Source organism: Cyanobium gracile PCC 6307 (genome assembly GCF_000316515.1).
Lineage (GTDB): Bacteria > Cyanobacteriota > Cyanobacteriia > PCC-6307 > Cyanobiaceae > Cyanobium > Cyanobium gracile.
Genome location: NC_019675.1, coordinates 1,047,724 through 1,104,510, shown reverse-complemented (window position 1 = coordinate 1,104,510; position 56,787 = coordinate 1,047,724). Strand labels below are relative to the sequence as shown.

48 protein-coding genes (1 of these 48 only partly in view) are annotated in these 56,787 nt (G+C 69.1%); 22 read left to right on the top strand and 26 right to left on the bottom strand.

Translation table 11 applies throughout. The features are described 5' to 3' along the window. Positions 1-35: 35 nt before the first annotated feature. Positions 36-548 carry a hypothetical protein gene (locus tag CYAGR_RS05225; protein WP_015108742.1) on the top strand — a complete coding sequence of 171 codons (513 nt, stop codon included), beginning with the start codon at positions 36-38 and terminating at the stop codon, positions 546-548. Here CYAGR_RS05225 and CYAGR_RS05220 read toward each other — a convergent pair. Further along, entirely contained in the window at positions 545-1,009 is a 465-nt protein-coding gene (locus CYAGR_RS05220; RefSeq protein WP_015108741.1) for an NfeD family protein, read from the bottom strand. The two genes, CYAGR_RS05225 and CYAGR_RS05220, sit on opposite strands and share 4 nt — an antisense overlap. Before the next feature lie 102 nt (positions 1,010-1,111). Between CYAGR_RS05220 and CYAGR_RS05215 the strand changes: the two genes are divergently transcribed. Continuing rightward, a complete protein-coding gene (locus tag CYAGR_RS05215; RefSeq protein WP_015108740.1) occupies positions 1,112-2,026 on the top strand; it encodes an SPFH domain-containing protein in 915 nt (304 codons plus the stop codon). A gap of 1 nt (position 2,027) precedes the next feature. Here the strand turns inward: CYAGR_RS05215 and CYAGR_RS05210 are convergent, their stop codons facing one another. After that, on the bottom strand, positions 2,028-2,516 hold the full coding sequence (locus tag CYAGR_RS05210; protein ID WP_015108739.1) for an MAPEG family protein: 489 nt from the start codon (positions 2,514-2,516) through the stop codon (positions 2,028-2,030). 60 nt (positions 2,517-2,576) lie between these two features. Between CYAGR_RS05210 and CYAGR_RS05205 the strand changes: the two genes are divergently transcribed. Continuing rightward, positions 2,577-3,068, top strand: a complete 492-nt coding sequence (locus CYAGR_RS05205; RefSeq protein ID WP_015108738.1) for a YajQ family cyclic di-GMP-binding protein — start codon at positions 2,577-2,579, stop codon at positions 3,066-3,068. 274 nt (positions 3,069-3,342) lie between these two features. Here CYAGR_RS05205 and CYAGR_RS05200 read toward each other — a convergent pair whose 3' ends face one another. Next, the gene (locus tag CYAGR_RS05200) at positions 3,343-3,900 is read right to left on the bottom strand and encodes a hypothetical protein (protein WP_015108737.1); all 558 of its coding nucleotides are present in this window, start codon (positions 3,898-3,900) and stop codon (positions 3,343-3,345) included. A gap of 83 nt (positions 3,901-3,983) precedes the next feature. Next, the gene (locus CYAGR_RS19380; protein WP_015108736.1) at positions 3,984-16,070 is read right to left on the bottom strand and encodes a Calx-beta domain-containing protein; all 12,087 of its coding nucleotides are present in this window, start codon (positions 16,068-16,070) and stop codon (positions 3,984-3,986) included. 334 nt (positions 16,071-16,404) lie between these two features. On the opposite strand from CYAGR_RS19380, the gene CYAGR_RS05190 reads away from it, so the two are divergent. After that, positions 16,405-20,184 (top strand): hydantoinase B/oxoprolinase family protein, encoded by a 3,780-nt coding sequence (locus CYAGR_RS05190; RefSeq protein WP_015108735.1) that lies wholly within the window; start codon positions 16,405-16,407, stop codon positions 20,182-20,184. After that, complete coding sequence (ggt, locus tag CYAGR_RS05185; protein ID WP_015108734.1) at positions 20,181-22,004, top strand: gamma-glutamyltransferase; 1,824 nt, start codon at positions 20,181-20,183, stop codon at positions 22,002-22,004. Before CYAGR_RS05190 ends, ggt begins: the two co-directional genes overlap by 4 nt. Positions 22,005-22,007: 3 nt before the next feature. Here ggt and CYAGR_RS05180 read toward each other — a convergent pair whose 3' ends face one another. Both CYAGR_RS05180 and CYAGR_RS05175 read right to left on the bottom strand, forming a co-directional pair. Continuing rightward, a complete protein-coding gene (locus tag CYAGR_RS05180) occupies positions 22,008-22,526 on the bottom strand; it encodes an HdeD family acid-resistance protein (protein ID WP_015108733.1) in 519 nt (172 codons plus the stop codon). 56 nt (positions 22,527-22,582) lie between these two features. Then, positions 22,583-22,981, bottom strand: coding sequence for a hypothetical protein (locus CYAGR_RS05175; RefSeq protein WP_015108732.1), 399 nt, complete (start codon positions 22,979-22,981; stop codon positions 22,583-22,585). A 112-nt stretch (positions 22,982-23,093) separates the two neighbouring features. On the opposite strand from CYAGR_RS05175, the gene CYAGR_RS05170 reads away from it, so the two are divergent. Continuing rightward, complete coding sequence (locus CYAGR_RS05170) at positions 23,094-23,861, top strand: potassium channel family protein (protein ID WP_015108731.1); 768 nt, start codon at positions 23,094-23,096, stop codon at positions 23,859-23,861. Here CYAGR_RS05170 and CYAGR_RS05165 read toward each other — a convergent pair. Then, positions 23,789-25,273 (bottom strand): NAD(P)/FAD-dependent oxidoreductase, encoded by a 1,485-nt coding sequence (locus CYAGR_RS05165; protein ID WP_015108730.1) that lies wholly within the window; start codon positions 25,271-25,273, stop codon positions 23,789-23,791. The genes CYAGR_RS05170 and CYAGR_RS05165 overlap by 73 nt on opposite strands. Positions 25,274-25,460: 187 nt before the next feature. Between CYAGR_RS05165 and CYAGR_RS05160 the strand changes: the two genes are divergently transcribed. Genes CYAGR_RS05160 through CYAGR_RS05140 form a run of 5 tightly spaced genes read left to right on the top strand, consistent with a single transcriptional unit; the run spans position 25,461 to position 30,195 of the window. After that, positions 25,461-26,447, top strand: coding sequence for a CobW family GTP-binding protein (locus tag CYAGR_RS05160; RefSeq protein ID WP_015108729.1), 987 nt, complete (start codon positions 25,461-25,463; stop codon positions 26,445-26,447). Continuing rightward, positions 26,440-27,570 carry a WD40 repeat domain-containing protein gene (locus CYAGR_RS05155; protein ID WP_043325453.1) on the top strand — a complete coding sequence of 377 codons (1,131 nt, stop codon included), beginning with the start codon at positions 26,440-26,442 and terminating at the stop codon, positions 27,568-27,570. Before CYAGR_RS05160 ends, CYAGR_RS05155 begins: the two co-directional genes overlap by 8 nt. Next, complete coding sequence (locus tag CYAGR_RS05150) at positions 27,567-28,562, top strand: metal ABC transporter solute-binding protein, Zn/Mn family (RefSeq protein WP_015108727.1); 996 nt, start codon at positions 27,567-27,569, stop codon at positions 28,560-28,562. Before CYAGR_RS05155 ends, CYAGR_RS05150 begins: the two co-directional genes overlap by 4 nt. Continuing rightward, a complete protein-coding gene (locus CYAGR_RS05145; protein ID WP_015108726.1) occupies positions 28,562-29,350 on the top strand; it encodes a metal ABC transporter ATP-binding protein in 789 nt (262 codons plus the stop codon). Before CYAGR_RS05150 ends, CYAGR_RS05145 begins: the two co-directional genes overlap by 1 nt. Continuing rightward, positions 29,347-30,195: a metal ABC transporter permease gene (locus CYAGR_RS05140; protein ID WP_015108725.1), complete on the top strand. Its 849-nt coding sequence runs from the start codon at positions 29,347-29,349 to the stop codon at positions 30,193-30,195. Before CYAGR_RS05145 ends, CYAGR_RS05140 begins: the two co-directional genes overlap by 4 nt. On the opposite strand, the gene CYAGR_RS05135 is transcribed toward CYAGR_RS05140, so the two are convergent. Genes CYAGR_RS05135 through hemL form a run of 8 tightly spaced genes read right to left on the bottom strand, consistent with a single transcriptional unit; the run spans position 30,187 to position 37,800 of the window. Beyond that, a complete protein-coding gene (locus CYAGR_RS05135; protein WP_015108724.1) occupies positions 30,187-30,906 on the bottom strand; it encodes a 3'-5' exonuclease in 720 nt (239 codons plus the stop codon). The two genes, CYAGR_RS05140 and CYAGR_RS05135, sit on opposite strands and share 9 nt — an antisense overlap. Beyond that, the gene (locus CYAGR_RS05130; protein ID WP_015108723.1) at positions 30,881-31,855 is read right to left on the bottom strand and encodes an ion transporter; all 975 of its coding nucleotides are present in this window, start codon (positions 31,853-31,855) and stop codon (positions 30,881-30,883) included. Before CYAGR_RS05130 ends, CYAGR_RS05135 begins: the two co-directional genes overlap by 26 nt. 2 nt (positions 31,856-31,857) lie before the next feature. After that, the gene (locus tag CYAGR_RS05125; RefSeq protein WP_015108722.1) at positions 31,858-32,577 is read right to left on the bottom strand and encodes an ABC transporter ATP-binding protein; all 720 of its coding nucleotides are present in this window, start codon (positions 32,575-32,577) and stop codon (positions 31,858-31,860) included. Further along, the gene (locus tag CYAGR_RS05120) at positions 32,574-33,401 is read right to left on the bottom strand and encodes an ABC transporter ATP-binding protein (RefSeq protein WP_015108721.1); all 828 of its coding nucleotides are present in this window, start codon (positions 33,399-33,401) and stop codon (positions 32,574-32,576) included. Before CYAGR_RS05120 ends, CYAGR_RS05125 begins: the two co-directional genes overlap by 4 nt. Then, positions 33,398-34,309: a branched-chain amino acid ABC transporter permease gene (locus CYAGR_RS05115; RefSeq protein ID WP_015108720.1), complete on the bottom strand. Its 912-nt coding sequence runs from the start codon at positions 34,307-34,309 to the stop codon at positions 33,398-33,400. Before CYAGR_RS05115 ends, CYAGR_RS05120 begins: the two co-directional genes overlap by 4 nt. A gap of 5 nt (positions 34,310-34,314) precedes the next feature. Beyond that, the gene (locus CYAGR_RS05110) at positions 34,315-35,244 is read right to left on the bottom strand and encodes a branched-chain amino acid ABC transporter permease (RefSeq protein WP_015108719.1); all 930 of its coding nucleotides are present in this window, start codon (positions 35,242-35,244) and stop codon (positions 34,315-34,317) included. Positions 35,245-35,251: 7 nt separating this feature from the next. After that, positions 35,252-36,448 carry an ABC transporter substrate-binding protein gene (locus CYAGR_RS05105; protein WP_015108718.1) on the bottom strand — a complete coding sequence of 399 codons (1,197 nt, stop codon included), beginning with the start codon at positions 36,446-36,448 and terminating at the stop codon, positions 35,252-35,254. Beyond that, positions 36,445-37,800, bottom strand: coding sequence for a glutamate-1-semialdehyde 2,1-aminomutase (gene hemL / locus CYAGR_RS05100; protein WP_051017044.1), 1,356 nt, complete (start codon positions 37,798-37,800; stop codon positions 36,445-36,447). The genes CYAGR_RS05105 and hemL overlap by 4 nt, the downstream gene beginning before the upstream one ends. A gap of 118 nt (positions 37,801-37,918) precedes the next feature. Between hemL and CYAGR_RS05095 the strand changes: the two genes are divergently transcribed. Both CYAGR_RS05095 and CYAGR_RS05090 read left to right on the top strand, forming a co-directional pair. Next, on the top strand, positions 37,919-39,400 hold the full coding sequence (locus tag CYAGR_RS05095; protein WP_051017197.1) for an FAD-linked oxidase C-terminal domain-containing protein: 1,482 nt from the start codon (positions 37,919-37,921) through the stop codon (positions 39,398-39,400). Between the two features lie 70 nt (positions 39,401-39,470). After that, complete coding sequence (locus CYAGR_RS05090; protein WP_015108715.1) at positions 39,471-39,830, top strand: hypothetical protein; 360 nt, start codon at positions 39,471-39,473, stop codon at positions 39,828-39,830. Positions 39,831-39,839: 9 nt separating this feature from the next. Here the strand turns inward: CYAGR_RS05090 and chrA are convergent, their stop codons facing one another. After that, entirely contained in the window at positions 39,840-41,153 is a 1,314-nt protein-coding gene (gene chrA / locus CYAGR_RS05085; protein WP_015108714.1) for a chromate efflux transporter, read from the bottom strand. Between the two features lie 93 nt (positions 41,154-41,246). Between chrA and CYAGR_RS18160 the strand changes: the two genes are divergently transcribed. Beyond that, on the top strand, positions 41,247-41,543 hold the full coding sequence (locus CYAGR_RS18160) for a hypothetical protein (RefSeq protein ID WP_156818388.1): 297 nt from the start codon (positions 41,247-41,249) through the stop codon (positions 41,541-41,543). A 153-nt stretch (positions 41,544-41,696) separates the two neighbouring features. Continuing rightward, the gene (locus CYAGR_RS05080) at positions 41,697-41,894 is read left to right on the top strand and encodes a hypothetical protein (RefSeq protein WP_015108712.1); all 198 of its coding nucleotides are present in this window, start codon (positions 41,697-41,699) and stop codon (positions 41,892-41,894) included. Here CYAGR_RS05080 and CYAGR_RS05075 read toward each other — a convergent pair. Both CYAGR_RS05075 and CYAGR_RS05070 read right to left on the bottom strand, forming a co-directional pair. After that, positions 41,858-42,892 carry a homoserine O-acetyltransferase family protein gene (locus CYAGR_RS05075; protein ID WP_015108711.1) on the bottom strand — a complete coding sequence of 345 codons (1,035 nt, stop codon included), beginning with the start codon at positions 42,890-42,892 and terminating at the stop codon, positions 41,858-41,860. The genes CYAGR_RS05080 and CYAGR_RS05075 overlap by 37 nt on opposite strands. A 2-nt stretch (positions 42,893-42,894) precedes the next feature. Continuing rightward, the gene (locus tag CYAGR_RS05070) at positions 42,895-43,314 is read right to left on the bottom strand and encodes a rhodanese-like domain-containing protein (RefSeq protein WP_015108710.1); all 420 of its coding nucleotides are present in this window, start codon (positions 43,312-43,314) and stop codon (positions 42,895-42,897) included. 299 nt (positions 43,315-43,613) lie between these two features. Between CYAGR_RS05070 and CYAGR_RS05065 the strand changes: the two genes are divergently transcribed. Next, positions 43,614-44,003 (top strand): hypothetical protein, encoded by a 390-nt coding sequence (locus CYAGR_RS05065; protein ID WP_015108709.1) that lies wholly within the window; start codon positions 43,614-43,616, stop codon positions 44,001-44,003. Here CYAGR_RS05065 and CYAGR_RS05060 read toward each other — a convergent pair. The 3 genes from CYAGR_RS05060 to CYAGR_RS05050 all read right to left on the bottom strand — a co-directional run bounded on the left by CYAGR_RS05060 (position 44,000) and on the right by CYAGR_RS05050 (position 47,057). Beyond that, positions 44,000-44,803 (bottom strand): class II glutamine amidotransferase, encoded by an 804-nt coding sequence (locus CYAGR_RS05060; protein WP_015108708.1) that lies wholly within the window; start codon positions 44,801-44,803, stop codon positions 44,000-44,002. The genes CYAGR_RS05065 and CYAGR_RS05060 overlap by 4 nt on opposite strands. A 50-nt stretch (positions 44,804-44,853) precedes the next feature. After that, positions 44,854-45,903, bottom strand: a complete 1,050-nt coding sequence (locus CYAGR_RS05055; RefSeq protein WP_043325451.1) for a sulfate ABC transporter substrate-binding protein — start codon at positions 45,901-45,903, stop codon at positions 44,854-44,856. A gap of 137 nt (positions 45,904-46,040) precedes the next feature. Next, positions 46,041-47,057: a sulfate ABC transporter substrate-binding protein gene (locus CYAGR_RS05050; protein WP_015108706.1), complete on the bottom strand. Its 1,017-nt coding sequence runs from the start codon at positions 47,055-47,057 to the stop codon at positions 46,041-46,043. A 207-nt stretch (positions 47,058-47,264) separates the two neighbouring features. Between CYAGR_RS05050 and CYAGR_RS05045 the strand changes: the two genes are divergently transcribed. The 3 genes from CYAGR_RS05045 (at position 47,265) to CYAGR_RS05035 (ending at position 48,722) form a co-directional block, all read left to right on the top strand. Further along, positions 47,265-47,696 (top strand): RrF2 family transcriptional regulator, encoded by a 432-nt coding sequence (locus CYAGR_RS05045; RefSeq protein WP_015108705.1) that lies wholly within the window; start codon positions 47,265-47,267, stop codon positions 47,694-47,696. A gap of 177 nt (positions 47,697-47,873) precedes the next feature. Continuing rightward, positions 47,874-48,425: a Crp/Fnr family transcriptional regulator gene (locus CYAGR_RS05040; protein ID WP_015108704.1), complete on the top strand. Its 552-nt coding sequence runs from the start codon at positions 47,874-47,876 to the stop codon at positions 48,423-48,425. A 105-nt stretch (positions 48,426-48,530) separates the two neighbouring features. After that, positions 48,531-48,722: a hypothetical protein gene (locus CYAGR_RS05035; RefSeq protein ID WP_015108703.1), complete on the top strand. Its 192-nt coding sequence runs from the start codon at positions 48,531-48,533 to the stop codon at positions 48,720-48,722. Here the strand turns inward: CYAGR_RS05035 and CYAGR_RS05030 are convergent, their stop codons facing one another. Next, complete coding sequence (locus tag CYAGR_RS05030) at positions 48,723-49,745, bottom strand: sulfate/molybdate ABC transporter ATP-binding protein (protein WP_015108702.1); 1,023 nt, start codon at positions 49,743-49,745, stop codon at positions 48,723-48,725. Positions 49,746-49,847: 102 nt separating this feature from the next. Between CYAGR_RS05030 and cysT the strand changes: the two genes are divergently transcribed. Both cysT and cysW read left to right on the top strand, forming a co-directional pair. After that, positions 49,848-50,699, top strand: coding sequence for a sulfate ABC transporter permease subunit CysT (gene cysT / locus CYAGR_RS05025; protein WP_015108701.1), 852 nt, complete (start codon positions 49,848-49,850; stop codon positions 50,697-50,699). A 99-nt stretch (positions 50,700-50,798) separates the two neighbouring features. Continuing rightward, entirely contained in the window at positions 50,799-51,704 is a 906-nt protein-coding gene (cysW, locus tag CYAGR_RS05020; RefSeq protein ID WP_015108700.1) for a sulfate ABC transporter permease subunit CysW, read from the top strand. Here the strand turns inward: cysW and CYAGR_RS05015 are convergent. Together CYAGR_RS05015 and CYAGR_RS05010 are read right to left on the bottom strand one after the other, a co-directional pair. Further along, positions 51,637-52,611, bottom strand: coding sequence for a cation diffusion facilitator family transporter (locus CYAGR_RS05015; RefSeq protein ID WP_015108699.1), 975 nt, complete (start codon positions 52,609-52,611; stop codon positions 51,637-51,639). The two genes, cysW and CYAGR_RS05015, sit on opposite strands and share 68 nt — an antisense overlap. A 35-nt stretch (positions 52,612-52,646) precedes the next feature. After that, positions 52,647-52,859, bottom strand: coding sequence for a hypothetical protein (locus CYAGR_RS05010; protein WP_015108698.1), 213 nt, complete (start codon positions 52,857-52,859; stop codon positions 52,647-52,649). A 113-nt stretch (positions 52,860-52,972) separates the two neighbouring features. Between CYAGR_RS05010 and CYAGR_RS05005 the strand changes: the two genes are divergently transcribed. Continuing rightward, complete coding sequence (locus CYAGR_RS05005) at positions 52,973-54,205, top strand: NAD(P)/FAD-dependent oxidoreductase (RefSeq protein ID WP_015108697.1); 1,233 nt, start codon at positions 52,973-52,975, stop codon at positions 54,203-54,205. A gap of 4 nt (positions 54,206-54,209) precedes the next feature. On the opposite strand, the gene CYAGR_RS05000 is transcribed toward CYAGR_RS05005, so the two are convergent. After that, entirely contained in the window at positions 54,210-54,599 is a 390-nt protein-coding gene (locus CYAGR_RS05000) for a Crp/Fnr family transcriptional regulator (RefSeq protein WP_015108696.1), read from the bottom strand. Between the two features lie 45 nt (positions 54,600-54,644). Next, a protein-coding gene (locus CYAGR_RS04995) for a glycogen/starch/alpha-glucan phosphorylase (RefSeq protein WP_015108695.1) crosses the window boundary here: on the bottom strand, positions 54,645-56,787 show its 3' portion. It continues 383 nt past the right edge of the window; 2,143 of the gene's 2,526 nt are visible here — the last part of the coding sequence; its start codon lies beyond the right edge, outside the window; its stop codon occupies positions 54,645-54,647.

The following is a 56,787-nucleotide window of genomic DNA, read 5'->3' as shown; positions in this document are numbered from 1 at the left end:
GCTGCTAGTTTCGGACCGTTGGTTGTCGATAACGGGTGACCCGGTCCCTAGATCTTCCGGCCCTGGACCGGATCGATACGCTCGCCCAGGAGCTGGCCATGCTCCAGGACCGGGGCAAACGCAGGATCGCCTTCCTCGGCAGCCGCCATGTGCCGGTGGTGTCGATCCATCTGGTGGAGCTGGTGGCCCGTTCCCTGGCCCAGGAGGGCCACAACCTGATCACCTCCGGGGCCCAGGGGGTCAATGCGGCCGTGATCCGCAGCGTGCTGGAGGTGGATCCGGCCCGGCTCACCGTGCTGTTGCCCCAGAGCCTCGACCGCCAGCCGGGCGAATCCCGCAGCCAGCTGGAGCGCGTGCTGCACCTGGTGGAGAAGCCCGAAAATGATGAGCTGCCCCTGCCGATGGCCAGCAGCCTCTGCAACCAGGAGATCATCAACCGCTGCGACCAGCTGATCTGCTACGCCTTCCACGACAGCGAGACCCTGCTCTCCAGCTGCCGCACCGCCGAGGACATGGGCAAGGTGGTCAGCCTGATGTTCTTCGACTAGCCGAGGCCGTTCGAGCCCGGCATCGACTCCTGGCGCGGCAGCACCTGCAGCCGCGTTCCCTCCCGGCCCATCACCGTCACCTGGGCGCCGGGGGGCAGGAGCTGGTCGGGCGCCAGGTTCTGGGCGGACCAGCTCTGGCCCTGCCAGCGCACCCGACCCTCGCCGTTGGCATCGAAGGCCGTGGTCACCTCCGCCAGTTCGGCGCGGGCGCTGGGGGGGATGGCCCGGGCCTGGCGGCGGGCCGACCAGCGCCGCAGCCAGGCGTAGCCCGTGCCCACCAGCACGGCGTAGAGCAGCAGCTGGCCCAGGGGTGGCAGCACCGGCGCCAGGATGGCGACGAGGGTGAGCAGCAGGGCCGCTACGGCGCCGATCAGCAGCAGGCCGTCCCCGTCGGCGCCCACCAGCTCCAGCAGCAGCAGCACCCCCGCCAGGGCGAGCCAGAGGATCGGTGGGGCGGGCATCGGCGGGGTGCGAAGGGGCGGTGGTGGAGGAACAACGAAACCAACGGGAGCGTTGGCCATCGCCCCCATCCTGCCTAGCGTTGCGCCAGTGACGAAGCCTGCATGGAAGCGCTCATCATTCCGGTGCTCGTGGTGCTGGCCGGACTGGGCATCAGCGGCGTCAAGGTCACCAGCAGCAGCCGTTCGATGCTGGTGGAGCGCCTCGGCAAGTACGACCGGGAGCTGCGCCCCGGCCTGTCCCTGGTGATCCCTGGCCTGGAGCGGGTGGTGAGCCACGAATCGCTGAAGGAGCGGGTGCTCGACATCCCCCCCCAGCAGTGCATCACCCGCGACAACGTTTCGATCGAGGTGGATGCGGTGGTGTACTGGCAGCTGCTGGAGCACGCCCGCGCCTACTACGGCGTCGACAACCTGCAGGCGGCCATGGTCAACCTGGTGCTCACCCAGATCCGGGCCGAGATGGGCAAGCTCGACCTCGACCAGACCTTCACCACCCGCCAGGAGGTGAACGAGACCCTGCTCAAGGAACTCGATCAGGCCACCGACCCCTGGGGCGTCAAGGTGACCCGGGTGGAGCTGCGCGACATCCAGCCCTCCCAGGGGGTGCAGCAGGCGATGGAGCAGCAGATGACCGCCGAGCGGGAGAAGCGGGCGGCGATCCTGCGCTCCGAGGGGGAGCGGGAATCCCAGGTGAACGCGGCCCGGGGCCGGGCCGAGGCCCTGGTGCTGGATGCCAAGGCCAAGCAGGAGGCGGTGCTGCTCGATGCCGATGCCCAGGCCAAGCAGCAGCTGCTGCTGGCCAAGGCGCGGGCCGAGTCGGCCACCCAGCTGGCGGCCGTGATCGAGGCCCATCCGGCGGCGGCCGAAGGGCTGCGACTGCTGCTGGCCAAGGACTGGATGGCCATGGGCCAGCAGATGGCTGCTGCCCACGGGGGATCGGTGCTGATGGTGGATCCCCAGAGCCCGGCGTCGTTGCTGGCGGCCCTCAAGGGGCTGCAGGAGAAGGGCGGCAGCTGACTCAACTGCGCAGCACCGCCCGCAGCCCTTCGGAATACAGCAGGGCGGTGCAGAGAATGCCGCCGGCCCAGCAGAGGCTGCGCAGGGGCGGCAGGTTGGCCACATAGGCCCCCAGGTAGCCCGCCCGCAGCAGGGGGTGCAGCCAGGCCGCCAGGGGCGCCCACGGGGCGGCCGCCAGTACGCCAGGGGCCACCAGCAAGCACAGCAGGCAGGCGGGGGCGTGCAGGGTGAAGGCCTCGAAGCTGTTCTGGTGCGCCCAGTTCGCCCGCTTGCCCCAGGCCGGCAGCCGCTCGAACATCGCCCGGGGGGCGGCCAGGTCGGAGGGGGTGAAGTCGGCCTGGGAGCGGGCGGCGCCCAGGGGGATCAGGCTGAGCACCACCACGGCTCCCGAGAGCACCAGCGACCAGGCGAAGGGCCCGCCAGCGGCCGCCGGCAGCACCGGCAGGGCGATGCTGGCCGCCAGGAGGGGGCTGAGCAGGGAGGTGGCCATCGGGACAGGGCGGCTGGGGTCTCTTTTCTAGGCTGGCGCTGCCTTGCCTTCGCCTGCGCCATGGCCGACAGCTATTCCTTCGACGTCGTCTCCGACTTCGACCGCCAGGAGTTGGTTAACGCCGTCGACCAGGTGCGCCGCGAGGTGGGCCAGCGCTACGACCTCAAGGATTCGGCCACGGAGATCGACGTGGAGGAGGCCAGCCTGACGATCACCACCGCCAGCGACATGACCCTCGACGCGGTGGTGGACGTGCTGCGCCAGAAGGCCACCAAGCGCAACCTGTCGCTGAAGATCTTCGATCTGCAGACCCCCGAGCCGGTGGGTGGCAACCGGGTGAAGCAGGTGATCAAGCTGCGCAAGGGCCTCACCCAGGAGCTGGCCAAGAAGCTCAGCAAGCTGGTGCGGGATCAGGTCAAGAAGGTGACCGTGGCGATCCAGGGCGAGAGCCTGCGCGTCACCGGCAAGAACAAGGACGACCTGCAGCAGGTGATCAGCCTGCTGCGGGCGGAGGACCTGGAGGTGCCGCTGCAGTTCGAGAACTACCGCTGAGGGGGCCGCGGATCCTGGCACTCAGGCGCCGGTTGAGCCGGAAGGCGGCGGCGACACCAAGGACCGGCAGAGGGCCAGGGACCGCAGGATCAGGCGGGTCGCTGGGGTCGCCGTGCGGGGGCGGTGAGAGGATCTTGGCTCGGTGCCAGGACCGGGGGCTGGACAATCTCCCAGCTCGCCAGCCAGTTCAAAACCTGGGCAATAGGGCAGCCATATCCCCACCACGGCAGATGGGCAATGCCCTACCGGCGCCATGGCCCCCATTCGACCCCGATCAGTCGGGCTTGCTGGCGGGAGCCGGGACAGCGGCGGTGCGTTGGATCCGCTGACGGAGCCTGCGGCTGTAGCCGAAGCAGGCGGCGGCACCCAATAGGGGAAGCGGACCTGGTACGGCGGACGTGTCTGGAGTCACGACTCTGGTGAAGGCCAGGCTGCCGGCACCACCCTGGCTGCCGATGGCATCGAGGTCGTAGGCAAAAAAGGCTTCACTGACATCAAAGAAACCCGGTACAAAGGAGAAGGCGGGCAGGGTGTCGACCGAATACTCCAGGCCCAGGAAAACACCGTTGTCGAAAATGACCGAAGCATTTGGATCATCGCCTTCGTCGTACTGCGTGCCTTGAAACAGGAAGGAAAAATCTGTCAGGCCGAAGGTCTGGCTGTTGTAGGAAAACGTGCCTGAGTAGCTGTTGGGCGTCAGAGGGCCCGAGTCGATCAGGATGTCGAAGGTGTAGTCCACGACCGCCGCCTTGATGGGGGCAGGCTGGACAACTGCCATACCCAGAGCCAGACCTGTCGTGACGAAGGCAAGTTTGGGAAGGAGGCTGGTCATCGGAGAAACGGCGTGCTGGTTGCGGAAGGGAGCCAGCAGAGAAGTCGACTCTCACCTTAGCTCAAGTCTGGCTCATCTGTTCTTCAGATCACGGTCGGAGCCAATGGACTGAAGTTGTCAGGGTTGCTGAGGGTGGCCAGCGAGACGTTCGTGAACAGGATGAAGTTTCGGGCGGCGGCCAGGCCCGATCCATCGGGATCGATCTGAAGCATCGTGTCGCTGCCGATGGTGACGAATTTCAGGTAGCCATCCGTGATCGGTGTGGTGCCTGTGTATCCCACGCTTGCCAGAGCCCCTGTCAGGTCAACCTTGTCACCCTCGGCCCGGTTGAAGTCGATGATCGTGTCACCGGCATCGACGATGCTTGTGTAGACGAACCGGTCGGCGCCGCCATTGCCACGGATCGTGTCGGCGCCCTGAAGTCCGGTGATCAGATCGTCGCCAGCGGTACCGATCAGGGTGTCTCGGTTTCGCGTGCCGGTGATGGAGCTGCCGTCGTCGTTGGTGATGGTGCCGAGGCCTTGGCCGTCGAGGAGGGTGACGCCGTTGGTGGGAGCGGTGAGGTTGAGGAAGAAGGTTTCGTTGGGCTCAAAGACGGTGTCGCCGCTGATGGTGACGGCGACGGTCTGGGTTTCACCGGCGGTGCCGGCGAAGGCGAGGGTGCCGGAAGTGCCGACGTAGTCGGAGCCGGCGGTGGCGGTGCCGTCGGCGGTGGCGAAGTTCACCGAAGCGCCACCGGCGACAGCGTTGCTGAGGGTGACCGTGAAGATGGCGGTGGAGGTGCCGCTGTTGCCCTCCACGATGGAGACATCGCCGATGGAGAAGGAGGCGGCGTCGTCGTTGGTGATGGTGCCGGTGACGGCGCCGGTGGTGCCGATGAGGTAGGCGGGATCGGCGGTGAGGGTGAGGGAGACGGTTTCGTTGGGCTCGAGGACCGTGTCTCCGGTGGGATCGACGGTGACCGTCGCGGTGTCGGAGCCTGCGGCGAAGGTGACGGAGGAGAGGATGGCGCCGTAATCGGTCCCTCCCGTGGCGGTGCCGCCGATGGTGTAGTTGACGGTGAGGGGATCGGTGGTGGCGCCGATGCGGGTGAAGGTGTAGTCGAGGTTGGCGGCGCCGTTCTCGAGCACGCTGGCGGGGGAGACGGCCAGGGTGATGACGGGGAGGGGAGCGGCGTCGTCGTTGGTGATGGTGCCGAGGCCCTGGCCGTCGAGGAGGGTGACGCCGTTGGTGGGAGCGGTGAGGTTGAGGAAGAAGGTTTCGTTGGGCTCAAAGACGGTGTCGCCGCTGATGGTGACGGCGACGGTCTGGGTTTCACCGGCGGTGCCGGCGAAGGCGAGGGTGCCGGAAGTACCGACGTAGTCGGAGCCGGCGGAGGCGGTGCCGTCGGCAGTGGCGAAGTTCACCGAAGCGCCACCGGCGACAGCGTTGCTGAGGGTGACCGTGAAGATGGCGGTGGAGGTGCCGCTGTTGCCCTCCACGATGGAGACATCGCCGATGGAGAAGGAGGCGTCGTCGTCGTTGGTGATGGTGCCGGTGACGGCGCCGGGAGTGCCGATGAGGTAGGCGGGATCGGCGGTGAGGGTGAGGGAGACGGTTTCGTTGGGCTCGAGGACCGTGTCTCCGGTGGGATCGACGGTGACCGTCGCGGTGTCGGAGCCTGCGGCGAAGGTGACGGAGGAGAGGATGGCGCCGTAATCGGTCCCTCCCGTGGCGGTGCCGTTGATGGCGTAGTTGACGGTGAGGGGGTTGGTGGTGGCGCCGGTGCGGGTGAAGGTGTAGTCGAGGTTGGCGGCGCCGTTCTCGAGCACGCTGGCGGGGGAGACGGCCAGGGTGATGACGGGGAGGGGAGCGGCGTCGTCGTTGGTGATGGTGCCGAGGCCCTGGCCGTCGAGGAGGGTGACGCCGTTGGTGGGAGCGGTGAGGTTGAGGAAGAAGGTTTCGTTGGGCTCAAAGACGGTGTCGCCGCTGATGGTGACGGCGACGGTCTGGGTTTCACCGGCGGTGCCGGCGAAGTTGAGGGTGCCGGAGGTGGCGACGTAGTCGGAGCCGGCGGAGGCGGTGCCGTCGGCGGTGGCGAAGTTCACCGAAGCGCCACCGGCGACGGCGTTGCTGAGGGTGACCGTGAAGATGGCGGTGGAGGTGCCGCTGTTGCCCTCCACGATGGAGACATCGCCGATGGAGAAGGAGGCGTCGTCGTCGTTGGTGATGGTGCCGGTGACGGCGCCGGGAGTGCCGATGAGGTAGGCGGGATCGGCGGTGAGGGTGAGGGAGACGGTTTCGTTGGGCTCGAGGACCGTGTCTCCGGTGGGATCGACGGTGACCGTCGCGGTGTCGGAGCCTGCGGCGAAGGTGACGGAGGAGAGGATGGCGCCGTAATCGGTCCCTCCCGTGGCGGTGCCGTTGATGGCGTAGTTGACGGTGAGGGGGTTGGTGGTGGCGCCGGTGCGGGTGAAGGTGTAGACGAGATTGGCGGCGCCGTTCTCGAGCACGCTGGCAGGGGAGACGGCCAGGGTGATCAGGGGCAGGGGAGCGGTGTCGTCATCGATGATCGTGGCCGTGGCAGTTGCCGTGCCGATCGAGCCGTTGACGGGGTTGGTGATGGTGACGGTGAAGGCTTCGTTGGCCTCCAAGACCGCATCGTCGACGGTGGCGATGGTGAGCGTCGCCGTCGTCTGGTTGGCGAGGATGGTGATCGTGCCCGTCAGGGGTGTGACGATGTCACCGGCCGTTGCCGCCGCGCCGGTGATCGTGTAGGTGACGGTGGTGGGCTGGCTGAGCACGGCCCCGCCCCGCGTTGCGGTGAGCGTGAAGGCTTCCCCTTCCTCCACCGTGGCGGGCGTCAGGCTGATGGAGACCACGGGGGGCGCCAGCACCTGCACCGAGAAGTTGGTCGGCGTCGAGCCGGCCGTTCCTGGATTGATGTCCGCCACCCGGGTGGTGCCGGCGGCGGTGCCGTCCGTCGACCAGAGCTCGAGTCCTTCGCCAGGGGTCGAGGCCTGAAAGTAGAGCCGCCCGTTGAGGATCGTGCTGAAGAGGAGACTGACGTTGCTGCTGCCGGTGCCGGGGTTGATGTCGGCGACGAGCACGGTGCCGGCCTCGGTGCCATCGGTCTTCCACAGCTCGGCCCCCTCCGCCGTCGTCGTGCCGCGGAAGTAGAGCTCGCCGTTGAACACGATCCCCGGGCCGGCGGCCAGGGCGCCGTTGCTGTTGATGCCGCCGGGCTGGATGTCCTTGAGCAGGCGGGTCCCGGAGGGGGTGCCGTCGCTGATCCAGAGTTCCGAGCCCGAGACGCCATCGTTGGCGATGAAGACGGCCTTGCCGTTGATGGCGCCCACCGTGTTGATCGGCCATTGGACATTGGCCAGCAGGCGCGTGGTGTTGGCCACCGTGCCGTTCGAGACCCAGAGCTCTCCCCCCAGCACACCTGGGGTGTTGCTGACCTCGATGGCGAAGAAGACTTTGTCACCGACCACGGTGGGGTTGGTTGCCCGGGCAGCCGCGAGCGGGCTGAGGTTGCCGAGCGATGCGGTCCCAGCGGCGGTGCCGTCGCTGAACCAGGCTTCCACACCGTTGAGGCCATCGTTGGCGTAGAGGAAGACGCCCTCGTTGAACGCCGTCAGGACGGAGATGCCGCTGCTGCCGCTGCCGGGGAGGATGTCGCGGACCAGCCGCGGGCCGGCGGCGACGCTCTCGATCACCCAGAGCTCGTTGCCCGCGGCCGAGGTGTTCGCCGTGAAGAACACCTTGCCTCCCGAGACGGTGAGCTGGCGCGCGGGGTTGGTGGCAGAGCGGGAGCCGGTGGGGCCGGGCTGGATGTCGGCGAGCAGCCGCGTTCCGGAGGCGGTGCCGTCCGTGAACCAGAGCTCGTTGCCGCTGATGCCGTCGTCGGTGAAGAAGAGGGCACCGCCATCGAACGGGGTGATGAACGTCGGGGCGATGGCGCTGGAGGCGCTGGTGACCGGATTGATCTCCACCAGCTGGGCTGTGCCGGCCGTCGTGCCGTCGGTGAACCAGAGCTCGGTGTCACCCGCCGCGTCGTCGGAGGCAAACAGGAGCGTGCCGTTCACGAGCTGAACAGTGGAGGGGAACGCCCCCGTTGCTCCGGGGAAGGCATCGATCACCTGCCGGGTGCCCGCCTGGGTGCCGTCCGTCAGCCAGAGCTCCCGGCCATTGGCAGCAGTGACGGCGGAGAAGAACAGGACGGGGGTGCCGGCGGGCTGGGGCGGCACGTCGTCATTGATAATCGTGCCGCGGCCCTGGCCGTCGGCCAGGGTGACGCCGTTGGTGGGGGCCGAGAGGTTGAGGAAGAAGGATTCGTTCGGCTCAACCGTGGTGTCGCCGTTGATGGTGACGGAGACGGTGAGCTGCTCGCCGGCGGTGCCGGTGAAGTTGAGTGTTCCGGCAGTGGCGATGTAGTCAGAGCCGGCCGTCGCGGTGTTAGCGGCGGTGGCGTAGGCCACTGATGCCCCACCGGCGACGGCGTTGCTGAGGGTGACGGTGAAGACGGCGAGCCTGGTGCCGGTGTTCCCCTCCACGACCGTTACATCGCTGATGGAGAAGGAAGCGTCGTCGTCGTTGGTGATGGTGCCGGTGACGGCGCCGGCGGTGCCGATGCTGTAGGCGGCGTTGGAGGTGAGGGTGAGGGAGACGGTTTCGTTGGGCTCGAGGATCGAATCAGCGGTGGGATCGACGGTGACCGTCGCGGTGGCCGAACCGGCGGCGAAGGTGACGGACGCGGGGATGGTGCCGTAGTCGGCGCCGTTGGTGGCGGTGCCGCCGATGGTGTAGTTGACGGTGAGCGGATTGGTGGTGGCGCCGGTGCGGGTGAAGGTGTAGGTGATGTTGCCGGCGCCGTTCTCGAGCACGCTGGCGGGCGCGACCTCCAGGGTGATGACGGGCAGCTGGGTGAGATCGTCGTTGGTGATGGTGCCGACGCCCTGGGAATCGGCGATCGTCACACCGGCCTTGGTGAGGCCCGAAAGGTTGACGACGAAGGTTTCGTCATCCTCGATCGTGCTGTCGCCGTTGATGGTGACGGAGACGGTCTTCGTTTCACCGGCCGTGCCGGTGAAGTTGATGGTACCGAAGTTGTTGACGTAGTCGGAGCCGACCGTCGCGGTGCCGTTGGCGGTGGCATAGTTCACGGAAACGCCACCGGCGACGGCGTTGCTCAGGGTGACGGTGAAGACGGCGAGTTTGGTGCCGGAATCGCCCTCGGTGACGGTGACGTCGTCGATGGAGAGGGAGGCGGCGTCGTTGTCGAGGTTGGTGACGCCGACATCGTCGGCGTTGAGACCGTTGTAGTTGGCATCGCTGCTGGTGGCGGCGGCGGTGACGATGGAGTAGGCGACGCCGATGCCATTGGCAATGCCGTTGTCGTCACGGTCGACAATCGCGTCATCGACGCTGGTGACGGTGACGGTCTGGGGAATGTTCCAGTTGGCGGGGGTGAAGACGAGCGAGGAGGTGGAGACGGTGCCTTCCGTGGTGTCGGAGCTCGAGATCCCGATGGTGACGTCGGCGGTGGGCTGGCTGTTGAGAACCACCGTGAAACTGGGCGTGACAGCCAGGGCACCCGGGTTGGCATAGAGATACCTGGCGTCGGATGCCGTGAGCGCTCGGCTCCAGATGCTCACCTCGTCGACGGTGCCCGTGAGGGCGCCGATCATCTGCGTACCGGCCGCATTCAGAATGCCACCAACGCTGAAATTAGCCAGAGAGCTATTAAAACCAGTGTATCCTTCGGTGTCGACAAGCTCACCGTTCACATAAAGCCGTGACTGGGCAAGGCTCCCAGCATTGAAGTCGTGGACGCCGATAATCTGATGCCAGTTGCCATCGTTCAGGCCCAGATTGGTGCTGACGGGATTGGGGTAGGACTGGTAGTGAATGGCACCACCAGTCACCTCTCCGGAGCCACTGTTTGTATTGTTGATCCCGTTGAAATAGCCAGCGATCGCTCCGGCTTGGTGGCGCCCGGCCACGATGTAGCCATTGGTGTCACCACTCTGCAGCTTCACCCAGGAAACAAGGGAAAACGTGCTGTTGGTGTTTCCAAAGGAGAAGTTATTCCCCATGTCCACAAACCCATTGCCGGCCGTCGACATGGTCACGGCACCACCGCTCAAGCCCCCGGCCGAGAAGCTGGCGTTGCCCAGGAGCGAGCCGTTGACCGTGCCCGCCGCGGCGAAGGCGGTGGAGCCGGATGTCTCGTCAAACCGCCAGGCGGCGATGACGGTGGGATCGGTGGTCCCTTCCGTGGTGGTCAGCCGCTTGGGCCGGAAGCCCTCCGGCCCGGTCGTGACGGTGATGCCGGCGGTGTCGTCGTTGCTGATCGTGCCGATGACGGCTCCGGCGGTGCCGATGCTGTAGGCGGCGTTGGCGGCGAGGGTCAGGGAAACGGTCTCGTTGGCCTCGACGACGGCATCGCCAGTGGGATCGACGGTGACGGTGGCGGTGGCCGAGCCGGCGGCGAAGCTGACGGAGGCGGGGATCAGGCCGTAGTCGGTGCCGTTGGTGGCGCTGCCGCCGATGGTGTAGTCGACGGTGAGCGGATTGGTGGTGGCGCCGGTGCGGGTGAAGGTGTAGACGAGGTTGGTGGCACCGTTTTCCAGAACGCTGGCCGGGGAGACGGCCAGGGTGATGGTGGGCAGGGCAGCGACGTCGTCATTGACAATGGTGCCTACCCCCTGGGAGGCGCCCAGAGAGACGTTGCGTCCCCCGGCCTGCAGGTTGCTGAGGTTGACGAAGAAGTTTTCGTTCGATTCGACGTTGGTGTCACCGACGACATTGATACTGATTTGCCTGGTCTCACCGGCGGTGCCGCTGAAGTTGAGAGTGCCGCTCGCCGCCTGGAAATCGTTGTCGGCCAGGGTGGCGGTGTTGTTGTTGGTGGCGAAGTCGACACTGATGGGCACGTCGACGGCGGCGGTCAGGGAGACGTTGAAGAGGAATTCGGTGGTACCGGTGTTGCCCTCTGACTGGACGACATTGAAAATGTTCAGGGTGGCGGCATCATCATTGGTGATGGTGCCAACGCCTTGTCCATCGGCGATGAGCGCTCCGTTGGTCGGGTTGCTCAGATTGACCAAGAAGCTTTCGTTGAGTTCAACCAACGAGTCACCATTGACTGTCACCGAGATCGTCTGGGTTTCCCCGGCGATGCCAGTGAAGTTCAGTGTGCCGCTGGTGGCGGCGTAGTCCACCCCGGCCGTTGCTGTGCCATTGGCAGTGGCATAGCTGACACTGGCACCACCTGCCACCGCATTGTCCAGGCTGACCGTGAAGACAATCGTTCGGGTGCCGCCATTTCCTTCCACGACGCTGGCGTTATTGATGCTGAAGCTGCCTGGAGCCGCCGTTTGCACGACCTGCAGCGTGACATCGTTGGTGTTGAAGATGGGCTGGTAGCTCAGCGTGGGGCTGATGAACAGATTGGTGAACTGGAGCCTGCTGGCTAGGTCGGCAGGGGCCGATCCGTAGGTCAGAACTCTGAAACTATCCCCTGCGTTGGGGGTGAAGCCGACTGCAGTGGTGATATTGATCCTGTCGCCAGTGATGAAATTTGCGGCATTGATGATGTTGAGAACATCAAAGGACGTCAGGCTGCCGATTTCAATGTCCACGGAGCTATCACCGCTGCCTTGGAGGTTTCCTTCAATCGTCAGGGTCTTGTAGTCGTTGACGCCAGTGCCGGGGGTGATCCTGGAATTGTCGAGATTCAGGGTGTCGATCCCGCTGTTATTGATGTCGATGATCCCTTGGCCGCTAAGGATGCCGCCGGTGATATTGATGTTATTGAAGGAGAGGAGGGTGCCTCCGGTGAGCCGAGTTTCCCCGGCCGTCTGGTTGAAATTGGAGAAGTTCAGGTTGCCACTGAGAACCTCCACCAGTCCGGTGTTGTTGAAGGCGACGTCAACCGTTGTGGTGCTGGTGGCAATGCTGCCGGATTTGCGGAAAGTGCCAGCATTGGTGAACAGGGCATCGGCGCCATCGTCGCCGGCGCCGAAGTTGCTGGCGGTGATGCTGAATGCTGAATCCCCTGAGGCGATGAAGGTGGCACCGGCGCTGTTGTTGATGGTGCCCGAAGTCGGGATGGAGGTGCCGTTGACGTTGTTGTTGAACAGGATCTGGCCAGCGCTCCAGGTGAGCGTGTTCTGGTTGCGCAGGGTGCGACCACCATCGAGGCGGAAGCCGCTGCCGCTGATGGTGGTGGGCCCCTGAAGGATCGTGGTGCCGCTGCCGCGATGGTCACCGAACGTGAAGCTGGCTGGGCCGCTCAGCGTCAGATCCGCACCCTGCACGGAGCCGTTTGTCATGCTGAAGGCGGAAGCCACGGTGTAGGGATTCGTGATGTCGAGCACGCCTGTGCTCAGCCTCAGCGTCCCGCTCCCTGTGGCCGTGCCGCCTGTGAGCCGGTGGGTGCCGCCCCCGAAGCCGAGCACGGTACCTGCCGCCACATCGAAGTTGCCGCTGTGGGTGCCGCCATTTCTGAGATCGAGGATGCCGGTGTCCACATCCACCGTGCCGGTGTTGTTGAAGGTGACGTCAACGGTGGTTGTGCTGGTGTCGTTGCTGCCGGTTTTGCGGAAGGTGCCGGCATTCGTGAACAGGGCATCGCTGCCATTGTCACCGGCGCTGAAGTTGCTGGCGGCGATGCTGGTCGCCCCATTCCCCGAGGCGATGAAGGTGGCGCCGGCGATGTTGTTGATGGTGCCCGAACCCGGGATGGAGGTGCCGTTGATGTTGTTGTTGAACAGGATCTGGCCAGCGCTCCAGGTGAGCGTGTTCTGGTTGCGCAGGGTGCGGCCACCATCGAGGCGGAGGCCGCCTGAACTGATCGTGGCGGGGCCTTGGAGGATGGTGGTGCCGTTGCCCCTGTGGTCGCCGGAGCTGAAAGCTGACCCTCCGGACACGGTGAAATCACCGGTGCCGGCCACGGTGCCGCCGCTCTGAATCAGAGCTCCCGTGGAGGCGTTACCTCCCAGGAGGTTCAGGGAACCACTCTGAATCTCGGTGGTGCCCGCGATCGCATAGGCGGTGTTGAGGTTGACGGTGGTACTGCCACTCAGCCGTACCGTGCCGGGTGAGGTGATCGTGCCCGCATTGATCTGATGGGTGCCGCCCCCGAAGCCGAGCACGGCGCCAGCGGCCACAGCGAAGTTACCGGTGTGGGTACCACCATTGGTGAGGTTGAGGATGCCGGTGAGCACATCCACGGTGCCGGTGTTGTCGAAGATGACGTCAACGGTGGTTGTGCTGGTGTCGCTGCTGCCGGATTTGCGGAAGGTGCCGGCGTTGGTGAACAGGGCATCGCTGCCATTGTCGCCGGCGCTGAAGTTGCTCACAGCGATGCTGTTCGCCCCATTCCCCGAGGCGATGAAGGTGGCGCCGGCGATGTTGTTGATGGTGCCCGAACCCGGGATGGAGGTGCCGTTGATGTTGTTGTTGAACAGGATCTGGCCAGCGCTCCAGGTGAGCGTGTTCTGGTTGCGCAGGGTGCGGCCACCATCGAGGCGGAGGCCGCCTGAGCTGATCGTGGCGGGGCCTTGGAGGATGGTGGTGCCGTTGCCCCTGTGGTCGCCGGAGCTGAAAGCTGACCCTCCGGACACGGTGAAATCACCGGTGCCGGCCACGGTGCCGCCGCTCTGAATCAGAGCTCCCGTGGAGGCGTTGCCTCCCAGGAGGTTCAGGGAACCACTCTGAATCTCGGTGGTGCCCGCGATCGCATAGGCGGTGTTGAGGTTGACGGTGGTACTGCCACTCAGCCGTACCGTGCCGGGTGAGGTGATCGTGCCCGCATTGATCTGATGGGTGCCGCCCCCAAAACCGATCACGGCGCCAGCGGCCACAGCGAAGTTACCGGTGTGGGTACCACCATTGGTGAGGTTGAGGATGCCGGTGAGCACATCCACGGTGCCGGTGTTGTCGAAGATGACGTCAACGGTGGTTGTGCTGGTGTCGCTGCTGCCGGATTTGCGGAAGGTGCCGGCGTTGGTGAACAGGGCATCGCTGCCGTTGTCGCTGACGCTGAAGCTGCTCGCGGCGATGCTGGTCGCAGAATTTCCTGAGGCGATGAAGGTGGCGCCGGCGATGTTGTTGATGGCGCCCGACCCAGGGCCGCCTGATCCTCCAGTGAAGGTGTTGTTGAGATTGATCTGGCCGCCGCTCCAGGTGAGGATGTTCTGGTTGCGCAGGGTGCGGCCACCATCGAGGCGGAAGCCACTGGAACTGATCGTGGTGGGTCCATGGAGGATCGTGGTGCCCGTGCCGCGGTGGTCGCCGTAGGTGATCGTCGCTGCACCGGTGACGGTGAGGGTGCCCGTGCCATCCAGCCCACCGCCGGATTGGGTCAGGGTCCCGACGCTGGCATTGCTGGCATTGAGGTTGAGAAGGCCGGCGCTGATGTTCAGCGCCGCGCCCAGGCTGGTGAGGGTGCCGCCGATCGAGGCGCTGCCGGCCGTGAGGCTGGTGGTGCCGGCGACGTTGTAGGTGCCGTTGATCGTGGTGGTGCCGCTGCCGCTGAAGCGAACGTTCTGGGTGGTGAGGTTTGAGCTGGCATTGAGCAGATGGGTGCCGCCCCCGAAGCCGATCGTGCCGGCGGTGCCGGTGAAGTTGCCGGTGTGGGTGCCTCCATTGGTGAGGTCGAGGATGCCGGTGAGCACGTCCACCGTGCCGGTGTTGTTGAAGACGACGTCAACAGCCGTCGTGTTGTTATCGGCGCTGTCGGATTTGCGGAACGCACCGGCATTCGTGAACAGGGCATCGGCGCCATTGTCGCCGGCGCTGAAGTTGCTCGCGAAGATGCTGGCCGCTGAATTCCCTGAGGCGATGAAGGTGGCGCCGGCGATGTTATTGATCGTGCCCGATCCAGGGCCGCCTGATCCTCCGGTGAAGGTGTTGTTGAAGACGATCGCGCCACCGCTCCAGGTGAGGATGTTCTCGTTGCGTAGGGTGCGACCACCATCGAGGCGGAAGCCGCTGCCGCTGATGGTGCTAGGCCCCTGGAGGATGGTGGTGCCGCTGCCGCGATGATCACCGAAGGTGATGGTCGCGGCACCGGTGACAGTGAGATTGCCCGTGCCTGCTAGCCCACCACTAATCTGGGTCAGCGTTGCGACAGTGGCATTGCTGGCATTGAGATTCAGGATGCCGCCGAAGATATTCAGCGCCGATCCCAGACTTGTCAGAGTGCCGTTGATCGATGCGTTACCGCCCGACATGCCGGTTGAGCCGCTGACGTTGTAGGTGCCGTTGATCGTCGTGGTGCCGCTGCCGCCGAAGTTGACGTTCTGCGTCGTGATGCTGGAGCCGGCGTTGAGCTGATGCGTACCGCCTGAGAAATTGATGATCCCGGCGAGACCTGTGAAGTTGCCTGTATGGATGCCGCCACCGCTGAGGTTCAGGCTCCCGGTCTGAACATCGACGGTTCCAGAGTTGTTGAACAGGACACCAACGGTGGTGATGTTAGTTGCGCTACTGCTGGATTTGCGGAAAGTTCCGGCATTGGTAAACAGGGCATCAGTGCCATCATCGGAAACCCCGAAACTACTCGCTGCGATGCTGCTCGCCGAATCCCCCGAGGCCGTGAAGGTGGCGCCGGCGATGTTGTTGATCGTGCCCGATCCAGGGCCGCCTGATCCTCCAGTGAAGGTGTTGTTGAAGAGGATCTGACCACCGCTCCAGGTGAGCGTGTTCTCGTTTTGCAGGGTGCGACCACCATCGAGGCGTAAGCCGCTGCCGCTGATGGTGGTGGGCCCCTGGAGGATGGTGGTGCCGCTGCCGCGATGATCTCCGAAGGTGATCGTGCTGGGACCCGTTATGGTGACCGTGCCGGTGCCGGACAGCGAGCCGCTCGACTGGGCGAATGTGTTGATGCTGCTGGAGCCATTGAGCTCGAGAGTGCCGCCAGTGATGCTGAGAGCCGCTGCGAAACTGGCGGTGCCACTGACACTCAGCAGACCTCCGGACACCGTCAGATTGCTGCCGGAGTCAAGCGAGGTGACCGCGAGGGACGCGAGAGGGCTGGATCCGTTGAAGATCGTTGTCCCGAAACCTGGCGCGATGACGATGTCATCGCCATTGCTGGGGATGACATTGGTATCCCAGTTATCGGCCAGATTCCAGAGGTCGGTGGCGGCTCCGCCATCCCAGGTCCTCGTTGCCATGCCTGCCTCCGGTAAAGTAAAGTGTATCCCTGGCGACAAAGTGCAACAGTTTGTGTCTGTTGCTACCAGGGGATATGTCGACGAACGGGCATTGAATAGCACAGCTGGGGCCCAGCTGTTGTTAAGCCAGATTTAAGTCTTTACCGGCTGTCACGCTTGCGCCTTTCACTTGTCCGATAGAGGCGCTTATCTGGTACTCACCTGCTGTTCATGGGTTGTCCGCCCGACCGGCGCTCCAGGGTCCGAGAGCTTGCCGTCGGTGTCCCGCGTGCCATGAACCTGCCGTGGGTCACGTCAGGTACATCCTGGGAAGGACCTTGATCCGTCGCTCCCCGTGCTCGCCTCCATCCCCGTGCCGGGGTCCCCGGACGCGTCACACATCGGCTGGCGGTTCTGGATCGACCGGGGCGGCACCTTCACCGATGTGGTGGCCTGCTCGCCCGCCGGCGAGCTGGTGGTGCGCAAGCTGCTCTCCGATCCGCCGCCGCCGGCGGACGGCAGCCCTCCGCCCGATCCCGCCGTCACCGCCGTGCGTGAGCTGCTCGGCCTGCCGCCCCACCACCCCATCCCCCCCGGTGCCGTGGCGGAGGTGCGGCTGGGCACCACCGTCGCGACCAACGCCCTGCTGGAGCGGCAGGGGGCACCGGTGCTGCTGCTGGTCAACCGCGGCTTCGCCGACCTGCAGCGCATCGGCGACCAGCACCGCCCCCACCTCTTCGCGCTGGCCATCGAGCGCCCCGAGCCGCCGCCCCTGCGGGTGATCGAAGTGGGCGGCCGGCTGGCGGCGGATGGCAAAGAACTCGAATCCCTGCAGCTGGATGGGGCCCTGGAGGCGGAGCTGGCGCAGGCCTGGGCCGATGGCTTCCGCAGCGTGGCCGTCGCCCTCCTGCACGCCTGCCGCCACCCCCGCCACGAGCAGGCCCTGGGGAGCTGGCTGGCGTCCCGCGGCTTGGCTCCGGTGGTCCTCTCCAACCAGCTCAGTCGCCAGCCCCGGTTGGTGCCCCGCCTCGACACCACCGTGCTGGAGGCGGCCCTGGCCCCGGTGCTGGGCGCCTATCTCGATCAGGTTCGCGCCGCCATCGGCGCCGCCATCCCCCTGCGGGTGATGACCTCCGCCGGCGCCCTGCAGGCCCCCGGCCTGCTGCGGGCCAAGGACACGATCCTTTCCGGTCCCGCCGGTGGGATGGTGGCCGCCGTGGCAGTCGCGGAGGCTGCCGGCTTCGGCGACGCCCCGATCCTCGGCTTCGACATGGGCGGCACCTCTACCGACGTCTTCCACTTCGACGGCAGCCGCGGTGCGGTGGCCTGGGAGCGCAGCACGGAAACGGAGATCGATGGCCTGCGGCTGCTGGCGCCGATGCTGCCGATTCACACCGTGGCGGCCGGCGGTGGCTCGGTGCTGCACGTCGCGGACGGCCGCCTGCAGGTGGGGCCCCGCTCGGCCGGCGCCAACCCCGGCCCCGCCTGCTACGGCCGTGGCGGCCCCCTGGCGGTCACCGACGCCAACCTGCTGCTGGGCCGGCTGCCGGTGCAGGCGCTGCCGCGGCTGTTCGGACCCCGCGGCGACCGGCCGGCCGATCGGGGGGTGGTGCTGGAGCGCTTCGGGGCCCTGGCCCGCCAGCTGGGGCTGGACGGTCCGGAGGCGGCGGCCCAGGGGGCGCTGACGATCGCCATCGAGCGCATGGCCGAGGCAATCCGCCGCATCTCGATCCAGCGCGGCCACGACCTGCGCGGCGCCGTGCTCGTCACCTTCGGCAGCGCCGGCGGCCAGCTCACCTGCCCCCTGGCCGAAGCCCTCGGCCTCACCCGGGTGCTGCTCCATCCCCTGGCCGGGGTGCTCTCGGCCTACGGCATCGGCCTGGCCCGCCCCTCCCTGCTGCGGGAGCGCACCCTGCGCCAGCCCCTGGAGCCGGCCTTGTTGCCCCAGCTGGAGCGGGCGATCGAGGCGCTGCTGGCTGAGGCCTCCGCCGAGCTGCGCGCCGGAGGCGATCTGGCGGCGGGTCAGGAGCCACGGCGCCAGGTCCGCCTGGAGCTGCGCTATGGCGGCAGCGACCAGGGGCTTGAGCTGCCCTGGCCGGCGGCTCCAGCGGATGGCCTGCTGGCGGACCTGCGCGCCGCCTTTGAGGAGCGCCACCGGCAGCGGTTCGGTTTCGTGGTGCCCGACGAGCCGCTGGTGGTGGAGAGGCTGGTGGTGGAGGTGGGGGCCCCGACGCCTGGGTCCTCGGCAGGGGGCGTCAGGGCCGCTGAACTCCCTGCGGCGGCGGATCCGCCCGAACCCTCTGAATGGGTGCCCCTTTGCCTGGCGGACGAGCACAGCGGGGGCTGTGGCGCCGGGATGGTCTGGCGCCAGGTGCCCCTCTGGCGCCGGCAGCAGCTGGTGGCGGGCCAGCGGATTGCGGGGCCGACCCTGGTGGTGGAGCCCACGGGCACCACCGTGCTGGAGCCCGGCTGGGGCGGCCGGGTGCTGGCGGGGGGCGAGCTGCTGCTGGAGCGGCAGGCGCCGGTCGCCGGGGCGGCCCTGGCCAGCGGCGGTGCCGAGGCGGTGGATCCGGTGCGGCTGGAGCTCTACAACCACCGCTTCAGCGCCATCGCCGAGCAGATGGGCGAACGGCTGCGCCAGTGCAGCCGCTCGGTGAACATCCGCGAGCGGCTCGACTTCTCCTGTGCCCTGTTCGATGGCGCCGGCCGGCTGGTGGCCAACGCCCCCCACATTCCCGTGCACCTCGGTTCGATGGGGGCCAGCGTCGCCAGCCTGCTGGCCGCCGTCGCCGCCGGTACCGTTCCGCCGCTGGCGCCCGGCGAGGCCTACGCCTCCAACGACCCCTTCGATGGCGGCACCCACCTGCCCGACATCACCGTGATCACGCCGGTGTTCCGCGCCGAGGCCGGGCCGGAGCCGCTGCTGTTCGTGGCCTGCCGCGGCCACCATGCCGACGTGGGCGGCCTCACCCCGGGCTCGATGCCCCCCTTCAGCCGCCACATCGAGGAGGAGGGGCTGCTGCTGCGCCACGTGCCGCTGCTGCGCCTGGGCCAGTTCGATGCGGCGGCCTGGCGGCAGCGCCTGGCCGCCGGCCCCCACCCGGTGCGCAACCCCGACCAGCTGCTGGCCGACCTTCAGGCCCAGGCGGCTGCCAACCAACTGGGGGTGGACGAACTGCAGCGGCTGCTGGCCCGCGAGGGACCAGGCGAGGTGCGCGCCTACATGGGCCACGTGCTGGCCAACGCCGAGGCGGCGGTGGCCGAGGCGATCGCCGGCCTCAGCGATGGCGAGCACACGGTGGAACTCGACAACGGCAGCCGCATCGTCGTGGCCGTGCGCATCGACCGGGCCGCCCGCCGCGCCCGCATCGATTTCAGCGGCACCTCCCCCCAGCAGCAGGGCAACGTCAACGCCCCGCTGGCGATCACCAAGGCGGCGGTGCTCTACGTGTTCCGCTGCCTGGTGGGTCGCCCGATTCCGCTCAACGCCGGCTGCTTCGCGCCGATCGATCTGGTGGTGCCCGAGGGCTGCCTGCTGCACCCGCTGGCGCCGGCGGCGGTGGTGGCCGGCAACGTCGAAACGTCCCAGGCGGTCACCAACGCCCTGTTCGGGGCCCTGGGGGTGATGGCGGCGGCCCAGGGCACGATGAACAACCTCAGCTTCGGCGATGCCCGCTGCCAGTATTACGAGACGATCTGCGGCGGCACCGGGGCTGGCATGCGGCCCGATGGTCGCGGCTTTGCCGGAGCCAGCGCGGTGCAGAGCCACATGACCAACTCACGTCTCACCGATCCGGAGATCCTCGAGGACCGTTTCCCGGTGCGCCTTGAACGCTTCGCCATCCGCCGCGGCAGCGGCGGCACGGGGCGTTGGCCCGGCGGTGAGGGGGTGGTGCGGCGGCTGCGCTTCCTGGCGCCGATGACCGTCGCCATCCTCTCGGGATCCCGGCGGGTGCCCCCCTTCGGCCTGGCAGGCGGGGGCGATGGCGCCGTGGGCCGCAACCGGCTGGAGCGGGCCGATGGCCGGTTGGAGGAGCTGGCCGGCTGCGATCAGGTGAGCGTCCAGCCCGGCGACCTGCTGGAGATAGCCACCCCCGGCGGCGGCGGCTATGGCGCCGCCGGAGCCGCCCTGTGAGCGTGGCTCTCCGGGGGGCCGCCGGGGCGGCGCTGCTGCTGCTGGCCGTGCCGGTGGCCCAGGCCCAGGCCCAGGCGCCTGCCGCGCTCGCCGCGCCGGAAAGCAATGTGCTGCTGGAGGGTGAGCAGCGCTTCCGGCCGCTGTGGTCGGCCCGGGGGTTGGTGGCGGCCCAGGAGCCGCTGGCCTCGGCGGCGGGGGCGGCGATCCTGCGCCAGGGGGGCAACGCGGTGGACGGGGCGGTGGCCACCGCCTTCGCCCTGGCGGTCACCCTGCCCCAGGCCGGCAACCTGGGCGGCGGCGGCTTCCTGCTGCTCTGGCTGCCCGGCCCCTCGCCGGCCCGCCAGCGGGGCTGCCTGGCCGGGGCTGCCGCTGGCACCAATGCTGCCGGGCCCGAGCTGGCCATCGGCGGCGGCACCGCGGTGGCGGTGAACTTCCGCGAGACGGCCCCGGCGGCGGCCACGGCCACGATGTTCCTGGGCCCCGATGGCCAGGTCGACCGGGCCCGCGCCACCCGCAGCCTGCTCAGCACCGCCGTGCCCGGCAGCGTCGCCGGCCTGGCCCTGGCCCAGCGCTGCTACGGCCGCCTGCCGCTGGCCCAGGTGATGGCGCCGGCGATCCGGCTGGCGGTGGACGGGTTCCCGGTGAGCCGCGAGCTGAGCGATTCCCTGGCCGCCGCCGCCCCGCGGCTGCAGACCGACACCGTCTCCCGAAGCCTGTTCCTGCCGCCCCCGGTGCCGGGCACACGGCTGCGCCAGCGCGAGCTGGCGGCCAGCCTGCGGCGCATCGCCGCCGAAGGGGAGAACGGCTTCTATCGGGGGCCGGTGGCCGACGCCCTGGTGGTGGCCATGGAGCGGGGCGGTGGCCTGATCAGCCACAACGACCTGCGCGCCTACCGCGCCCAGCTGGTGCGGCCGCTGCGGCGCGAGTTCCGCGGCCATCCGGTGCTCTCGATGCCGCCGCCCGGCGGCGGGCTCACCCTGCTGCAGCTGCTGGGGATCCTCGAACCCTTCGACCTGGCGGCCTCCGGCCTGAATGCCGCCGCCAGCCTCCATCCCATGGCCGAAGCCATGAACCTGGCCTACCGCGACCGCAACGCCCTGCTCGGCGACCCCGACCAGGTGCCGGTGCCGGTGGAACGGCTGCTGTCGCCGGCCCATCTCGACGCCCTGCGCCGCCGCATCGACCCCCAGCGCCACACCCCGGCCCCGGGGCTGGAGGCGGCCGCCGCCACAGAAGGCACCAACACCACCCACCTCTCGGTGGCCGACCGCCAGGGCGGGCTGGCGGCCCTCACCACCACCCTCAACTTCCCCTACGGCAACGGCATCACGGTCCCGGGGATGGGCTTCCTGCTCAACAACGAGATGGACGACTTCACTGCCCTCCCGGGCAGCGCCAACGCCTTCGGCCTGCGCCAGGGGTCGGCCAACGCCATCGCCCCCGGCCGGCGGCCGCTCAGCTCGATGGCCCCCACCCTGGTGTTCCGCCCCGATGGCCGCCCCTGGATCGCCACCGGCAGCCCCGGCGGCAGCCGCATCATCACCACCGTGCTCCAGGTGCTGCTCAACCGGATGGTGCATGGCCTCAACCTGGCGGGCGCCGTCGCCACGCCCCGGATCCACAGCCAGCTGTGGCCTGATCGGATCGATCTGGAGCAGGGCGTCAGCCCCGACACCCGGCGCCTGCTGGAGGCCATGGGACACAGCGTGCGCCAGTCCCCGTCCATGGGGGCCGCCAACAGCGTCGAGGTGCTGGAGGGCGGCGGCAGCCTGGGGGCGGTGGATCCCCGCCGGGCCGAGGGCCCGGCCGTGGCCGAATGAGGCTCAGCCCTCGGCGGCGGGCGGGGCGGCGGTGATCAGGTTGAAGGCGGAGAAGGCCAGGCCGAAGCCGAACAGGGTGCCGATCGCCCAGATGCTGTCGGAGGGCCACTCGGCGATCAGCATTCCCCCGAGCACCACGGTGACGATGCCATCGAGCAGCACCAGGCCCCGGGCCGGCCCGGCACCGGCGGCGGCGCCCGCCAGCTCCATCACCCCCTCGACGGCCAGCAGGACGCCGATGAACAGGGTCAGACTCACGGTGCTGGCCACCGGGAAGGCCACCAGGCCGATGCCGCCCACCACATACAGCACCCCGGAGATGGCGCGGAACACCTTGCTGCGGGTGTCATCGGCCGAGGTGAGCCGCAGCAGCTGGGAGGCGCCCGCCGCGACCGACACCCCACCGAGGGCGATGGTCAGCAGGGTGGCCGACACGAAGGGAAGCGCCAGGCAGAGGACGGCCGCCATCAGCAGCAGACCGGCGGTGACCCAGCGCAGGGTGGGGGAAGCGGGGACGGACAAAGGCTTGGGGAGGCTGGTGGGAGGTTAGGCCGGTTTCCCCTGGCCGACCGCCGGGCTCAGCGGGAGCGCGGCGGGCCGTTGTAGAGGATCGCCACCACCCGGCGGCCGTCCGGGGCGATCTGGATCTCGGTCTCCGTCGTGGCCGGCAGCCCCTTGGCCTCCCAGCCGGGGGGGCCTCCGAGGAAGCGGTAGACAAAGCCGTCGGCGTCGCTGCGCACCAGGCAGGGGTTGCTGGCCGCCGAGGTGGTGAACATGCAGTTGGCCGGGGTGTACACCGTCAGCCCGCCGTTGCTGAGCACGGCCGCGTTGCGGGCCAGGTTGAGGGCCCGGACTTCGTTGAAGGGGATCCCCTGGGCCAGGGCCGGGGCCAGGGCCGGGGCCAGGGGGGCCACCGCCAGCAGGAGCCCCGCAGCGGCGGGCAGCAGGCGGGAGGCGGGCCGGAAGCGGAAGGCCATGGAGATCCTCGCGGGTGTGTCCAGTATCCATCGGCTGAACGGACCCGCGTCCGGTGGTCACTGGCCTCCGCAGAGGTTCGACCTACGTTGTCGGTTCCGATCGCTCGCCACCGTGATCCGACCTCTGGCAGCCCCCGCCACGCCGGACGGTCTGCTGCGGCGACGGCACCGCTTCTACCGCCGGCTGCTGTTTCTGTGCCTGCTGGTGATGCTGAGCCTGGCGTTTCCCCAGACGCTGCGCCTGGCCGGGTCGGTGGGCTACTTCCTGATCACGCTGCTCACCACCGTCGAGCTGGGGGGTTTCCTCGCCGGTTCGGTGGCGCGTGACTCGGGTGACCGTCTGTACCTGGTGCTGGGAGGCGCCAACCTCGTCGCCCAGCTGTACTGGCTGCTGACCCCCGAGTCGCGGCGCCTGTCCGGGGTGCCCCTGCTGCTGATCACCACGTTGTTCATCGGCTGGAGCCTGGTGCGACTGGTGCGGACCCTGGGCCGGGAGCCCCGGGCCACCCGGCCGGTGGTGGTCGGGGCGGTGGCCGGCTATCTCCTGCTCGGACTCAGTGGTGGTCTGGTGCTGAGCGTGCTGGAAACGATCCAGCCCGGCAGCTTCCTGGCCAACACCGCCGATGGCCAGGCCGCCATCGTTCGCTCCCATGCGGGGGTGGCCGCCCACAGCGTCTGGGAGCTGGATTTCGCCCGCATCAACTACTTCGCCTTCGTGAGCCTGACCACCACCGGCTACGGCGACATCACCCCGGCCCTGCCTCCGGCGCGGATGGCCAGCGTGGTGCTGGGGATCGCCGGGCCGCTCTACATCGCCGTCATCCTGGGGGTGCTGATCAGCCGATTCGCGGCCCCGGAGGAGGGTGACTCCGGCGACTGAGACGCGCCATCCGGCGGCAGGGCCCGCTCGAGGCCCACATCCACCCCGATGTGCTGATCGGGACGGCCGGTGATCAGCAGGGCCGTGCGCTGGCGGGTGGCGATCTGCCACATCCATTTGCTGAACAGGGCGATGCGGTTCTCGGTGTCGGGGATGAAGGCCAGATGGGCCAGGGCCCACAGGATCCAGCCCGCCAGACCGCTCACGTGCAGCCCGCGCAGGTCGGCCACCGCGTACCAGGGCCCAATCACGGCCATGCTGCCCAGATCAAACCAGCGGAACGGCTCGCTGCGGCGCCCTTCGAGGCCCGCCAGGATGTCGCCCGCCACCCAGCCGCCCATCTGGACCGCCGGCCCCGCCATGCCCGGCAGCACCCGGCCGTCGCCGGTGTGGGCGTAGTGGCAGAGATCCCCCACCGCCCGGATCTCCGGGTGCCCCGGCAGCGAGAAGTCGGCCTCCACCTGCAGCCGTCCGCCGCGATCTACGGGGGCGCTGGTGCGTTCCGCCAGCAGCCGGCCCAGGCGGGAGGCCCGCACCCCGGCGGTCCAGCAGATCGTGGCCGCCTCCAGGTCGCCGAAACCATCAGCGCCAGCGCCCGCCTCACCGGCGGAGGCATCCGGGGGGCGCCGCAGGAGCACCCGGCCGGGTTCGATGGCGGCCACCATCGTGTTCAGTCGCAGCTCCACGCCGGCGCGCTGCAGGTAGGCCGCGGCGTCGGCGGAGAGATCGGCCGGCATCGCCGGCAACACCCGATCCACCGCATCCAGCAGGATCACCCGGCACTGGGCACGGTCGAGCTGCTTGAAGTCGCGCTCCACGGCGCGGTGCATCAGCTCGATCAGGGAGCCGGCCAGTTCGCACCCCGCCGGCCCGGCCCCCACCACCACCACCGACTGCAGGAAGCGGCGCCGCCCGGGATCCCGGGTCTGCTCAGCCTCTTCGAGCGCCATCAGCAGCCGGCGGCGGATCTCGTCGGCGTGCTCGAGGATCTTCATCGGCGGCGCCAGGGGCCGCCACTCCTCGTGGCCGAAGTAGGTGCTGCCCGACCCGCTCGCCAGGATCAGGTGGTCGTAGGCGTAGCGGTGGTCGTTGAACACCACCTCCCTGGCCTCGGTGTCGATGTCGACCACCTCGCCCAGCAGGATCTGGATGTTGGGGGCCTGCCCCACCATCTGGCGCAGGGGGGACGCCACATCCGCCTCCGACACCAGACCGGAAGCCACCTGGTACAGCAGCGGCTGGAACAGGTTGAAGTTGCGCTTGTCGATCAGGGTCACGCGCACCGGCTGTCCCGCCAGGACATGGCAGGCTTTGAGCCCGGCGAACCCCCCGCCCACGATCACCACATGGGGCCAGTCGCCCATGGCCTCCAGGGGCGGATCCAGCTCGAGGAAGAAGCGTTCTTGGGCCATCAAGCGGAGGGGGCCATCGGGCGAATCCTCAGGGCTGAACCGTAGGCAGCCCGCCGCCGCGGGGCGGTAGTGATGGAAGCGGTTTGGCGGACGGGGGCCGTCGAAGGGCCCGCTGGGGCGGCCAGAGGGAACCGGGACTGCTACCTTGAAAATGATTCCCATGCCCGGCCCTTTGGGCTCTGCACCGATGCGCTCGGCCCCTTCCCCGGCCCCTGATCGGGAGCGCCTGCCCGTCACCGTCCTCACGGGCTACCTCGGCTCCGGCAAGACGACGTTGCTCAACCGCATCCTCACCCACGAGCACGGCCTCAAGGTGGCGGTGATCGTCAATGAATTCGGCGAGGTGGGCATCGACAACCAGCTGGTGATCGAGGCCGATGAGGAGATCTTCGAGATGAACAACGGCTGCATCTGCTGCACCGTTCGCGGCGATCTGATCCCCATCATCGGCCACCTGATGAAGCGCCGCGACCGCTTCGATCACCTCGTGATCGAGACCACCGGCCTGGCGGACCCGGCGCCCGTGATCCAGACGTTCTTCGTCGACGAGGACCTGCGGGAGCAGCTCCGGCTCGATGCCGTCGTCACCCTCGTCGATCTCCGCCATGTGGAGCAGCACTGGGACAGCGAGGAGGTGCAGGAACAGCTGGCCTTCGCCGATGTGCTGCTGCTCAACAAGACCGATCTGGTGGCAGCCGAAGCCCTCGAGGCCATCCGTCAGCGCACCCGGGCCATCAATCCCTTGGCCCGGGTGATTCCCACCTGCCGGGCCGATGCGGCGATGGACCAGATCCTGGGCGTGGGGGCCTTCGAGCTCGAGCGGGCCCTGGCGATCGATCCGGAGTTCCTTGCCTCCGACCATGACCACGAACATGACGATGCCGTCAGCTCGGTGGCCTTCATCGAAGCGCGGCCGATGAGTTACAGGAAGCTGGAACGCTGGATCGATGGGCTGGTGAGCGAGCGGGGGCCCGATCTGTTCCGCATGAAGGGCATCCTCCAGATCGACGGCGAGAGCCACCGCTATGTCTTCCAGTCGGTGCACATGCTGATCGACAGCGCCAGGGATCGGCCCTGGCGGGCTGATGAAACCCCCCGAACCGATTTCGTGATCATCGGCCGCGATCTCGATGAAGCCGCCCTGCGGGCCGGTTTCGAGGCCTGTGTTGCCTGATCCGGCCGTGGCGCCCCCCCAGGCCCTGGTGCGGGAGCGGCTCAGCGGCACCTGCGGCAATGCCATCACCGCCCAGGCCTGGTCGGCCGATGGGGAGTTCCTGGCGATGGCCACCGCCGGCGGCGAGCTGCTGCTGCTCGATGTCCGGGCGGGCTGCGAGGAGCTGCTGCGCGGGGATCGGGACAGCGGCCTCGATGTGCTGGGCTTCAGTCCTGACGGCCGCTTTCTGATGGCGGCGGGCCAGGGCGGCGAGTTGCTGCTCTGGGAGATGGGCGGCACGGGCGTGCGGCCGCTGGCCTTCGACCCGGTGCCGCTCCAGGCCGGCTGGCTGGATACGGCCGCCTGGCGGCCCCACGGCGCCCTGCTGGCGCTGGGGGCCGGCCGGCGGGTGCGGCTCTGGGACGGGGAAAGCCGTGCGCTGCGGGAGGAGAGTCAGGAGCTGGAGCGCACGGTGCTGTCCCTGGCCTGGAGCCGTGATGGCCAGCGGCTGGCGGCCGCCTGCCACGGCGAGGTGCTCCTCTGGCAGCCGGAGGATCCAGGGGAGCCGCCCCAGCGCTGCGCCACCGGCTCGGCCGGCGTGGCCCTGGGCTGGTCCGACCAGGGGACCCTGCTGGCCAGTGGCCAGCTCGACGGCTCGCTGATGCTCTGGCCCGACGGCGCGGCCGGCCGCGGCTGGCAGTTCAGCGGCTTCCCCGGCAAGGTGCGGTCCCTGGCCTGGTGCGATCAGCCGGGGCGTCTGGCCCCCCTGCTGGCCGTGTCCTCCTCCGACATCTCCGTGATCTGGAGCCAGCAGGATCGCGGCGCCAAGGGCTGGAAACCGGAGCCCCTGGTGCTCCACGAAGGCCGCGTCAACGCCGTGGCCTTTGCCCCCGGCAGCAACCTGCTGGCCAGCGCCTCCAGCGATGGCACGGTGGCGCTCTGGGATGGCCGCGGCCGTCTGCAGCAGCTGCTGGAGGGTGACGGCCAGGCGATCACCTGTCTGAGCTGGCGACCCGATGGCCGCCACCTGGGCGCCGGCGGCGACCAGGGGCAGTGGTGGCTGTGGCCCGTCACCCTGCCCCCGCCCGTCCGTTCCCGCCCACAGCCTTCCCGCCCACCCCGTTCCGGAGGTTTCGCCCCATGATCCAGCCCCCTGTCCGTCGTCCTGTCCTGGCCCTGGCCGCCGGGCTCTCCGCCCTGCTGCTGGGCTGCCGCCCCGCGGTGCAGGCACCGGAAGCGCAGCCACCGCAAGCCCAGGCCGGCCGGGCCGATCGCCCCCGGGTGGTGACCACCTTCCTGCCGATCACCCTGTTCACCCGGGCCGTCGCCGGCGACTGCGCCGAGGTGAGCGCCCTGATCCCCGCCGCCAGCGGCCCCCACGATTTCCAGGCCAGGCCCGGGGATGTGGCGGCGCTGAAGAACGCCAGGGTGCTGGTCAAGAACGGTCTGGAGATGGAGTCCTTCCTCGACAAGCTGGTGAAGGGCGCCGAGAACCCCGACCTGAAGGTGATCGACTCCAGCCGCGGCATCGCCACCCTGGAAAACCCGGAGGCGAGCGGTGAGTCCAAGGCAGAGGCCCACGACGACCACGGCCATGACCACGCCCACGACCATGGCCCGATCAATCCCCACATCTGGCTGGATCCGGTGCGCGCCGCCCAGCAGGTGGACAACATCCGTGACGGCCTGATCGCCGCCGATCCGGCCTGCGCCGACGGCTACCGCCGCAACGCCGCCGCCTTCAGCGGCCAGCTGCGCCAGCTCAACACGGACTTCGAGAAACAGCTGGCGCCCTTCCGGGGCAAGACCTTCGTGGTTCTCCACGACTTCGCCCCCTACTTCGCCGACCGCTACGGCCTCAGGGCCGAATACCTGGTGGATGTGCCGGAGCAGAACCCTTCGCCGGCCGATCTGGCCCGGGTGGCGGAGACGGTGAAGCGCACCCAGCTCAAGGCGCTGCTCAGCGAACCCCAGGAGGGCAACCGCTCCTTCAACGCCCTGGCCGGGGATCTGGGGATCCGCATCAGCGTCTTCGATCCGATGGAGACGGGCACCGAGGAGGCCTCCCGCAACCCGGCCACCTACGCCGAAGTGATGCGCCGCAATGTCTCCGATCTGGTGAGCGCCTTCCGCTGATGCCCGTTCTGGAGGTCGAGGGCCTGCGGGTGCTGCGCGATGGGGTGCTGGCGGTGGACGACGTCAGCTTCCAGCTCGCCTGCGAGAGCGACACGGCCCTGGTGGGGCCGAACGGGGCCGGCAAGAGCTCGCTGGTGGGGGCGATCCTCGGCCTGATCCCCCGCCACGCGGGCGAGGTGCGGATCCTCGGCCAGCGGCTGGGGCCCGCCGGCCAGCTGCCGGCACCGGTCCGGGCCCAGCTGGCCTTCCTCCCGCAGGCCCTGCCGCTCCAGGGGCGCCTGCCCCTCACCGTGGCCGAGTTCGTCGGCTTCGGCTGGGATCCGCCCGGCCCGCGCCTGCCCTGGAGCGGTGGCGGCGAGCGCCGCTCCGCCGTGCGCGCCGCCCTCGCCAAGACGGGCTGCGGGCCGCTGGCCGATCGCCTGCTGAGCGAGCTGTCGGGGGGGCAGCTGAAGCGGGTGCTGCTGGCGTTCTGCGTCGTGCGGCCCCGGCGCCTGCTGGTGCTGGATGAGGCCCAGGCCGGCCTGGACGCCCCCTCCACCGAGCAGTTCCACCGCCTGCTGTTCGACCTGCGCCGCCGTGAGGGCTGGACCGTGCTGCAGGTCTCCCACGACCTGGACATGGTGCGGCGCAGCTGCGACCAGGTGCTGTGCCTCAACCGCCAGCTGCGCTGCAGCGGCCGTCCCGAACTGGCCCTCTCCCGGGCCCAGCTGGAGCGGCTCTACGACCCGGCCGATGCCCCCGACCTCCGCCGGGCCCGTGCACCCCAGGGGAGTCCCCGGATCGGATGACGGAGTTCTCCCCCTTCAGCGCGGTGATCACCCAGCCGTTCATGCAACGGGCCCTGGTCGGCGGGCTGCTCACCGGGGCCCTGGGCGGCCTGCTGGGCAGCTTCGCGGTGCTGCGCCAGCTGTCCTTCTTCAGCGATGCCCTGGGCCATTCGGCCCTGCTGGGCCTCAGCCTGGGGATCCTGCTGGGGCTCAACCCCACCCTGGTGCTGATCCCCTTCGCGGTGCTGTTCGCCCTGCTGGTGAACCTGCTGGTGCAGCGCAGCCAGCTCCCCACCGACGCGCTGCTGAACATCGTCTACTCCACCTCCCTGGCCTTCGCGGTGGTGGCCCTCAGCCTGGTGACGACCTACAAGGGCGGCATCCAGCAGCTGCTGTTCGGCGACATTCTCGGGGTCTCCTGGCTGGACCTCGCCCTGATCGCCGTGCTGCTGGTGGGGGCGGTGGCCTACCTGCTGGTGAGCCTGCGGGCCCAGGTGCTGGTCACCCTGCACGCCGATCTGGCCGGGGCCTTCGGCGTCGGCAGCCAGTGGCACCGGATCGCCTTCATCCTGCTGCTCGCCGTGGTGGTGGCCGTTTCGATCAAGGCGGTGGGGGTGCTGCTGATCAGCGCCTTCGTGGTGATCCCCGCCTGTGCTTCCCGGCTGGTGAGCCGCCGCTTCGGCACCTATCTGGTGCTCTCTTCGGTGATCGGCGGCGGTTGTGCCGTGCTGGGGCTGCTCGGCTCGGGCCTCACCAACCTGCCCTCGGGCCCCTGCGTGGTGATCGTGCAGTTCTTCGGGTTCCTGATGGCCCTGCTCTGGAGCCTGAGGGGGCGGCAGGAGCGGGGCAGGGCGGCCCTAGCCTGAACTGCCCCGACCCGCCGCCAGCACGATGCCGGCGCAGGCCTCGGCATCGGAGAGGGCATCGTGGTGCTGGAGCGGCAGGCCCAGATGCCGGCACACATCCGGCAGTTTGGTGGGCCGCAGGTTCCAGGCCTGCCGGGCCACCTGCACGGTGCAGACGAAGGGCTGGGCTGGGGGCCGCAGACCGGCCTGCTCGCAGCAGGCCCGCAGCACACCGGCATCGAAGCTGGCGTTGTGGGCAGCGATGAACAGGGCCCCATCCAGACAGGCCGCCAGCTCGGGCCACAGCTCGGCGAAGCTGGGCGCATCGGCCACCTGGGCCCAGCTGATCCCGTGGATGGAGGTGAACAGGAAGGTCCTCCGTGGCGGCCGGATCAGGTGGTGCTCGCGGCGCACGATGGACCGCCCCTCCACCCGCACCAGGGCGATCGAGCAGGCACTGTCCCGGCCCTGGTCCGCCGTCTCGAAATCCAGCGCCACGAAACAGCCCTGACGGAGATCGGCCAGGCCCGTGCGTGAGACCGGAGCCGGTGCCGGTGACCGCTGGATCGTCCGCAGGGCAGCGTCGCCCCTGCGCAGGAAGCGCCGCTCGTCGCGATCCAGGTTGGCGGCGCCCCAGCGGCTGCGGTAGGTCCACAACTGGCGGTAGCGACGCACGTCCTGCTCCGACCAGCCCGCGGCCAGGAGTTCAGCGCTGGGGCTCGGCTCCTCCATCGGCAGCTGGGGTGGGCTCGTCGCGACTGGGGGGATTCTCACCGAGAGCATTCCCGGTCAGCGCCGTCCCGCAGTGCCGGCAGTGGCGCGCGTCGACCTGGTGGTCGGCCAGCCCGCAGGCGGGGCAGGGGGTCCCAGCCTGTGGGTGGCCCGTTGGCCGCAGCACCGACAGGCCGATCTCGGCGCTGAGGATGCCGGTGGGCACGGCGATGATGCTGTAGCCGATCAGCATCACCACCGAGGCCATGAAGCGCCCCAGGGGCGTCACCGGGGCCACGTCGCCGTAGCCCACCGTGGTGATCGTGACGCAGGCCCAGTAGATGGCCACCGGAATGCTGCCGAAGCCGTCATTGCCGGCCTCGATCACATACATGAAGGCGCCGATCAGGATCACCAGCGTCACCATGGCCAGCAGGAACACGGTGATCTTGCGGCGGGCGGCGATCAGGGCGCTCCAGAGGAGTTCGGCCTCCTGCAGGTAGGCCCCCAGCTTCAGCACCCGGAACACCCGCAGCAGCCGCAGCACCCGCACCACCAGGAACAGCTGGCCGCCGCCGATCAGCAGACCCAGGTAGGTGGGCAGGATCGCCAGCAGGTCCACCAGCCCGAAGAAGCTGGTGGCGTAGCGCCGCGGCTCGGCCACCAGCCGCAGCCGCAGCAGGTACTCGAGGCTGAACAGCAGGGTGAAACCCCACTCCAGCCTCAGGAAGGTGCCGGCCCAGTGTTGCCGCAGCAGCGGATCGCTCTCCAGCACCACCGCCAGCACGCTGAGGGCGATCGCCAGCATCAGCAGGGCATCGAAGGCTTTGCCGGAGGGGGTGTCCGTCTCGAGGATGGTGCGCTCCAGCCAGGGGCGCCCCACCACCCGCACCAGGGCCAGGGCCACGGCCAGCAGGCCGCCCAGCAGGAGCGGCACCAGCAGGGGCTCCAGCAGCGGCAGCGTCGGCATCCTCAGCCGCTCCCCAGATAGGAGGCCCGCAGCCCCGCATCGGCCAGCAGGGCGGCAGCGCTGCCCTCCAGGGCGATGCTGCCGCCTTCGAGCACCACGCCGCGGTCGGCGATCTCCAGGGCGGCGGTGGCGTTCTGCTCCACCAGCAGCATCGACAGCCCGCCGGCGTGCAGCGCCGCCAGGGCCGCCATCACCTCGGCCACCAGCTTCGGCGCCAGGCCCAGGCTCGGCTCATCCAGCAGCAGCAGGCTGGGCCGGCCCATCAGGGCCCGGGCGATCGCCAGCATCTGCTGCTCGCCGCCCGAGAGGTTGCCGGCCAGCTGGCGGCGCCGCTCCGCCAGGCGGGGGAACAGGCCGTAGCAGCGCTCCAGGTCGGCGGCGATGCCGGCCCGATCGCGGCGCAGCCAGGCCCCCAGCTCCAGGTTGGTGGCCACGGTCTGGCGGGCCAGCACCCGGCGGCCCTCCGGGCAATGGCCGATGCCGAGGCGCACCGTGCGGTGGGTGCTCACCCCGGCCAGGTCGGCGCCGCGCCACAGCACCTGGCCGGCGGCGGCGCCCACCAGCCGGGAGATGGCCCGCAAAGTGGTGCTCTTGCCGGCGCCGTTGGCCCCCAGCAAGGTCACCAGTTCCCCCTGGTGCACCTGCAGATCGAGGCCCCGCAGGGCGGGGAGGGCCCCGTAGCGCACAGTGAGGGCACGCAGTTCCAGCAGCGGCGCGCTCATCGGCCGTCTCCGGCGGCCCGGCCCGAACCGCTACCCGAGCCCCCCAGGTAGGCCTCGATCACCTGCGGGTCGGTGCGCACCTCGGCGGGGCTGCCCAGGGCGATGCGCCTGCCGAAGTTGAGCACCGCCAGCCGATCACAGAGCTGCATCATCAGCGGCACGTGGTGCTCGATGATCAGCACCGTCAGCGCGAAGTGCTCGCGGATCGTGCCGATCAGCCGCCGCAGGTCGTCCTTCTCGGCCGGGTTCATGCCGGCGGCGGGTTCATCCAGCAGCAGCAGCTGCGGGGCCGTCGCCAGGGCCCGGGCGATCTCCAGCCGGCGGCGGTCGCCGTAGGGCAGGTCGCCGGCCCGCTGGTCGGCCATGGACTCCAGCTCCAGCAGGGTGAGCAGCTCCATCGCCCGCTCCTGCAGCTGCCCCTGCTGCCGGCGGAAGGCGCCGCTGCCCACCAGGGACCCCAGCAGGGGGGCGCGGGCGGCGTGGTGCAGGCCCACCAGCACGTTCTCGCGCACCGACAGGCTCTCGAACAGGCGCAGGTTCTGGAAGGTGCGGGCGATGCCGAGCCGATTGAGGCCGCTGGCCCCCAGGCCCGTGGTGGGCGCGCCCCGCCACAGGCAGCGGCCGCCGCTGGGGGCGGTGAGGCCGGAGATGACGTTGAACAGGGTGGTCTTGCCGGCGCCGTTGGGGCCGATCAGGCCGAAGATCTCCCCCTTCTCCAGCGCCAGGCTCACCTGATCGAGGGCCAGCAGGCCGCCGAACCGGCAGCTGACGGCCTCCACCTGCAGCAGGGGCACCGGGGCAGTGCCGTCGGGGCTCTGATTCATGGGGCCTGCGGTGCCTGACGGACCCGGGGGCGGCCCCGGCCGAGCAGGGCGGCCAGCCAGCGCAGCCGCTCCGCCGTCACCAGGCCCTGGGGAAAGAACAGCGGACCCAGCAGGATCACCGCCCCGAACAGGATCAGGCGCAGGTCGCCCACCGGCCGCAGCAGCTCCGGCAGGGCGGTGAGCACCAGCCCCCCCAGCACCGGACCCGGCCACAGCCGGGAACCGCCGAAGACCACGAAGGCCAGGGTGGTGATGCTGGCGTCGAAACTGCCGGCCCGGGCGTTCCAGGAGTTGAGGAAATGGGCCGCCAGGGCGCCGGTGACGCCGGCGAGCACGGCGCTGGCCACGAAGGCGATCAGCTTGGTGCGGGGCGTGTCGATGCCGACGCAGGCGGCCGCCAGTTCGTCATCGCGGATGGCGGCCATGGCCCGCCCCAGCCGCAGGGCCTCCAGCCGCTGGCACAGCCAGCAGGCCAGGGCCAGCAGCGCCAGGGTGAACAGCACGTAGCCCTCGGGGTGGGCGAAGGGCTGGGGGATGCCGAAGATCCCCATGGCTCCGCCGGTGAAGGGCAGGTTGAGGTTGAGCACCCGCAGGATCTCCACCAGGGCGATGGTGGCGATGGCCAGGTAGATCCCCCGCAACCGCAGCACCGGACCGCCGATCGCCAGGGCGATCAGCCCCGCCAGGGCCCCGCCCAGGACCATCTCCGCCAGCAGGGCCGGCAGCGGGGAGGTGGCGCCGCTGCCGGCGAAGGCGGGGACGCCGGTGGAGAGAAGGGCGGCCACGTAGCCGCCCACCGCATAGAAGCCCGGGGTGGCCAGGGACAGCTGGCCGCAGCGCAGCGGCAGGTAGACCGAGAGCGCCAGCAGGGCGCCGAGCAGCATCTGTTCGAGCAGGGCGGCGTCCATGGCCCTCACACCTTGGTGGGCAGCGGCCGGCCCAGCAGCCCCCGCGGCCGTAGCAGAAGCACCAGGAACAGGAAGCCGTAGCTGACCGCATCCTTGTAACCCGACCAGTCGGCCGGCACGAAGGCCTCCGCCAGCCCGACGATCAGCCCGCCCAGCACCGCCCCCGGCACGCTGCCCAGCCCGCCGAGCACCAGCACCGCCAGCCCCTTGAGGCCGTAGCCGATGCCGAAGTAGGGCCCGGCGATGCTGACGCTCAGCCCCACCAGGCCGCCGGCCACGCCGGCCAGGAAGCCGCTGAGCCCGAAGGCCAGCCGCACCATGGCCGCGCTGTCGATGCCCAGCAGCTGGGCGGTTTCGGCGTCCTCCGCCACCGCCTGAAGCCCCTTGCCGTTGCGGCTGCCCTCCAGCCACAGGGTGAGCAGGGCGAGCAGCAGCACGGCGATCCCCAGCAGCAGGGCCTGGACCGTGCGCACCCGGGCACCCAGCAGGGGGAAGGAGGCCGGCAGGCCGCCGAGGGCGCTGGTGGGGATGGCGTAGCTCTCCGCCCCCACTAGGAGCTGGATCAGGTTCACCAGGATCACCCCCGCTCCCAGGCTGGTGATCAGGGCCAGCAGCGGGTCGGCCCGGCGGCGGCGCAGGGGCCGGAAGGCCACCCGCTCCACCAGCAGGGCCACCAGGGCCGCCCCCAGCCCCGCCAGGGGCAGGGCGCCCCAGAAGGGCAGGGCGAAGGGCAGCTGGAAGCCGGCCAGCAGACCGTTGGCCCCCACCGCGCCGCCGATCAGCAGGTAGGTGAAGTAGGCCCCCAGGGTGAACACGGCCCCATGGGCGAAGTTGATCACCCCCAGCACCGAGAACACCAGGGTGTAGCCGAGGGCGAACAGCCCGTACACCGCCCCCACCGACAGACCGTTGACCAGGATCTGGAGCAGGTCCACCCGTTGCTTACTTCAGCAGGGCGAAGCGTCCGCTGCGCCCGCCCGGATCCATGCGCACCTGGGCCACGAAGAACTGGCTCTGGATCACCTCACCCTCCGGGGTGAAGCGGATCTCCCCCAGGGGGGTGGCGTAGGTGCCGGCCAGGATCTCCTCCATCAGCGCCTTGCGCGCGTTCGTCAGGGTGGCCCCTTTCAGGGGCTGGCGTTGGTCGAGCCGCACCAGCGCGTCGCCGATCACCTGCAGGGCCGTGTAGGCCTGGGCCGTGAGCTGGGGCGGGATGGCGCCGCCCTTGGCCGCCTGGAAGGCCTTGAGGAAGGCCGTGTTGGCGGGGGTGTCCAGCTCGGGGCTGTAGGCCTGGGCGATCAGCAGCCCGTCGCAGTACTTCTGGCAGATCGGGTAGATGTTGGGGGTGTTCATGCCGTTGCCGGCCACGATCAGGCCCCGGTAACCCAGCTCCCGCAGCTGGCGGATCAGGTTGCCGCCGTCCACCGCCTGCAGCGACAGCACGATCAGGTCGGGCTTCTCCCGCAGGGCGGCGCTGATCTGGTTCTGGAAGTCCTGGTCGTTGAGCTGGGTGCGCTGCACCGTCACCGGATCGAGGCCCTTCTCCTTGAGGGCCTTCTGGAAGATGGTGGTCTCGGCGGTGCTGTAGGCGTCGTCCTGGGCGTAGAACACCGCCGCCCGCTTCAGGCCAGGCTGGATCGTCAGGGCCCGATCGATGGCCAGGGGGGCGATCACCGAGCTCTGGGCCGAGACCCGACTGATGAAGAAGCCGATCTCCGGGATGCCGGTGGCGGTGTTGGAGGGGGCCACCACCGGCACGCCGCGGCGCTGGGCGATGGGGTCGGCGGAGAAGGCCTGCTGGGAGAGGGTGGGGCCGATCAGGGCCAGCACACCCCGGTTGATCTGCAGGGTGAAGGCCGCGTTGGCTCCCGGTTCGTCGCTGCCGCTGTCCTCCAGCGCCAGCTTCAGGGGCTGGCCGTTGATGCCACCGGCGCCGTTGCGGTGCTGGAGCGCCAGCTCCAGGCCGATCTTCTGGTCCTGGCCGTAGACGTTGGCGTTGCCCGTCAGGGCGAGCACCGCGCCCACCGGCACGCCGCCGGCCACGTCGACGGGCTGGCTGCCGGGGTCGGTGGCGCAGCTCGCCAGCAGGGTCAGGGTCAGCAGCCCGGTGCCGACCCCCAGCAGACGGCCGACGCTCACGCCAGCGACAGGAAGACGTCCCGGAAGGCGTCGATGGTGGCGTCGATGTCGGCGTCACTGTGGGCCAGGGAGGTGAAGCCGGCCTCGAAGGCGCTCGGTGCCAAGTAGACGCCACGCTCGAGCATGCCGCGGTGCAGGCGGCCGAAGCGGACCGTGTCGGCGGCCTTGGCCTGCTCGAAGTTGTGCACCGGCCCCTCGCAGAGGAAGAAGCCGAACATGGCGCTGATGCTGCCGCCGCAGAAGGGGATGCCCGCCTCGGCGGCGGCGGCGCGGACGCCGTTGATGAGCCGCTTGGTGATGGTCTCCAGCCGCTCGTAGGTGCCGGGCTGGCTGAGCAGCTGCAGGGTCTTGATGCCGGCGGTCATGGCCAGGGGATTGCCGCTCAGGGTGCCTGCCTGGTACATGGGCCCAGCGGGCGCCACCATCGCCATGATGTCGGCCCGGCCGCCGTAGGCCCCCACCGGCAGGCCGCCGCCGATCACCTTGCCCATGGTGGTGAGGTCCGGGGTGACGCCGAAGCGGGCCTGGGCGCCGCCGTAGCTGATGCGGAAGCCGGTCATGACTTCGTCGAACACCAGCAGGGCGCCGTTTTCCTTGGTGAGTTCGCGCAGGCCCTCGAGGAAGCCGGGTTCGGGGGTGATGAAGCCCGCGTTGCCCACCACCGGCTCCAGGATCACCCCGGCGATCTCACCGGGGTTGTTGGCGAACAGCTGCTTGACCGACTCCAGGCAGTTGTAGGGGGCGGTGAGGGTGCCGGCGGTGACGGCGCGGGGCACACCGGGGGAGTCGGGCAGGCCCAGGGTGGCCACCCCGGAGCCCGCCTTGACCAGGAACATGTCGGCGTGGCCGTGGTAGCAGCCCTCGAACTTGATCACCTTCTCCCGGCCGGTGAAGGCGCGCATCAGCCGCAGCACGGCCATGCAGGCCTCGGTGCCGGAGTTGACGAAGCGCACCATCTCCACCGACGGCACGGCGGCGATGACCAGCTCCGCCAGCTCGTTCTCGAGCACGCAGGGGGCGCCGAAGCTGGTGCCCTTCTCCAGGGCCTGGTGGAGGGCGGCGATCACCTCCGGGTGGCTGTGGCCGCAGATGGCGGGCCCCCAGCTGCCGACGTAGTCGATGTAGAGGTTGCCGTCGACGTCCCAGGCATAGGCCCCCTTGACCCGGTCGAAGACGATCGGCTGGCCGCCCACCGACTTGAAGGCCCGCACGGGGGAACTGACGCCCCCGGGCATGAGTGTCTGGGCGGCGGCGAAGATCTCCTCGGATCGGGTGGTGAGGAGGGAAGGGGCCGAGGCGGGCGCTGAAGGGGTGGCCGAACTCAAGGCGGGATCCGCAGAAGGTGGACGCATTCGTTTCCCATCCTGACCCAGAAGGGTGCCGGGGTGCCGGGCGTCGGTAAGTTCGGAAGCAATGGCACCCCTTTCACCGGCCCACCGGACCCCTTCCGTGACGATCGACTGGGCCGCGATGGAGCGTGACTGCCGCTCCATGCTGCCGGCGCGGGCCGTGGTGGCGGCGCCCCAGGAGCTGCTGGCCTACGACTGCGACGGCCTCACCCTGCACCGGGCCCAGCCCCCCCTGGTGGTGCTGCCGGAGACCACCGAGCAGGTGGCCGCCATCCTGCGGCTGTGCCACCGCCGCGGCGTGCCCTTCCTGGCCCGCGGCAGCGGCACCGGCCTCTCGGGCGGCGCCCTGGCGGAGAACGGAGCGCTGGTGATCGCCACCAGCCGCATGCGCTCGATCCTGGATGTCGATCTGGCCAACCGCCGCATCACCGTCCAGCCGGGGGTGATCAACGGCTGGGTCACCCGGGCGGTGGCCGGCGACGGCTTCTATTACGCCCCCGACCCCTCCAGCCAGGTGGTGTGCTCGATCGGCGGCAACGTGGCCGAGAACTCCGGTGGGGTCCACTGCCTCAAGTACGGGGTCACCAGCAACCACGTGCTGGAGATGGAGGTGGTGCTCCCCGACGGCACGGTCACCATCCTGGGCAGCGGCCTCGCCGAGACCCCCGAGCTGGACCTGCGCGGGGTGTTCATCGGCAGCGAGGGCACCCTGGGCATCGCCACCGCCATCACCCTGCGGCTGCTGCGGGCGCCCCAGAGCGTGGCGGTGCTGCTGGCCGATTTCACCGCCATGGAGGCCGCCGGTGAGGCGGTGCGGCTGGTCACTGCCGCCGGGGTGCTGCCGGCCGGCATGGAGATCATGGACAACTTCACGATCAACGCCGTCGACGACCTGTTCGGCCGGGACGAATACCCCCGTGACGCCGCCGCGGTTCTCCTGATCGAACTGGACGGCCAGGAGCGGGAGGTGGCCGCCGCCGTGGAGATCGCCGGGGAGCTCTGCCGACAGGCCGGTGCCCGCACGATCCGGCGGGCCTCCAGCGAGGCCGACCGGGCCCTGCTTTGGAAGGGTCGCAAGTCCGCCTTCGCCGCCGTCGGCCGCATCACCCCCACCTACTACGTGCAGGACGGCGTCGTGCCCCGCAGCGCCCTGCCTTCGGTGCTGGCGGCGATCGAGGAGCTCAGCCGCCGCTACGAGCTGCCGGTGGCCAACGTGTTCCATGCCGGGGACGGCAATCTTCACCCCCTGATCCTGTATCGGGCCGATGAGCCCGGTGTGACCGACCGGGTGCAGGCGCTGGGGGCCGACATCCTGCGCCTCTGCATCGAGGCGGGCGGCAGCATCACCGGCGAGCACGGGGTGGGCAGCGACAAGCGCTGCTACCTCGACTGGATGTTCGCCCCCGATGACCTGGCCACCATGCGCCTGGTGCGGGAGGCCTTCGACCCGGCGGGCCTGGCCAACCCCGGCAAGATCTTCCCCACCCCGCGCAGCTGCGGCGAATCGGCCCGGCGCCAGGCGTCGTCGCTCACCGTGCGCCTCGATACCCTCCCCGCCGGTGGCGTCGAGTCGCCGAGCCGGGAGCCCCTCGACGTCTTCTGAGCCCGGCCGAGGGAACGGATCGCCGAGGGGACGGTTCTACGTTGGGGGGACCTTCTCCCCCTGGCGCTCCATGCCGATCCGCCCGATGGCCCGTCTGGGTGTCGCTCTGGGTGTCACGGGAGGTGCCGCGATGGGTGTGGCCGCCGGTGTCACGGTTGGCGCCACAGTCGGCCTTACAGGAGGTCTGCTGACCGCAGCCCCCGTCCGTGCCCAGTCTCCGGTCGTCAACCTGGTGGCCAAGAAGGTGATTGATCGCTACCAGAAATCCACCTGCGACCAGCTCTGGGCCGCTCGCAGCGAACGGCGTGGGTCCCAGGAGCAGCGCGTGCTCGACATGCTCAACGACGACCCCCAGCTGCGTCAGGGCTTCATCGACCAGGTCGCCGGCCCGGTGATGAACAAGCTGTTCGCCTGCGGGATGCTCCCCTGATCGCGGGCCTCAGCCCCCCCCGCTGAGCCACCAGCGCCCCAGGCCCACCGCGGTGGCGGCGCCGATCACGGGCAGGGCTCCGAGTCCCCGGCTCATCAGCACCAGGGCCACCAGCAGCACCAGCACGGCGCCGCCGTCGGGGGCGCCGCTGGGGGCCAGGGCCGGGCCGGCCAGGTAGAGCGCCAGACTCACGATCACCCCGACCACGGCGGCGGTGATGGCGGTGAGGGGGGCGCCGACGCGCAGGTCCTCGCGGCTGGCCTCCACCAGGGGGCCGCCGGCCAGGATGAACAGGAAGGAGGGCAGGAAGGTGAACCACACCACCACCAGGGCGGCCACCACGCCGGCCGACAGGGTGCCGCTGCCGTTCCAGCCCCCCATGAAGCCCACGAAGGCCACCACCATGATCAGTGGCCCCGGTGTGGTTTCGCCGAGGGCCAGCCCGTCCACCATCTGGGCGGCGTCCAGCCAGCCGTAGGTGTCGACCGCCCCCTGGGCCACATACGGGAGAACGGCATAGGCACCGCCGAAGCTGACCAGGGCCACCTTGGTGAAGAACCGGGCCATGGTGGCCAGCTGGCCGTCCCAGCCCCCCGCCAGCGTCAGCAGGGCCAGGGGCAGGCCGAGGGCCGCCCCGCCCCCGAGCAGGGTGAGGCCGAGTCCGGGCCAGCAGAAGCGGGCGTGGGCGGGGGTGGGGGTGTCGTCGCCGTGCAGGGCGGCCTCCGGGGGGGTGGCGCCCCCGGGCGCGCCGGGGGTCTGGGGTGAGGGGCCCCGGAACAGGGCCGGCCGCAGCCGACCGCCGATCCAGCCCACCAGGGCCGTGGCGATGATCAGGGCCGGGTAGGGCACCCGGCCCACGGCCAGGGCCAGGCAGGCCACCGCCGCGATCAGCGCCAGGGCGGGGTTGTGCAGTGTGCGCCGCCCCAGCCGCCAGGCCGCCTGGAGCACGATCCCGAGCACCGCCGGTTTGAGCGCCCAGAACACCGCCGCCAGCGCCGGCAGCTGGCCCCAGAGGGCGTAGATCGCCGAAAGGCTCAGCAGCACCACCACCGAGGGCAGCAGGAACAGGCCGCCGGCGATCAGGGCGCCGCCCAGGCCATGCATCAGCCAGCCCAGGTAGGTGGCCAGCTGGGTGGCCTCCGGCCCCGGCAGCAGCATGCAGTAGTTGAGGGCATGCAGGAAGCGACGCTCCGACAGCCAGCGCCGGCGCTCCACCAGCTCGGCATGGAGCAGCGCGATCTGGCCGGCCGGCCCGCCGAAGCTGACCAGCCCCAGCCGCAGCCAGAAGCGGGCGGCCGTGGTGAGGCTGAACGAATCTTTCACTGCCGATCGGCACCGCGAAGGCTCACAACTTAGTCAGCGGGATGTCCCCGGCCGTCGCCGAGCGGATGTGTTTCCAGTTACATCACGCCCACGATGGGAAAGCAGGATGAAGAGAAAGGATTGGCGATGGCAGGCAGCGATGGTCCTCTCACCAGAGCGGGCGAAAGGCCCGGCGAAAGGGCTGGCGAATGGACTGGCGGATGGAAGCCGCAGAAGCCGCCGGCCGAGCCAGTCCGTGGGGGCTCCTTCTTCAGTCCGTGGACGAACTGGCGGGCCTGGATGGTGATGCTGGGGGGTGTTCTTGTCGGCCAGGTGATCGGTTTCTCCCCCCAGTTGTTCGTTCTGATCGCGGCGGTCTGTCTGCTTTGCGGCTGGCTGTTCGATCGATGATCCAGGCCCACATCCTGCTGTGGTGTGAGTGACGTTATCCTCGATCGATTGTCGGTAGGACGATGGTGTCGCTAACCACCATTCGTGTCACAGTCTTTCTTCACACACGGTTCTCATGAAGCCCCCGTCGTTCACCAGCAGAGCCTCGCCCCGGTGCCCAACAACTTCGGCCCGACCCTGCTGCTGGTCCTGGGTCTGCTCACGGCCCCGCTGCTGATCGGGGTGCCGCTCCTTCTCCTGGGCCTGGCCCTGCTGCGCTCAGCCGATGGAGGCCCGGCGCTGCCGTCCCTCTCCCGTTTCGTGGCCCGCTGGCGTCAGGCCAGCGACTGCCGCAGGATCGATGCCAGCTGATCCTGTTCCGCCAGGAAGCCGTCGTGGCCGTGCTGGCTGTCGATCGCGCTGAAGCGGACGGGCCCACCGATCGCCCGGGCCATCTCCCGCTGGCTGTGGGGCGGGAAGAGCCGGTCGGAGCTCACCGACACCACGTGGGAGGGGGCGCTGATCCGGGCCAGGGCCGCGGCCACCCCGCCGCGTCCGCGGCCCACGTCATGGCCGGTCATTGCCTGGGTGAGAACGATGTAGCTGTTGGCATCGAAGCGCTCCAGAAACACGCCACCTTCCTCGACGCTTCCGTCCTCGATGCCCCCGTAGGTGCGTCGGGCCATGCGGCGGGCCCGGGCCAGCCCCGCCCGGGGCCCACCGCCGGGATGGTCGTAGAAGTCGCCGCCCAGGAAGGCCGGATCCTGCTGGATGGCCTCGATCTGGCTGCGGTGGCAGGCGTTGGTCCGCTCGGAGCAGCGGGCTGTTGTGGCCAGGAGCACCAGCCGCTCCAGCCGCCCGGGATGGGCGATCGCCCATTCCATGGCGCGCATGCCGCCCATGGAGCCCCCGATCACCGCCTGCCACCGCCGGATCTGGAGCCTGTCGCTGAAGGCCACTTCCGCCTCCACCTGGTCGCGGATCGTGAGCGCAGGGAAACGGCTCCCCCACGGCCTGCCGTCGGGGGCCGGGCTGCCGGGGCCGGTGCTGCCCTGGCAGCCCCCCAGCACGTTCGGACAGACCACGAAGAACCGGTCGGTGTCGATCGCCCGGCCCGGGCCGATCAGCCCATCCCACCAGCCTCGGCTGGGGTGGCCAGGGCCCGCCGGACCGGCGGCGTGGCTGTCGCCGCTGAATCCATGCAGGAGCAGCACCCCGTTGCTGCGGGAGGCATTGGGCTGCCCCCAGCTCTCATGGGCGATCGTGATCGGCCCCAGGGTGTCCCCGGATTCCAGCCGCAACGGCTGCTCGCCGAACAGCTCGAGGACGTGCCGATGGTCGGCGCGAGGGTTCGTCTGGGTGGTCGTCAAGGTCAGGCCTCCTGCGGCGACGCCAGGCGGAAGAGCTGGGGCCACCCCATGCGTTGCCGTCCGGCCACGGGCAGGTCCTGGTGTTGCCAGGCCCCGAATCCACCGGCGAGATGGCGGATGCGACGGGCATGGCCCTGCGTCTGGAGCTGTTCGATCGTCGTGGCCGAATGTCGGGTGCTCTCGCCCACCAGGATCAGGTCGCCATCGGGGAGCTCGCCGCTGATGAGCCAGCCGCTGGGAATGTTGTGACTCCCCGGGACATGGCTGCGGCGATAGCGGCTCCTGGCGCGCAGATCGATGATCAGTGCCGGTGCATCAGAGCCGTTGGGGCCTGAGCCGGCCAGCAGGCGCAGGAGTTGCCGGGGGGAGAGGAGCTCATCGCGAAGGCCTGTGGATTCCGCTTTTTGGAGGGTGGTTGCCATGGGGATCCTTGTTGCGATGCCTCAATCTTCAGGCCCGATGACCTTAACTCCGGTAATCCGGGCAACAAACCGTTGAAAGTAGCCTTTCCGCCAAAACGTTGCACCGATGCCATCCAGGACTGCCGTTCCCGAGCACCGCCCATGAAAAAGGATCCTGCCGAACAGCAGGATCCTTGTATTCCCTTACTCGCACTCCTTCGGAGCACTCCGACAGGGTGCTCTGCTCCTGTCGCTTCGGTCGTGGTTGTGAACACATGGCTGAAGACCTGAACGCACAGGCTGCTCCCCTGAGGCAGGTCATGCTGAAGGCGAAAAGGATTCTTCCTCCGTTCCGCATGGGCTATCACCACGACCACGATGGCTTCCGGGAGCGTCAGGACTCCCTCTGCGATCGGGAGTACCTCACGCGCGCCAAGCGCCAGGATCTCCAACCCCTGGAGGTGCGCCGTCTGCTCTGGGAGGGAGCCACCCTGGTGCAGCGAAAGCATCCGCTCGGTGATGCCCTCCAGGGAGCCGTCCAGCTGGAGGCGGACATGGAGCCGGATCGGATCCGCGCCCTGCTGCCCGACGTGGCCTGGCCCCTGCTTTGTCTCGGACGGGGCAGTGGCGGAGCGATCCAGGCGTCAGCCGTTCAGCTGGCGGAGGACCTGCTCGACCTGGGTTACCGCCACGTCTTCTGCCTGGCTTAGGGGATGGGGGTGACGGGAGCTCCAGGGGGCTGGTGCCGCACCACTTCGCCCCCCACCAGCAGGACGGCCTCGCCGGCCTGAAGCGGCAGCCATTCCTCATCCCGGGTCAGCGGTTCGGTGCTGACGATCGTCACGACGTCGTCGACGCCGGCCAGCTCGGAGAAGTCGACGCTCAGGTCGTCATCGGCCAGGGTGGCCCGGCCGAACGGGGCCCGGCGGGTGATGCGGTGCAGCCGGCTGCTGGCGTGGGCGAACAGCCAGCTGCCGTTGCTGATCAGACAGTTGAAGGTGCCCTGCTGCTCCAGCTGCTGGGCGCACCGCACCAGCGTCGCAAAGATGCTGTCCAGGTCTGCCGGATCGGCATCGGCGGCGTTCAGTTGCTCCAGGATCCAGCAGAAGGCCACTTCGCTGTCGGTGGATCCCTCCGGAACGAACAGCCCGGTGGCAGGCAGTGGCCCCAGCAGGTTGCCGTTGTGGGCGAACACCCATTCCCGCCCTTGCCAGCGCCGGTGGAAGGGGTGGCAGTTCTCCAGGGCCACCACCCCCTGGGTCGCCTTGCGGATGTGGGCGATCGAGCAGTGGGCGCGCAGGTCCAGGCTGGCCACCTGGGCGGCGATCGGCGAGAAGGCGGCCGGGGCGTCCTCCCGGTACAGATGCACCCCGCGGCCATCGGGGTCGAAGCTGGCCACCCCCCAGCCGTCCCCGTGGCAGCCGGTGGCGCCCCCCCGGCGGGTGAGGCCATGGAAGGAGAAGCGCATGTCGGTGGGGGTGTTGGCGCTGAGGGCCAGCAGTTCACACATCACCCGAGGTCCACCGAGGCCCCCATTCTCCCCGCCGGGGCGGACCCGGTTCAGCGGGAGCTGCTGAACAGCTGGTCCCAGACCCCGTTCTTGCCGAAGAAGGTGTCGTTGATCTGCTTCCAGCCGCCGAAGTCGCCGGCGATGAAGAGCTGCTTCACCGGTGCGAAGCGGTCCTTCACCCGGCTCCACACGCCCGGACTCACCGGACGGAAGCCCTCCTCGGCGAAGATCTCCTGGGCCGGCTCGCTCTGGAGATAGGCGGCCAGGGCCTCAGCCGCCTTGCGGGTGCCCTTGCGATCCACATTGCGGTCGACGACGGTCACCGGGCCCTCGATGCGGATGTTGACCTCGGGCACGATGAAGGGGGCCTTGAGGTCGCCGCTGCGCTTGGCCAGGATCGCCTCGTTCTCGTAGTTGAGTAGCACGTCGCCCTGGCCGCGCTTGAGGAACACGTCACTAGCCTCGCGGGCGTCCTTGGGCAGGTTGTCCACGTTGCGGTAGACCGAACTGACGTAGGCCTTGGCCTGGGCCTCACTTCCGCCGGTCTGGCTGATCGAGCCCCACAGCCCCAGGAAGTTCCAGCGGGCGCCGCCGGAGGTCTTGGGATTGGCCGTCACCACGGTGACGCCCGGCTTGGCCAGGTCGGCCCAGGTCCGCACCCCTTTGGGGTTGCCGTCGCGGGTCACGAAGGCCACCACCGAGTGGGTGATGATCGAGCCGCCGGGCAGGTCCTTCTCCCACCCCGGCTGCACCAGCTCCGCTTCCTGGAGCTTGAGCACGTCACCGGCCAGGGCGAGGGTGGCCACGTCGGCATCGAGGCCGTCGATGATCGCCCGGGTCTGGGAGCCGGAGCCGCCATAGCTGGTCTTGACGCTGATGGTCTGGCCGGTTCTGGCCTTCCAGTCGGCTTCGAACTTGGGCAGGATCCGGTCGTAGGCCCCCTTGGTCACGGCGTAGCTCACCAGCAGCAGTTCCTGGGGAGCACCGCCGGCATCGGCACCGGCACCGCCGCCACCCTCGGGCCGGGGGCTGCAGCCGGTCAGGGCCAGGCCCCCGAGCAGGAGGCCGGTGATGGCCAGCGGGGCGGCGGAACGGGCCAAGGGGGAAACCACGGTTTTCTGATCGACAATCCGGCAGAGCATACACCGGTATCCCGATCGGCTATCCAAGTCCCCTTGCGTTCCTGGCCTGCCCCCCTGGCCTCTCCGTTCCCCCGCTCAGGGGGCCGGCTGCTGGATCAGCGGGACTTGGAGAAGATCGAATCCCAGAGCCCTCCTTTGCCGAAGAACCGCTTGTTGATGGTGTCCCAGCCGCCGAAGTCCCGGGCGGTGAACAGCTTCGAGACCGGAGCGAATCGGGATCGCGTCTCCGCCTTCACCTTGGCGTTGACGGGTCGGAATCCCTCCTCGGCGAAGGCCCGCTGGGCCGGCTCGCTGTACAGATACCTGGCGAAAGCCTCGGCCACCTTGCGGGTTCCCTTGCGGTCCACGTTCCTGTCGACGACGGCGATCGGTCCTTCGATCAGGATGTTGGTGGTGGGAACGATGTAGGGGGTTGTCCAGGTGCCGCTCTTCCTGGCAAGGATCGCTTCGTTCTCGTAGTTGAGCAGCACATCACCCTGGTTGCGTTTCACGAACACGTCGGTCGCCTCACGGGCATCCTTGGGAAGGGTGTCCACATTGCGGTACACGTTGGTCACGAAGGCGCGGGCCCTGGCTTCGTTGCCGCCGGTTTCCGTCACCGAGCCCCAGAGACCCAGGAAGTTCCAGCGGGCGCCGCCGGAGGTCTTGGGATTGGCGGTGATCACCTCCACGTTCTTGTTGTCGAGATCGTTCCAGGTGCGGATCTTCTTCGGGTTGCCGGGCCGCACGAAGAAGGCGACCACCGAGTTGGTGATGATGCTGTTGTTGGGGTTCTCCTTCTCCCAGCCCGGACGGATCAGCCCCGCCTCCTGGAGCTTCAGGGTGTCGGCTGTCAGGGCCAGGCCGACCACATCCGCCGCCAGGCCGTCAATCACTGCCCGGGTCTGGGAGCCGGAGCCGCCATAGCTGGTGCGGATGACGACGCTCTGGCCGGTCCGCTTTTTCCAGTCGGCCGTGAACCGGGGAATGATCTTGTCGTAGGCCGCCTTGGTGACGGCATAGGACACCAGCAGCAGTTCCTGATTTTTCGCCGGTTGCTGGGCCTGGGCGTTCAGGGGCAGCAGGGTGCCGGAACCCCCCAGGGCGACGGCGACGGCCAGGGGGGCGGCCACCAGGCCGGGATGCCAAGGGCGGCGAGCGGCTGGCGTGACCGACGAAGAGAAGGGATGAAGCACTGTTGTCCGATGGGTGAACTGGTGAAACCTATCCCTCGAGCCACCGCGCCGATGTAGGGCGGATGACATCCCCTGGGTGTGGGGCCGGCGGCTGGCCCGGGGGTGGTGACTGTCACAATCCCCGTAAGACCACCGTGGATTCCCTTGGCCTTCAGCGCGAAAACCGGATACGGCCTCGTCTCGCTGATGGAGCTGGCCGCCATCCATTCCCGCGGCGGCGTGTTGCAGGTGGCGGAGATCGCCCAGCGCCAGGGCATCCCTGACCGCTATCTGGAGCAGATGCTTGCCAGCCTGCGCCGGGGCCAGATCCTGCGCAGCATCCGCGGGCCGAAGGGGGGCTACCAGCTGGCCCGGCCGCCGGCCGAGATCCGCGTTGATGACATCGTCAGCTGTCTGGAGGGGGATGTCTCGCCGCGCGGCGGTGGCGAGAGCGCCACACCTGAGTTCGAGGTGCTGGGCCGGCTGGAGGATCGGCTCGAAGAGGCCCGTCGCGCCATCCTCTCGGGCACCACCCTGCAGGACCTGCTGGACCAGCGCGATCACCTGGCCCAGGCCCAGGCGATGTACTTCATCTGAGCGGCCCGCGGCGGACCGTTAAATAGACCACATTGCCGATGGGGAATGTGAGGTATGGTTCTGGGGTCCCTGCAGGCTCCCCCATGTGCTGTTGTCGGCGAATGCCTGTTGCCAGCCGAGCGCTGGCTGTCCGCCCTGTCCTGAATCACCCGATCCCATCGCTGTCCGCCTGCGGCCATGACCACCTCACGCACGCCCCAGACCCTCCGCCTCACGCTCCTGCCCCATGACGTCCTGCCCGACGGGCTCCATTGGAAGATCCAGGACGGCTACATCCGCACCGCCTCCCACGACGAGGACGGTGAATCCTTCACCCTCGGCCTCTGGGGCCCGGGTGACTGGGTGACCAACGCCTACTCCACGCTGCGTCCGGTGGAGATCCAGTGCCTCTCCACGGTGGTGGTGGAGCAGGGCCATCCCAGCGAGGCCGAGATCCTGGCCTTCCTGCATCACCAGATCCGCAACACCGAAGAGCTGTTTGAGATCAACCGGGTCCGCGGCGCCGACTCACGGCTGCTGCGGCTGCTCCGCTGGATCGGCATCCGCTTCGGTCAGGTGAGCAGCCGCGGCTACCGCCTCTCCCTGCGGGACATGAACCTCACCCATCAGGCCCTGGCGGAGATCTGCGGCCTCACCCGGGTGACGGTCACCAAGACCCTCAACCATTTCAAGCGACTCGGCCTGCTGCATCAGGTGAGCGACACCGACCTGATGGTCAGCATCCCCTGAGCGCACCGACGCGTTTCAGCACCAACGTCCCGGAACCAACCGCTCAGCGCCGAGTTCTCGGCGCCCCATGTTCTGCACCCATTCCGTTCACCAACACCCACCGTCATGGCTGCCCAGTACTTCCGCTCCAGGCTCAATGAGCCCCATCCCCAGCATTTCACCCTCGTCTTCCGCAACGGTGAACTGCTGCGCCACCAGGATCCCCTGGCGGTGGCCCAGTACCTTGCCGATGCCCGTCTGGCGGAGGTTCATTCCGAACCGCCGCGCCGCCGCGCCGCAGCCGCCCAGATTGACTGATCAGATTGAGTAGTCCGGCTGGAAGGCGTGGGCCTGGCGGCTGATCACATGCAGTCGGTCGCCGGGCTTGAGGTTGGCGACGTCCGCCTCTTCGCGGGGGAACTGGGCCACCACCACCTCCTCGGAGTCGAGCACCAGTTCCGCCTGCAGGTCGCGGCCCATGTGGGTGAGGCGCCGCAGGCGGGCCGGCACCGTGCCCGGCTGGGGGGTGGCATGCACCTGCACGTGGTGGGGGCGCACGAAGATCCGGCCGTCCGCCGGCAGCGGCGGGACGGCATCGCGCCGCACGGGAAGGGAGCCGCTGGGCAGCTCGTTGACGGCGCCCACGAAGCTCATCACGAACGGGGAGGCGGGATGGTCGTAGATCTCCGCCGGGGATCCGATCTGCTCCACCCGGCCTTCGTTCATGACCACGATCCGATCGGCCACCTCCATGGCCTCCTCCTGGTCGTGGGTGACGATCACGGTGGTGACGTGCATCTCGTCGTGGAGATTGCGCAGCCAGGCGCGCAGTTCCTTGCGCACCTTGGCATCGAGGGCACTGAAGGGTTCATCCAGCAGCAGCACCCTGGGCTGCACCGCCAGGGCGCGGGCCAGGGCCACCCGCTGGCGCTGCCCGCCGGACAGCTGGGAGGGGTAGCGGTTGCCGTAGCCCCGCAGGTGCACGAGGTCGAGCAGTTCGTCGACCCGCCGGCGGATCGCCTCGGGCTTCCAGCGGCGCAGCTCCAGGCCGAAGGCCACGTTGCGACGCACGTTGCGGTGCTTGAACAGGGCGAAATGCTGGAAGACGAAGCCCACCTGGCGCTCCTGCACCGACCGTTCGGTCGCCTCCTCGCCGGTGATCCAGATGCGGCCGGCATCGGCCTCCTCGAGCCCGGCGATCAATCGCAGCAGGGTGCTCTTGCCCGACCCGGAGGGTCCGAGCAGGGCCACCAGGGAGCCGCTGTCCACGTCGACGCTGACGTCGTCGACGGCGCGGAAATCGCCGAAGTTCTTGCTGACGTTGGCGACGCGGATGCCCATCGAAACGGCCTGGGTGGCTGGAGGAACTGACTATACCGGTAAGCGCACCGCTGAACCGTCCTTTAGTCTGACGCCGTCGTCGCTCCCCGACCCCCTGCCCCGATGACCCCCGCCCTCCTGCGCCGCTGGCGCCCGCCGGCCCTGGCGTTGCCCAGCTGGCCCTGGCGCATCACCTGGACCTACCTGGGCCTGATCCTGATCCTGCCCCTGGGGGCCATGCTGCTCCGGGCCGCCGAGGTGGGGCCCGCCGGTTTCTGGGAGATGGCCACCACGCCGGAGGCGATCGCCACCTACAAGGTCAGCTTCGGTCTGGCCCTGGTGGCCAGCGTGATCAACGGCGTGTTCGGGCTGGTGGTGGCCTGGGCGCTGGTGCGCTGCCGCTTTCCGGGCCAGCGCCTGCTCGATGCCCTGATCGATCTGCCCTTCGCCCTTCCCACCGCCGTCGCCGGACTCGCCCTCACGGCCGTGTACAGCACCAACGGCTGGCTGGGCCAGCCACTCCACGAGGCCTTCGGCCTCAAGGTGGCCTTCGCCGCCCCGGGGGTGACCGTGGCGATGGTATTCATCTCCCTGCCCTTCGTGGTGCGCACCGTGGAGCCCGTGCTGCGTTCCCTCGAGAAGGAGCAGGAGGAGGCCTCCTGGTGCCTGGGGGCCACACCCCTGCAGACCACCGTGCGGGTGGTGCTGCCCCAGCTCCTGCCGGCGATCCTCGGCGGGGTGGCCCAGGGCTACAGCAGGGCCGTGGGGGAGTACGGCTCGGTGGTGATGATCTCCAGCAACGTGCCCTTCAGGGACCTGATCACCCCCACCCTGATCATCCAGAAGCTGGAGGAATACGACTTCGATGCCGCCACCGTGATCGGCGCGGTGATGCTGATCTTCTCCCTGCTGAGCCTCCTGGTGATCAACCTGCTGCAGGTGTGGGGCCAGCGCTACCAGGGCGATGCGGCCTGATCCCGCTTTCCGCCGGCCTGCCACCTGCCGCCATGCCGCCTCCTCCAGCCTTCACCCCCAGTCCTGTCCGCCTTCCGTTCCCGCCATCGGCTGTCCGCCATGACCATCGTCGTCCCCACCCTGGAGAGCCCCGCAGCCGTCCGGGCTCCCCGCCCCAGGTCCCGCCGCCCGGGCCCTGATCTGGCGGCGATCCTGATCCCCCTGATCGCCTGCCTCTACGTGGGGGTGGTGATCCTGCTGCCGGCCCTGAGCGTCGTGGCTTCGGCCTTCGCCCGCGGCCTGGGGCCCTTCCTGGAGAACTTCCAGTCCCACGAACTGATCTCGGCCCTGCGCCTCACCCTGCTCGCCACCGCCGTGGCAGTGCCCTGCAACGTCATCTTCGGCCTGGCCGCGGCCACGGCCATCGCCCGCCGCCAGTTCCGGGGCAAGGCCCTGCTGCTGAGCGTCATCGACCTGCCCTTCTCGATCTCACCGGTGGTGGTGGGCCTGATGCTGGTGTTGCTCTACAGCCCCAGCCATGGCCTGCTCGGGGGTGTCATCGAGAGCCTGGGCTGGAAGATCATCTTCTCCTGGCCGGGGATCGTGCTGGCCACGATCATCGTCACCTTCCCCTTCATGGCCCGGGAGGTGATCCCCCTGCTGGAGGAGGAGGGCTGGGAGCAGGAGGAGGCCGCCCGCACCCTTGGCGCCACCAACTGGCAGGTGTTCTGGAAGGTGACGCTCCCCTCGGTGCGCTGGGCCGCCCTCTACGGCCTGATCCTCACCACGGCCCGCGCCCTGGGCGAATTCGGCGCCGTCGCCGTGGTCAGCGGCAACATCGAGGGCCTCACCCAGACCCTGCCCCTGTTCGTGGAGGACGCCTACAAGAACTACCAGACCGAGCTGGCCTTCGGGGCGGCGATGGTGCTGGGGGGCGTGGCGATCGTGTCGCTGCTGCTCAAGCTCCTGGTGGAGCAGCTGCTGGAGCAGGACAAGAAGGCAAGCCGGAAGCCTCTGGACGGCTGACGGGGTTCTCCGCACAGCTCCCGGGCGCCTCGATCTGAAGGGTGCTGTGGGTGATGCCCAGCTGGGCGAGCCGCTGCCGGGCGAGGGACAGCAGCTCCCCATCGAGCGGTCCATCGCCGCGGCCGACCAGATGGGCCGTGAGGGCGGTGCGGGAGGTGCTCATGCCCCAGACGTGCAGATGGTGCACGTTTTCCACTCCGGGGAGGGCACGCAGGGCCGCCTCGACGGCGGCCAGGTCAATGCCCCGCGGCACGGCGTCGAGGCTGGCGCTCAGCGCCTCCACCAGCAACTCCCAGCCGCTCCAGGCCACCGCCAGCCCCACGCCGATGGCGGTGGCGGCATCCAGCCACATCCAGCCCACCAGCCCCACCAGCACGGCGCTGACCAGCACGGCGGCCGAGACGGCAGCATCGGTGAGCAGGTGCACCACCGCTGCCCGCCGGTTCAGGTCGTGGTGGTGGCCGGTGCCGAACAGCTGGGCCGAGAGCAGGTTGACCACAATGCCGGCCGCCGCCGCCCAGGCCACCGGGCCGCTGACCACCGGCACCGGATCCAGCAGCCGCTGCACCCCTTCGACGATCACCACACCGGCCGCCATCAGGATCAGGGCCGCGTTCATCAGCGAGGCCAGCTGGGTGCTGCGGCCGAAGCCGTAGGTGAAGCGGGCCGTGGCCGGCCGGGCACTGAGCCGTTCGGCCCCCCAGCCGAACAGCAGGCCGGCCACATCGCCGAGGTTGTGGATGGCATCGCCGATCAGGGCCAGGGAGCCGAAGCCGATGCCGATCGCCAACTGCAGCCCCGAGAGGCCGCTGTTGAGCAGCACACCCCAGAAGAAGGCCCTCGGCGAACCCTGCCGTTGCGGATGCCCGTGTTCGTGAGGTGGGTGCTGGTGGGAGTGGGACGCCATGGAGGCGTCTTAGCAGCGCTGACCTCGGCTGGCCTTCAGCTCTGGTAGTGGGAATCGAGCCAGCACCGGGGCAGGGCCTCCCCGGAGGGAAAGAACAGGTCGGCCTTGGCGTACTCCTGGGGGTCCTGCATCTCCTCGCCGCCATGGAGACGGCCCTGGACCCGGGTGTCGAAGGGGTTGAACAACTGCTTGACGTTCAACACCTCCACGAGGCCGGCGTCATCGTTGTGGCGTACCTTCAGAAACATCGCCCTGCTCCGGATCTCACTACCTTCAGTCTGGTGCCTCGGTGCCGGCATAGGTAGCGAGCGTGACATTTCTCCCTCGCCGCTGCCGGGTCCTCCGCGCTGATCTCCGTTCCATGGCCCATCACCAGATCCTGATCGTCGGCGGAGGGGCTGCGGGCCTCACCGTGGCCAGCCAGCTCAAGCGGGCCCGGCCCGGTCTGGAGATCGCGATCCTGGAGCCCTCCCCCGACCACTACTACCAACCGGGCTGGACCCTGGTGGGCGCGGGCGTCTTCACCCTCGAGCAGACCCGCCGCGCTGAGGCCGATCTGATCCCCGAAGGGGTGCGCTGGATCCGCGCCGCCGCCACCGGCTTCGATCCGGTGGCCGGCACCGTCACCAGCAGCGACGGCGAAACGCTCCACTACGACGCCCTGGTGGTGGCCACCGGCATCAAGCTCTGCTGGGACCGGATCAAGGGCCTGCCGGAGGCCCTGGGCACGGACGGCATCACCAGCAACTATTCCAAGGATCTGGTCGATTACACCTGGACGACGATCCAGGCCTTCACCGGCGGCAACGCGATCTTCACCTTCCCCGATACACCGATCAAGTGCGCCGGGGCGCCCCAGAAGATCATGTACCTGGCCGACGACGTCTTCAAGCGCTCGCCTGCGGTCGCGGCGGCCACCCGGGTGATCTACGCCACCGCCACACCGGGGATCTTCGCCATTCCCACCTTCGCCGAACCCCTGCGCCGGGTGGTGGCCCGCCGCGGCATCGAGCCCCACTATCAGCACACCCTCACCGAGGTGCGCGCCGCCAGCAAGGAGGCGGTCTTTGCCGTCAAGGACGGGGACACGGTGCGCGAAGAAGTGCTTCCCTTCGGCATGCTGCACGTCACCCCGCCGATGGCGGCCCCTGATGTGGTGGCCACCAGCCCCCTGGCGGTGGCCGGACCGGGCGGCTGGGTGGAGGTGGACAAGTTCACCACCCAGCACGTGCGCCATCCCAACGTCTTCTCCCTCGGCGACGTCTCCTCGCTACCCAATTCCAAGACCGCTGCCGCGGTGCGGGGCCAGGCGCCGGTGCTGGTGGCCAACCTGCTGGCCCACCTCGATGGCCAGCCCCTGGCCGCCCGCTACGACGGCTACGCCTGCTGCCCGTTGATCACCGGCTACGGGAGGGTGATCATGGCCGAGTTCAATTACGACGCCCAGCCCGTTCCCTCCTTTCCCCTCGATCCCACCCAGGAGCGCTGGAGCATGTGGGTGGTGAAGAAGGACGTGCTGCCCTGGATCTACTGGAACCGCATGCTCAAGGGATGCCAGCACGAGCGGCGCTTCGTGCCGGGGGCGGCGAGCTGACGCTTCAGCTGCCGGAAGGCTTCAGGTGGCCCAGGCGTTCCTCCAGACCCTGGAGCATCTCCAAAGCGAACATCGGCAACTCCTGAAGGGCGAACAGGAACTCCTCCCTGTTCATCTCCAGCAGTTGCGTGTCCTGCAGGGCGGTGGCGGTTCCGAAGCGTTGATGCTGGGAACCCACCAAGGCCCCCACCCCGAAGCTGTTGCCGGGGCCGAGGATCTCACTGTCCCGTCCCTTGGCCCAGTCGATCCGGACCTCGCCATCCACGATGCCGAAGACCGATTCGCCCGCTTCGCCGGCCCTGAAGATCACCTCCCCTGCCGCCACGGTCCTGAGGGTCCTGTTCTGGGCCAGGAGCCGCATGGTGTTCAGGGCGCCTGGGGAGGGGGAGGTCATGGGGGACTCCTGGATCCCACCACCTTGCAGACGGTCGGTTAAGGATCAGGTGGGAACGGGGCCGCCGGCCATGGCCACCGGCGAGGACGTCACATTCCATAGCTTTTCTGCGTATTCCCCGATGGCCCGGTCCGAGGAGAAGAAGCCGCTGCGGGCGGTGTTCAGCAGGGCCATCAGATTCCAGCGGTTGCGGTCGGCCCAGGTGGCGTTGATGGCGTCCTGGGCCCGGAGGTAATCGCTGAAGTCGGCCAGCACGAAGAAGGGATCGGCCCGCCGCAGCTGGTCCGTCAGGGGTCGGAACCGGTCGGTGTCCCCCTGGCTGAAGTGTCCGCGGTCGATCAGCTCGAACACCTCCGCCAGCAGCGGCTCGCCACCCAGCCACTCCCAGGGCCGGTAGTGGCCCCGCAGCTGGCCGATCTCCTCGGTGGTGCGCCCGAACAGGAAGAAGTTGTCGGCCCCCACCTGCTCGCGGATTTCCACGTTCGCCCCATCGAGGGTGCCGATGGTGAGGGCGCCGTTCATCATGAATTTCATGTTGCCGGTGCCGGAGGCCTCGAGGCCGGCGGTGGAGATCTGCTCGGAGAGGTCGGCGGCGGGGTAGACGCGCTCCCCGAGCTTGACGTTGTAGTCGGCCAGGAAGATGACACGCAGGCGGCCGTCCATATCGGGATCGGCGTTCACCACATCGGCGATGCCGTTGATGAAGCGGATGATCAGCTTGGCCATGGCATAGCCAGGGGCCGCCTTGCCGCCGAAGATCACGGTGCGGGGGGCGAGGCCATCGGCGCGTCCGTTCTTGATGCGCAGGTACTGGGCGATCACCTGCAGGGCATTGAGGTGCTGGCGCTTGTATTCGTGGATGCGCTTCACCTGCACGTCGAAGAGGCTGTCGGGGTCGACGCTCAAGGCCAGCTGCCGGTGGATGTAGCCGGCCAGGCGTTGCTTGGCGGTCCGCTTGCACTGGGCCCAGCGTTCCAGGAACGCCCCGTCCCGCTGGAAGTCCTCCAGGCGACGGAGGCTCTGGGGCCGGGTCGGCCAGTCGGCGCCGATGCTCTCGCAGAGCAGGGCATGCAGGGATGGATGGGCCAGGGCCAGCCAGCGGCGTGGTGTCACGCCGTTGGTGACGTTGGTGAACTTCTCGGGCCAGAGGGCGGCGAATTCGGGGAACAGCTCCTGCTTGACCAGGGCGCTGTGGAGGGCGGCGACGCCGTTGACGTGGTGGGAGCCGACGGTGGCGAGGTGGGCCATGCGCACGGCCTTCTCCCCGGATTCATCGATGATCGAGAGGTGCCGTTGCACAACGTCGTTGCCGGGGTACTTGAGGCGCACCTGCTGGAGGAAGCGGTGGTTGATCTCGAAGATCAGCTCGAGGTGGCGGGGCAGCAGCGACCCGAAGAGATCGAGGCCCCACTTTTCGAGGGCCTCGGGCAGCAGGGTGTGGTTGGTGTAGGAGAGGCAGGCGGTGGTGATGGCCCAGGCGACGTCCCAGCCCAGGTGCTTGTCGTCGAGGAGGAGCCGCATGAGCTCGGCGACGGCGATGGAGGGGTGGGTGTCGTTGAGCTGGATGGCCCAGTGCTCAGGGAACTCCTGGACGGGAATGCCGCGGGCATCGAGGCTGCGGATCATGTCCTGCAGGGAGCAGCTGACGAAGAAGTGCTGCTGCATCAGACGCAGGCGCCGTCCCGCATCGGTGCCGTCGTTGGGATAGAGCACTTTGGAAAGAGTCTCCGAGCCCACCTTCCTTTCGACGGCGCCATAGAAGTCGCCGCTGTTGAAGGTCTGGAAGTCGAAGGATTCGCAGGCTTCCGCTCGCCAGAGGCGCAGTCGGTTGCAGGTGTTGACCCGGTAACCAAGCACCGGCACGTCGTGGGGAATGCCGATGGCGTGCTCGGCGGGGATCCAGCGCGCCCGGTGGGTGCCGTGGTCGTCGCGGTAGCTCTCGGTGTGGCCGCCGAAGCCCACGACACAGGCCTTCTCCGGCTGAACGATTTCCCAGGGCCAGCCGCCTTTGAGCCACTTGTCGGTGATCTCCACCTGCCAGCCGTCGCGGATGAGCTGGTCGAAGATGCCGAACTCGTAGCGGATGCCGTAGCCGGTGGCGGGGATCTCGAGGGTGGCGAGCGACTCGAGGAAGCAGGCGGCCAGGCGGCCGAGGCCGCCGTTGCCCAGGCCCGGCTCCTCCTCCACG

Coding starts and splice junctions, on each gene's coding strand:
- CYAGR_RS05005 (WP_015108697.1), top strand. CDS start 52,973: ATGGCCCATCACCAGATCCTGATCGTCGGCGGAGGGGCTGCGGGCCTC.
- CYAGR_RS05035 (WP_015108703.1), top strand. CDS start 48,531: ATGGCTGCCCAGTACTTCCGCTCCAGGCTCAATGAGCCCCATCCCCAG.
- CYAGR_RS05135 (WP_015108724.1), bottom strand. CDS start 30,906: ATGGAGGAGCCGAGCCCCAGCGCTGAACTCCTGGCCGCGGGCTGGTCG.
- CYAGR_RS05120 (WP_015108721.1), bottom strand. CDS start 33,401: ATGAATCAGAGCCCCGACGGCACTGCCCCGGTGCCCCTGCTGCAGGTG.
- CYAGR_RS05065 (WP_015108709.1), top strand. CDS start 43,614: ATGCTGAAGGCGAAAAGGATTCTTCCTCCGTTCCGCATGGGCTATCAC.
- CYAGR_RS05130 (WP_015108723.1), bottom strand. CDS start 31,855: ATGCCGACGCTGCCGCTGCTGGAGCCCCTGCTGGTGCCGCTCCTGCTG.
- cysW (WP_015108700.1), top strand. CDS start 50,799: ATGACCATCGTCGTCCCCACCCTGGAGAGCCCCGCAGCCGTCCGGGCT.
- CYAGR_RS05210 (WP_015108739.1), bottom strand. CDS start 2,516: ATGGCCACCTCCCTGCTCAGCCCCCTCCTGGCGGCCAGCATCGCCCTG.
- CYAGR_RS05140 (WP_015108725.1), top strand. CDS start 29,347: ATGACGGAGTTCTCCCCCTTCAGCGCGGTGATCACCCAGCCGTTCATG.
- CYAGR_RS05030 (WP_015108702.1), bottom strand. CDS start 49,745: ATGGGCATCCGCGTCGCCAACGTCAGCAAGAACTTCGGCGATTTCCGC.
- CYAGR_RS05060 (WP_015108708.1), bottom strand. CDS start 44,803: ATGTGTGAACTGCTGGCCCTCAGCGCCAACACCCCCACCGACATGCGC.
- CYAGR_RS05070 (WP_015108710.1), bottom strand. CDS start 43,314: ATGGCAACCACCCTCCAAAAAGCGGAATCCACAGGCCTTCGCGATGAG.
- CYAGR_RS05015 (WP_015108699.1), bottom strand. CDS start 52,611: ATGGCGTCCCACTCCCACCAGCACCCACCTCACGAACACGGGCATCCG.
- cysT (WP_015108701.1), top strand. CDS start 49,848: ATGACCCCCGCCCTCCTGCGCCGCTGGCGCCCGCCGGCCCTGGCGTTG.
- CYAGR_RS05215 (WP_015108740.1), top strand. CDS start 1,112: ATGGAAGCGCTCATCATTCCGGTGCTCGTGGTGCTGGCCGGACTGGGC.
- CYAGR_RS05040 (WP_015108704.1), top strand. CDS start 47,874: ATGACCACCTCACGCACGCCCCAGACCCTCCGCCTCACGCTCCTGCCC.
- CYAGR_RS05115 (WP_015108720.1), bottom strand. CDS start 34,309: ATGGACGCCGCCCTGCTCGAACAGATGCTGCTCGGCGCCCTGCTGGCG.
- CYAGR_RS05090 (WP_015108715.1), top strand. CDS start 39,471: ATGCCGATCCGCCCGATGGCCCGTCTGGGTGTCGCTCTGGGTGTCACG.
- CYAGR_RS05095 (WP_051017197.1), top strand. CDS start 37,919: ATGGAGCGTGACTGCCGCTCCATGCTGCCGGCGCGGGCCGTGGTGGCG.
- CYAGR_RS05160 (WP_015108729.1), top strand. CDS start 25,461: ATGCGCTCGGCCCCTTCCCCGGCCCCTGATCGGGAGCGCCTGCCCGTC.
- CYAGR_RS05175 (WP_015108732.1), bottom strand. CDS start 22,981: ATGGCCTTCCGCTTCCGGCCCGCCTCCCGCCTGCTGCCCGCCGCTGCG.
- CYAGR_RS05000 (WP_015108696.1), bottom strand. CDS start 54,599: ATGACCTCCCCCTCCCCAGGCGCCCTGAACACCATGCGGCTCCTGGCC.
- CYAGR_RS18160 (WP_156818388.1), top strand. CDS start 41,247: ATGGGAAAGCAGGATGAAGAGAAAGGATTGGCGATGGCAGGCAGCGAT.
- CYAGR_RS05010 (WP_015108698.1), bottom strand. CDS start 52,859: ATGTTTCTGAAGGTACGCCACAACGATGACGCCGGCCTCGTGGAGGTG.
- CYAGR_RS05125 (WP_015108722.1), bottom strand. CDS start 32,577: ATGAGCGCGCCGCTGCTGGAACTGCGTGCCCTCACTGTGCGCTACGGG.
- CYAGR_RS19380 (WP_015108736.1), bottom strand. CDS start 16,070: ATGGCAACGAGGACCTGGGATGGCGGAGCCGCCACCGACCTCTGGAAT.
- CYAGR_RS05165 (WP_015108730.1), bottom strand. CDS start 25,273: ATGGCCCAAGAACGCTTCTTCCTCGAGCTGGATCCGCCCCTGGAGGCC.
- CYAGR_RS05145 (WP_015108726.1), top strand. CDS start 28,562: ATGCCCGTTCTGGAGGTCGAGGGCCTGCGGGTGCTGCGCGATGGGGTG.
- CYAGR_RS05205 (WP_015108738.1), top strand. CDS start 2,577: ATGGCCGACAGCTATTCCTTCGACGTCGTCTCCGACTTCGACCGCCAG.
- hemL (WP_051017044.1), bottom strand. CDS start 37,800: ATGCGTCCACCTTCTGCGGATCCCGCCTTGAGTTCGGCCACCCCTTCA.
- CYAGR_RS05150 (WP_015108727.1), top strand. CDS start 27,567: ATGATCCAGCCCCCTGTCCGTCGTCCTGTCCTGGCCCTGGCCGCCGGG.
- CYAGR_RS05200 (WP_015108737.1), bottom strand. CDS start 3,900: ATGACCAGCCTCCTTCCCAAACTTGCCTTCGTCACGACAGGTCTGGCT.
- CYAGR_RS05220 (WP_015108741.1), bottom strand. CDS start 1,009: ATGCCCGCCCCACCGATCCTCTGGCTCGCCCTGGCGGGGGTGCTGCTG.